This window comes from Veillonellales bacterium, from assembly GCA_039680175.1.
GTDB lineage: Bacteria > Bacillota > Negativicutes > JAAYSF01 > JAAYSF01 > JBDKTO01.
This window is the reverse complement of sequence record JBDKTO010000026.1, coordinates 1-57671: the sequence shown is the minus strand read 5'-3', so window position 1 is coordinate 57671 and position 57671 is coordinate 1. Positions and strand designations below refer to the sequence as shown.

55 protein-coding genes and 2 pseudogenes (1 of these 57 running past the window's edge) are annotated in these 57671 nt (G+C 47.2%); 7 read left to right on the top strand and 50 right to left on the bottom strand.

Annotated elements, in window-relative coordinates; translation table 11 throughout:
• From ABFC84_04630 to ABFC84_04600, 7 genes are all read right to left on the bottom strand, one after another.
• Nucleotides 1-223, bottom strand: partial view of an efflux RND transporter periplasmic adaptor subunit gene (locus ABFC84_04630; GenBank protein ID MEN6412040.1) — the beginning only. It extends 884 nt beyond the left edge of the window; 223 of the gene's 1107 nt are visible here — the first part of the coding sequence; the start codon lies at nucleotides 221-223; its stop codon lies off the left edge, out of view.
• Between the two features lie 14 nt (nucleotides 224-237).
• Nucleotides 238-1521, bottom strand: coding sequence for a TolC family protein (locus ABFC84_04625; GenBank protein MEN6412039.1), 1284 nt, complete (start codon nucleotides 1519-1521; stop codon nucleotides 238-240).
• Between the two features lie 383 nt (nucleotides 1522-1904).
• On the bottom strand, nucleotides 1905-3170 hold the full coding sequence (locus ABFC84_04620) for a HAMP domain-containing sensor histidine kinase (GenBank protein MEN6412038.1): 1266 nt from the start codon (nucleotides 3168-3170) through the stop codon (nucleotides 1905-1907).
• A gap of 2 nt (nucleotides 3171-3172) precedes the next feature.
• Entirely contained in the window at nucleotides 3173-3844 is a 672-nt protein-coding gene (locus ABFC84_04615; GenBank protein MEN6412037.1) for a response regulator transcription factor, read from the bottom strand.
• A gap of 140 nt (nucleotides 3845-3984) precedes the next feature.
• Nucleotides 3985-4287 (bottom strand): DUF6506 family protein, encoded by a 303-nt coding sequence (locus tag ABFC84_04610; GenBank protein MEN6412036.1) that lies wholly within the window; start codon nucleotides 4285-4287, stop codon nucleotides 3985-3987.
• Between the two features lie 70 nt (nucleotides 4288-4357).
• Nucleotides 4358-4987, bottom strand: coding sequence for a hemolysin III family protein (locus ABFC84_04605; protein MEN6412035.1), 630 nt, complete (start codon nucleotides 4985-4987; stop codon nucleotides 4358-4360).
• A gap of 113 nt (nucleotides 4988-5100) precedes the next feature.
• Complete coding sequence (locus ABFC84_04600) at nucleotides 5101-6894, bottom strand: bifunctional homocysteine S-methyltransferase/methylenetetrahydrofolate reductase (GenBank protein MEN6412034.1); 1794 nt, start codon at nucleotides 6892-6894, stop codon at nucleotides 5101-5103.
• A gap of 248 nt (nucleotides 6895-7142) precedes the next feature.
• On the opposite strand from ABFC84_04600, the gene metA reads away from it, so the two are divergent.
• Complete coding sequence (gene metA, locus ABFC84_04595) at nucleotides 7143-8060, top strand: homoserine O-succinyltransferase (GenBank protein ID MEN6412033.1); 918 nt, start codon at nucleotides 7143-7145, stop codon at nucleotides 8058-8060.
• Nucleotides 8061-8189: 129 nt separating this feature from the next.
• Nucleotides 8190-9251: an NAD(P)-dependent oxidoreductase gene (locus ABFC84_04590; protein ID MEN6412032.1), complete on the top strand. Its 1062-nt coding sequence runs from the start codon at nucleotides 8190-8192 to the stop codon at nucleotides 9249-9251.
• 31 nt (nucleotides 9252-9282) lie between these two features.
• On the opposite strand, the gene ABFC84_04585 is transcribed toward ABFC84_04590, so the two are convergent.
• From ABFC84_04585 to ABFC84_04505, 17 genes are all read right to left on the bottom strand, one after another.
• Nucleotides 9283-10440 carry a UxaA family hydrolase gene (locus ABFC84_04585; protein ID MEN6412031.1) on the bottom strand — a complete coding sequence of 386 codons (1158 nt, stop codon included), beginning with the start codon at nucleotides 10438-10440 and terminating at the stop codon, nucleotides 9283-9285.
• A gap of 31 nt (nucleotides 10441-10471) precedes the next feature.
• Complete coding sequence (locus tag ABFC84_04580; GenBank protein ID MEN6412030.1) at nucleotides 10472-10765, bottom strand: UxaA family hydrolase; 294 nt, start codon at nucleotides 10763-10765, stop codon at nucleotides 10472-10474.
• 244 nt (nucleotides 10766-11009) lie between these two features.
• The gene (locus tag ABFC84_04575) at nucleotides 11010-12923 is read right to left on the bottom strand and encodes a sigma 54-interacting transcriptional regulator (GenBank protein MEN6412029.1); all 1914 of its coding nucleotides are present in this window, start codon (nucleotides 12921-12923) and stop codon (nucleotides 11010-11012) included.
• 148 nt (nucleotides 12924-13071) lie between these two features.
• Entirely contained in the window at nucleotides 13072-14790 is a 1719-nt protein-coding gene (gene ureC / locus ABFC84_04570) for an urease subunit alpha (GenBank protein ID MEN6412028.1), read from the bottom strand.
• A gap of 4 nt (nucleotides 14791-14794) precedes the next feature.
• Nucleotides 14795-15163: an urease subunit beta gene (gene ureB, locus ABFC84_04565; protein MEN6412027.1), complete on the bottom strand. Its 369-nt coding sequence runs from the start codon at nucleotides 15161-15163 to the stop codon at nucleotides 14795-14797.
• 13 nt (nucleotides 15164-15176) lie between these two features.
• Entirely contained in the window at nucleotides 15177-15479 is a 303-nt protein-coding gene (ureA, locus tag ABFC84_04560) for an urease subunit gamma (protein MEN6412026.1), read from the bottom strand.
• Nucleotides 15480-15499: 20 nt separating this feature from the next.
• Complete coding sequence (gene urtE, locus ABFC84_04555; GenBank protein ID MEN6412025.1) at nucleotides 15500-16192, bottom strand: urea ABC transporter ATP-binding subunit UrtE; 693 nt, start codon at nucleotides 16190-16192, stop codon at nucleotides 15500-15502.
• A complete protein-coding gene (urtD, locus tag ABFC84_04550; GenBank protein ID MEN6412024.1) occupies nucleotides 16185-16940 on the bottom strand; it encodes an urea ABC transporter ATP-binding protein UrtD in 756 nt (251 codons plus the stop codon). Before urtD ends, urtE begins: the two co-directional genes overlap by 8 nt.
• Before the next feature lie 64 nt (nucleotides 16941-17004).
• Nucleotides 17005-18093: an urea ABC transporter permease subunit UrtC gene (gene urtC / locus ABFC84_04545; GenBank protein MEN6412023.1), complete on the bottom strand. Its 1089-nt coding sequence runs from the start codon at nucleotides 18091-18093 to the stop codon at nucleotides 17005-17007.
• Nucleotides 18094-18113: 20 nt separating this feature from the next.
• The gene (urtB, locus tag ABFC84_04540; protein ID MEN6412022.1) at nucleotides 18114-19028 is read right to left on the bottom strand and encodes an urea ABC transporter permease subunit UrtB; all 915 of its coding nucleotides are present in this window, start codon (nucleotides 19026-19028) and stop codon (nucleotides 18114-18116) included.
• Nucleotides 19029-19151: 123 nt separating this feature from the next.
• The gene (gene urtA / locus ABFC84_04535) at nucleotides 19152-20498 is read right to left on the bottom strand and encodes an urea ABC transporter substrate-binding protein (GenBank protein ID MEN6412021.1); all 1347 of its coding nucleotides are present in this window, start codon (nucleotides 20496-20498) and stop codon (nucleotides 19152-19154) included.
• 211 nt (nucleotides 20499-20709) lie between these two features.
• The gene (locus tag ABFC84_04530) at nucleotides 20710-21792 is read right to left on the bottom strand and encodes a response regulator (protein ID MEN6412020.1); all 1083 of its coding nucleotides are present in this window, start codon (nucleotides 21790-21792) and stop codon (nucleotides 20710-20712) included.
• Nucleotides 21785-24508, bottom strand: a complete 2724-nt coding sequence (locus tag ABFC84_04525) for an ATP-binding protein (GenBank protein MEN6412019.1) — start codon at nucleotides 24506-24508, stop codon at nucleotides 21785-21787. Before ABFC84_04525 ends, ABFC84_04530 begins: the two co-directional genes overlap by 8 nt.
• Nucleotides 24509-24691: 183 nt before the next feature.
• Nucleotides 24692-25951 (bottom strand): MFS transporter, encoded by a 1260-nt coding sequence (locus tag ABFC84_04520; GenBank protein ID MEN6412018.1) that lies wholly within the window; start codon nucleotides 25949-25951, stop codon nucleotides 24692-24694.
• Between the two features lie 50 nt (nucleotides 25952-26001).
• The gene (locus tag ABFC84_04515) at nucleotides 26002-27225 is read right to left on the bottom strand and encodes an amidohydrolase family protein (protein MEN6412017.1); all 1224 of its coding nucleotides are present in this window, start codon (nucleotides 27223-27225) and stop codon (nucleotides 26002-26004) included.
• A 203-nt stretch (nucleotides 27226-27428) separates the two neighbouring features.
• Nucleotides 27429-28187, bottom strand: a complete 759-nt coding sequence (locus tag ABFC84_04510; GenBank protein ID MEN6412016.1) for a LytTR family DNA-binding domain-containing protein — start codon at nucleotides 28185-28187, stop codon at nucleotides 27429-27431.
• Nucleotides 28180-31164 (bottom strand): ATP-binding protein, encoded by a 2985-nt coding sequence (locus tag ABFC84_04505; protein ID MEN6412015.1) that lies wholly within the window; start codon nucleotides 31162-31164, stop codon nucleotides 28180-28182. Before ABFC84_04505 ends, ABFC84_04510 begins: the two co-directional genes overlap by 8 nt.
• Nucleotides 31165-31343: 179 nt before the next feature.
• Here ABFC84_04505 and ABFC84_04500 point away from each other — a divergent pair, with 179 nt between their 5' ends.
• A complete protein-coding gene (locus ABFC84_04500) occupies nucleotides 31344-32444 on the top strand; it encodes a response regulator (protein ID MEN6412014.1) in 1101 nt (366 codons plus the stop codon).
• Between the two features lie 103 nt (nucleotides 32445-32547).
• Here the strand turns inward: ABFC84_04500 and ABFC84_04495 are convergent, their stop codons facing one another.
• Entirely contained in the window at nucleotides 32548-33570 is a 1023-nt protein-coding gene (locus ABFC84_04495) for a virulence RhuM family protein (protein ID MEN6412013.1), read from the bottom strand.
• Between the two features lie 185 nt (nucleotides 33571-33755).
• Nucleotides 33756-33881, bottom strand: a complete 126-nt coding sequence (locus tag ABFC84_04490) for a hypothetical protein (GenBank protein MEN6412012.1) — start codon at nucleotides 33879-33881, stop codon at nucleotides 33756-33758.
• A gap of 456 nt (nucleotides 33882-34337) precedes the next feature.
• Between ABFC84_04490 and ABFC84_04485 the strand changes: the two genes are divergently transcribed.
• The 3 genes from ABFC84_04485 to ABFC84_04475 all read left to right on the top strand — a co-directional run bounded on the left by ABFC84_04485 (nucleotide 34338) and on the right by ABFC84_04475 (nucleotide 36046).
• The gene (locus ABFC84_04485; GenBank protein MEN6412011.1) at nucleotides 34338-34610 is read left to right on the top strand and encodes a CD3324 family protein; all 273 of its coding nucleotides are present in this window, start codon (nucleotides 34338-34340) and stop codon (nucleotides 34608-34610) included.
• 177 nt (nucleotides 34611-34787) lie between these two features.
• On the top strand, nucleotides 34788-35918 hold the full coding sequence (gene rsgA / locus ABFC84_04480) for a ribosome small subunit-dependent GTPase A (protein ID MEN6412010.1): 1131 nt from the start codon (nucleotides 34788-34790) through the stop codon (nucleotides 35916-35918).
• Nucleotides 35919-35923: 5 nt separating this feature from the next.
• A complete protein-coding gene (locus ABFC84_04475) occupies nucleotides 35924-36046 on the top strand; it encodes a hypothetical protein (GenBank protein MEN6412009.1) in 123 nt (40 codons plus the stop codon).
• Nucleotides 36047-36634: 588 nt separating this feature from the next.
• Here ABFC84_04475 and ABFC84_04470 read toward each other — a convergent pair.
• From ABFC84_04470 to aroF, 9 genes are all read right to left on the bottom strand, one after another.
• Nucleotides 36635-37537 carry a LysR family transcriptional regulator gene (locus ABFC84_04470; GenBank protein ID MEN6412008.1) on the bottom strand — a complete coding sequence of 301 codons (903 nt, stop codon included), beginning with the start codon at nucleotides 37535-37537 and terminating at the stop codon, nucleotides 36635-36637.
• A 224-nt stretch (nucleotides 37538-37761) separates the two neighbouring features.
• The gene (locus ABFC84_04465; protein ID MEN6412007.1) at nucleotides 37762-38412 is read right to left on the bottom strand and encodes an amino acid ABC transporter permease; all 651 of its coding nucleotides are present in this window, start codon (nucleotides 38410-38412) and stop codon (nucleotides 37762-37764) included.
• Nucleotides 38409-39095: an amino acid ABC transporter permease gene (locus ABFC84_04460; GenBank protein MEN6412006.1), complete on the bottom strand. Its 687-nt coding sequence runs from the start codon at nucleotides 39093-39095 to the stop codon at nucleotides 38409-38411. Before ABFC84_04460 ends, ABFC84_04465 begins: the two co-directional genes overlap by 4 nt.
• Complete coding sequence (locus ABFC84_04455; protein MEN6412005.1) at nucleotides 39080-39898, bottom strand: transporter substrate-binding domain-containing protein; 819 nt, start codon at nucleotides 39896-39898, stop codon at nucleotides 39080-39082. The genes ABFC84_04460 and ABFC84_04455 overlap by 16 nt, the downstream gene beginning before the upstream one ends.
• 45 nt (nucleotides 39899-39943) lie before the next feature.
• Nucleotides 39944-40669, bottom strand: coding sequence for an amino acid ABC transporter ATP-binding protein (locus ABFC84_04450; protein MEN6412004.1), 726 nt, complete (start codon nucleotides 40667-40669; stop codon nucleotides 39944-39946).
• 255 nt (nucleotides 40670-40924) lie between these two features.
• Nucleotides 40925-42067 carry a chorismate synthase gene (gene aroC / locus ABFC84_04445; protein MEN6412003.1) on the bottom strand — a complete coding sequence of 381 codons (1143 nt, stop codon included), beginning with the start codon at nucleotides 42065-42067 and terminating at the stop codon, nucleotides 40925-40927.
• Between the two features lie 19 nt (nucleotides 42068-42086).
• The gene (gene pheA, locus ABFC84_04440) at nucleotides 42087-42920 is read right to left on the bottom strand and encodes a prephenate dehydratase (GenBank protein ID MEN6412002.1); all 834 of its coding nucleotides are present in this window, start codon (nucleotides 42918-42920) and stop codon (nucleotides 42087-42089) included.
• 21 nt (nucleotides 42921-42941) lie between these two features.
• Complete coding sequence (gene aroA, locus ABFC84_04435; GenBank protein ID MEN6412001.1) at nucleotides 42942-44219, bottom strand: 3-phosphoshikimate 1-carboxyvinyltransferase; 1278 nt, start codon at nucleotides 44217-44219, stop codon at nucleotides 42942-42944.
• 13 nt (nucleotides 44220-44232) lie between these two features.
• The gene (gene aroF, locus ABFC84_04430; protein ID MEN6412000.1) at nucleotides 44233-45234 is read right to left on the bottom strand and encodes a 3-deoxy-7-phosphoheptulonate synthase; all 1002 of its coding nucleotides are present in this window, start codon (nucleotides 45232-45234) and stop codon (nucleotides 44233-44235) included.
• On the opposite strand from aroF, the gene ABFC84_04425 reads away from it, so the two are divergent.
• Nucleotides 45221-45520: a hypothetical protein gene (locus ABFC84_04425; protein ID MEN6411999.1), complete on the top strand. Its 300-nt coding sequence runs from the start codon at nucleotides 45221-45223 to the stop codon at nucleotides 45518-45520. The genes aroF and ABFC84_04425 overlap by 14 nt on opposite strands.
• Before the next feature lie 169 nt (nucleotides 45521-45689).
• Here ABFC84_04425 and ABFC84_04420 read toward each other — a convergent pair whose 3' ends face one another.
• From ABFC84_04420 to ABFC84_04350, 15 genes and pseudogenes are all read right to left on the bottom strand, one after another.
• Complete coding sequence (locus ABFC84_04420) at nucleotides 45690-46316, bottom strand: hypothetical protein (protein ID MEN6411998.1); 627 nt, start codon at nucleotides 46314-46316, stop codon at nucleotides 45690-45692.
• 213 nt (nucleotides 46317-46529) lie between these two features.
• The gene (rhmD, locus tag ABFC84_04415; GenBank protein MEN6411997.1) at nucleotides 46530-47735 is read right to left on the bottom strand and encodes an L-rhamnonate dehydratase; all 1206 of its coding nucleotides are present in this window, start codon (nucleotides 47733-47735) and stop codon (nucleotides 46530-46532) included.
• A 32-nt stretch (nucleotides 47736-47767) separates the two neighbouring features.
• Nucleotides 47768-49093 carry an MFS transporter gene (locus tag ABFC84_04410; GenBank protein MEN6411996.1) on the bottom strand — a complete coding sequence of 442 codons (1326 nt, stop codon included), beginning with the start codon at nucleotides 49091-49093 and terminating at the stop codon, nucleotides 47768-47770.
• Nucleotides 49094-49233: 140 nt separating this feature from the next.
• The gene (locus tag ABFC84_04405; protein ID MEN6411995.1) at nucleotides 49234-50454 is read right to left on the bottom strand and encodes an acetate kinase; all 1221 of its coding nucleotides are present in this window, start codon (nucleotides 50452-50454) and stop codon (nucleotides 49234-49236) included.
• A gap of 24 nt (nucleotides 50455-50478) precedes the next feature.
• On the bottom strand, nucleotides 50479-51252 hold the full coding sequence (locus tag ABFC84_04400) for a fumarylacetoacetate hydrolase family protein (protein MEN6411994.1): 774 nt from the start codon (nucleotides 51250-51252) through the stop codon (nucleotides 50479-50481).
• Nucleotides 51253-51302: 50 nt separating this feature from the next.
• Nucleotides 51303-51581 carry a BMC domain-containing protein gene (locus ABFC84_04395; protein ID MEN6411993.1) on the bottom strand — a complete coding sequence of 93 codons (279 nt, stop codon included), beginning with the start codon at nucleotides 51579-51581 and terminating at the stop codon, nucleotides 51303-51305.
• Nucleotides 51582-51640: 59 nt separating this feature from the next.
• Nucleotides 51641-51910 (bottom strand): BMC domain-containing protein, encoded by a 270-nt coding sequence (locus ABFC84_04390; protein MEN6411992.1) that lies wholly within the window; start codon nucleotides 51908-51910, stop codon nucleotides 51641-51643.
• The gene (locus ABFC84_04385) at nucleotides 51858-52247 is read right to left on the bottom strand and encodes a BMC domain-containing protein (GenBank protein MEN6411991.1); all 390 of its coding nucleotides are present in this window, start codon (nucleotides 52245-52247) and stop codon (nucleotides 51858-51860) included. Before ABFC84_04385 ends, ABFC84_04390 begins: the two co-directional genes overlap by 53 nt.
• A gap of 48 nt (nucleotides 52248-52295) precedes the next feature.
• Nucleotides 52296-52838, bottom strand: coding sequence for a BMC domain-containing protein (locus tag ABFC84_04380; protein MEN6411990.1), 543 nt, complete (start codon nucleotides 52836-52838; stop codon nucleotides 52296-52298).
• Between the two features lie 23 nt (nucleotides 52839-52861).
• Nucleotides 52862-53044: pseudogene (locus ABFC84_04375) on the bottom strand (biotin/lipoyl-containing protein).
• 204 nt (nucleotides 53045-53248) lie between these two features.
• Nucleotides 53249-54175: pseudogene (locus ABFC84_04370) on the bottom strand (4Fe-4S dicluster domain-containing protein).
• Nucleotides 54176-54188: 13 nt separating this feature from the next.
• The gene (locus ABFC84_04365) at nucleotides 54189-55661 is read right to left on the bottom strand and encodes an aldehyde dehydrogenase (GenBank protein MEN6411989.1); all 1473 of its coding nucleotides are present in this window, start codon (nucleotides 55659-55661) and stop codon (nucleotides 54189-54191) included.
• 15 nt (nucleotides 55662-55676) lie between these two features.
• Nucleotides 55677-55931, bottom strand: coding sequence for a EutN/CcmL family microcompartment protein (locus ABFC84_04360; GenBank protein MEN6411988.1), 255 nt, complete (start codon nucleotides 55929-55931; stop codon nucleotides 55677-55679).
• Complete coding sequence (locus ABFC84_04355; GenBank protein ID MEN6411987.1) at nucleotides 55913-56638, bottom strand: phosphate propanoyltransferase; 726 nt, start codon at nucleotides 56636-56638, stop codon at nucleotides 55913-55915. The genes ABFC84_04360 and ABFC84_04355 overlap by 19 nt, the downstream gene beginning before the upstream one ends.
• Nucleotides 56639-56651: 13 nt before the next feature.
• On the bottom strand, nucleotides 56652-57593 hold the full coding sequence (locus ABFC84_04350) for a dihydrodipicolinate synthase family protein (protein ID MEN6411986.1): 942 nt from the start codon (nucleotides 57591-57593) through the stop codon (nucleotides 56652-56654).
• Between the last annotated feature and the right edge of the window lie 78 nt (nucleotides 57594-57671).

Below are 57671 nucleotides of genomic sequence, written 5' to 3'. Positions count from 1 at the left end.
AAATTTTGGAACTGATATCTACCATATTGACCGGGCTAATCGTACCGGTAGCGGAAACCACCGATGTGACTTCTCCCCGTTCAGCCGTAATCGTCGTCACCTTTGCCGGCTGCTGGGCTTTACCGGTACTCAGCACGCCGGTCATCTGCACTGCTCCGGCCACAATAAGCAGTGCAATCAGCCATAACTTATACCGTCGGATCTTTTGCCACACTGCTGTCATCAGCTTACCTCCCTTCACTCGCTAACACCACCAATAGCGGTTTCCAACTTTGCCTTATTGGTGTTATAATCATACAAAGCTTGCGTATGATTGGTTTTCGCCTGAGTTAAGTCCAGTTCAGCATCCATAACATCCAAATTTGTTCCGGCACCGGCCTGGTATTTCGCCTCGGCGATCTTCAGCGCATCGGCTGCCTGATCAACAGCTACAGAGGATGTCTGAATACGTTGCTCCGCTTCTTTCATACTGAGGTAATCCTGTCGCACTTCCAGTTCAATGCTGTCATGAGTTGATTTATCCTGCTCAGCCGCCTTATCAGCTGCCGCTTTCGCTTCCTTCACCTTGGCATTGGTTAAGCCGGAATCAAATAAATTCCAGCTGGCGCTAATGCCTACCGACCAGTTGTTATTAGCAGTTCCCGGAAAATTATTGTCCGACCATCCTTCTGCTCCAGATACGCTCACTGTCGGTAAATGGCCGCTGTCAGCAACTTTTACACCGACTTTGGCAGCATCAACGCTGTCTTTACTTTGACCAATTTCCGGCCGGTTTTTCAATGCGGCAGTAATGCTGTCATCCAGAGACATCGCATAAGGCGTATAACTCAAATCATCCTGGTAGGTATTTTGTGTATCCAACGGCATCCCGGTAATGTTATTCAAGCTGGATACTGCCACATCGTAAGCATTCTGCGCCTTAGTCAAGTTCTGCTGGGCGTTGGCCAACTGGACCTGCGTGCCGAGGACATCACTCTTGGCAACTGTACCAACGCTGTACTGCGCTTGGACGTTATTCAAATGGGCGGTCAAACTGTCCACAGCCTCTTGGTTTACCTTAACCATGTTATGGCTTTGCAGCACAGTAAAATAAGCAGTGGTCGCTGCCAACGTGGTTTGCTGCTGCGCTTTTATAACGCCAAGATCAGCTGCGTGAGCATTTAGCTTTGCCTGATCTACCTGCCCTGCAAGACGTCCGCCGGTATACAACGGCATACTGAGACGCAAAGAATTGCTAAAGCTGTTACCCGGTGTTCCTTCCGCCATGTTCATACTCCGGTTGCCGCTGCTGCTGAGAGACAGAGTCGGTCCTCCGCCTGCTTTCGCTTCATCAATTCCCAACAGAGCCTTATCCCGATCCGTCAGCGCTATTTTAATTGCCGAATTATTTTTAAGCGCCATAGCAACACTGTCATCCAAGGATACTAGCGGCGCATCGGCAAAAACCAGGGAAGAATTGACCAGGAATACCCCCATCGCTGCTAAAACGAATGCCGGCATTTTTTTACGTTTGCCTGCCATAAATGTACCTCCTTATTTTCGTACCCCAAATAAAATATGGGAACTAACCTTTTTAGGGGCTTAGCCTGATTTTAGCGCTGCATTTTTTGATTTTCTTTAGACCATGAATTGTAAATGTTACCTGCGGGCGCATAGCACCTGGAATTTGGCACTTAGCACCGGGCGGAGATGGCGAATGGCGCGAGGCCTTAGCAGTTGATCGTTAGTCATAAACGAAGATTAAGCGATGGCGGCGGAGCGTTGGCTGCTGCTCGGCTAGGGGCGGTGCCGGTTCCCGGCTGATATGCAGCTCATGGCAATGCCGGCCTGCAAAAAAAATTTGCTGCCAAACAAGTTAACAGTTTAAGGAGCGGAATGAACGTCCCCGCGCTTCTATGCTTCAATCATTTTATCGGAAGAATAATGGAGAACTTCGTACCCATGCCAATCCGGCTTTCCACTTGAATTTTTCCGTTATGCTTTTCAACAATCCACTGGGCAATCGCCAGTCCCAGTCCACTCCCCCCTGTTTCCCGGGAACGCGCTTTATCTCCCCGGAAAAACCGATCAAAAATATGGGGCATATCCGCCGCCGCGATGCCGCAGCCCGTATCCTCAATTTGAATAACCACACTATTTGCCTGCCCATAACAAAGGAGCTGCACCTTCCCCTGCCGGTTCGTATATTTCAGCGCATTATCCAGCACAATCACCAACATTTGATAAATACGTTCCTCGTCGGCCAAGATCTTCAAGGAAGGCTGCACCGTTGACAGTAATTCTATTTTTTTTATCTCCGCCAAGGGACGGAACTGCCCGACTAGGGAATGAATCAGATCGCTTAAATTTAAAGCGGCAAACCGAAGGTCAATTTGATTCGCATCGGCCCGGGTAAGAGTCAGCAAAGTAGTGACAAGTTTATTCATCCGGATTGTTTCTCTAAGTATATTGGTAATCCGGATGCTTTCCTGTTCCACACTATGTTCGGGATGTCTGAGCAGCAGTTCGGCATTGCTCTTAATCACCGCAAGCGGCGTCCGCAGCTCATGCGAAGCATCGGCCGTAAATTGCTGCTGCTTATCCCAGGCTGCCTTAATCGGAATCAGCGCCCGATTCGCCAAGTAATAGCTGGCAAAGGTGATAGCCAGGGTACCGGCAAATAAACTCGCCATCAAAACAAAAAACAGTCGGCGCAGCATGGCGACTTCCGAGTCCACAATACTCACGGCAATGATCTCGCTGATAGCAGCCGGCGCAGCGTCAGGCCTGATCAATGTGTTCTCGGCATAAACATAAGGCCGGATTACAATGCGATACACATGGTTGGCCAACTTTCTTGATTGAGGAGCACCGCTTCTCAGACCATCCAGCAAGCCCGGCACCTGCTCAACATCATCAAAGGCTAACGGGTTCAGATTAATAATGTTGTCATTACTGTCCCGCAGCAGCAGAAAGGTCCGGGGGTCAAACGAAACTGCCTGGGTAATCACCATGCGCGGCCGGCCATTAACGATCTGAAAAGCTTCTACCTTATTTTGCATCGAATCGTCAACATCATCAAACAATTGATGATTCACATACGCATAGAGCGTTGCTCCCAAAACAATAAATATCAAGAGAAAAACCGTCGAATTTAAGGCGGTAAGCTGCCATAGCGTCTTTTTAAACATGCCTACTTCGCTTTTAATTTGAATCCCACCCCGCGAACCGTTTGAATTACTGCTTCATAGCCAAAAGGAGCTAACTTCTTCCGCAGATAGTGAACATATAAATCAACAATACCAAGGGTAGTCTCTGATTCAAAGCCCCAAATCCGGTCAAAAATCTGTTCCCGGGCTAATATTTGTTCTTTATTTACAATAAAAAACTCTAATAATTCGTATTCCTTAGCCGTTAACTGCAAAGCATTCTGGTTGACAAATCCATCCTTTAGCTTGGGATTTAACGCTATTTCCCCATACTGCAGCATTCCTTCCTTGCCGGAAGCAGTACGCCGCAGCAAGGCCTTTACCCGGGCCAGAAGCTCAGGCACGGCGAAAGGCTTGATCAAATAGTCGTCAGCGCCGCTTTCCAGTCCCGCTACCCGATCCTCAATACTGTCCCTGGCCGTCAGAAATAAAATTGGCACAGTCAGCCCCTGGCGGCGCAGCTTTTTTACAATAGCAAGGCCGCTGATTTCCGGCAGCATAATATCCAGAACAAGAAGATCGAAAATATTCTGACCGGCTTTAAACAGTCCGTCATCGCCATTATCCGCCTCGTCGACCCAATATCCTTCTTCCCTGAACACTGTTACGATTGCTTCCCGCAGCAGAGCGTCGTCTTCCACAACCAGTATCCTCACAATACACAGTCTCCTTGAGTGAATAAAATCAGAACTCAACTTAAAGTATGTCCTCTCTGTATGGTGCTTTAAACATAAGTTTCATCCAAATAAAAAATCAGACCTGCCGGATGAGCCGACAGGCCTGATTTCTTATTCATTTATCTAAAAATTGCATCGCCGCTTTTATTGTCCAGTCCGGGATGCAAATCAAACCGCACGGCGCCAATAACAGCCTTTCCGGCTACTGCGGTCTTGATGGCCGCCACCCCTTCTATGCCAAAACCGCCGCATAGTTCGATGGCGCCAACCCCCTGTGCCGTTAGCTCCTGTGCCGTTTTCACCGCTGCCTTATAATCTTCTGCTCCTACCACAGTCAATTCAACTGCCGGAGTTTCAACCACCGCCCGGTGACGAGCGGTGTCCGCCTGAGGCGCTAAAAAAATAAATGCTGCTTTTAACATTGCTGCTGTTCCCCCTTGTATTAAATGTCAATTATATAGCATTCCTATCAAGCCGTTCCTTTATTCTTATTTATGCAGCCACCGGAATGGGAAGCACATAAAATAACACCGTGATAAAATGAGAAATGCTGCCGGCAAGCACAAACAAATGCCAGACCGCGTGATTGTAAGGAACCCAGCGATAAAGATAAAACAACGCTCCGACCGTATAGAAAAGACCGCCGGCGATTAACCAGCAAAGTCCCATCGTCGGTAGAGCCAAAACGAGGGGTTTTATGAAAATAACCATCAGCCAGCCCATGACAATATAACAAATCGTCGACAAAACCTTAAACCGTTTGACGAAAAAAATTTGAAACGTCACGCCGACAACAGCCAGCCCCCAAACAATGCCAAAAACAGTCCAGCCTAAAGTCCCGTGGAGCAGCACCAGGGTAAACGGTGTGTAAGTGCCGGCGATTAATAAGTAAATCGCCGAATGGTCAATAATCTTAAAAATATACTTCAGCTTTTGATTGGTGAAGCTGTGATAAAGAGTCGATGCCAGATACAGCAGTACCAGGGAGCCGCCATAAATGCCAAAGCTGACCTGATGCCAAATACTGCCGTACAAATAAGACAATACGATTAGAAAAGTTAGCCCGACCACGGCCAGCAATGTTCCGATGCCGTGAGTTACCGCATTCAATCTTTCTTCCATATCAGCCTCCGCCCCCGAAGATCCGGCTCAAGTTTTGTCCAAAAAAGTATACTTTAATTATACCACTATATCCGGCCAATATACTGAATTTTACGATCGTTAGACTAAATCTTTCATTTTAGCCGCTGCCAGATTTTCATAATCATTTCCACCCGGTTAAAAGGAGTAATAAAATAAAATCCATTTACATGCGGCTTGATTTCTTCCGCAATTTTCACCGCTAATGCAATACCCAGATCTTCCGCTTCCTGTTTAGCCATGCTTGCGTCAAACTGATTGATCAGAACTTCCGGCACCTGGATTCCCGGCATTTCATTGTTGAGAAACTGGGCATTTCTATAGCTGACAAGTGGCATAATGCCGCCTAATAGCTTCACATTCCCCTTACTTCTGGCTTTGGCAATAAACTCGATGGCGCTTTCGTTGAAAACAGGCTGCGTCAGAAAAAAGGCGGCGCCATTTTCCCGTTTCCGGCTCATTCTTTCCAGCTCGACTTCAGGCTTTGCCGCGTTTACATTCAGTGCTCCTCCCACCTGGAAAGGATCGGCGGAAAAAACATCCTGATTCATTGTCCTTATCATTTCAATCAGTTTTAAAGAATTCAGGTTGAATACGCTTTTGATATCTTTTTTATCGGAATTTAAAATCGGGTCGCCTGTTACTGCCAGGATATTGCGGATCCCCTCCATATAGGCCGCCAAAAGGCCTGACTTCAGAGCATTCAAATTTTTGTCCCGGCAGCAGAGATGGGGCAGTACATCGATTCCCACTTCCCGCTTAATTTTTGCGGCAATGGCAACCGAATCCACTCTGGCCCGGCCCATGGGAGAATCGGCTATCGTTATGATATCTACGCCATTGTCCTTACATATCCGGGCATTATGCAAAATTTTTTCCGAATTAGCGTTAAAGGGTGGGTCCAATTCTACCGCAACGACGAACTGCTCTCTGGTAAGTTTGTCAGAAAATTCATTCCTGCTTTTCTCACGCAAAGCAGCCGGTTTCACTTCAACGGTCCGGCTTGGCAAATATTCCGCCGGATTCCGCCGGATCACTTCCACCATTTTTTTGATATGGGCCGGAGTCGTCCCGCAGCACCCGCCGATAATTTTAACCCCCAGCTGGCGAATGTCATTCATCTTATTGGCAAAATAGTCCGGGTTTTGAATGTACAATATCCGTTCCTTGACAATTTCCGGATAGCCGGCATTGGGCATAACTGATACGATATCACCGGTGATATCGATCTTCTGCAATAAATTATGCAAGTGAGTGGGACCTACGCCGCAGTTAAATCCATACGCATCCAGACTGTCCAGCTTTTTCATCTCCGCCACAATGCGTTCGTTGCGGATTCCATTCCTGGTAAAGCCCTCCGGCGTGGTGGCAAACTGGGCCAATACAAATGCCGAGTTGTTTTTCTCCTTAATATATTGGGTGATTTCCTTTAAATACTCAGTGCCGCTGAAAGTTTCGAAAATAAAAACTTTCGCCCCTGCAGCCAATAAAACATCGGCAATAAATTGATACTCCGCCAGCACCCGCTCTCGGTCAAGCGCAGTTTTATCCACCATTTCCGGAATAGGACCGATACTTGCGGCAACAAATACGTCTTTGCCCTCAGCTGCTTTATCGGCTATTTGCACCCCGGCAGTCAATACCTGCCGCAGCGTCGTTCTTGTTATGTTCATGGAAAAACAATTTGCCGAAAACGTATTGGTCCTGATTAATTTTGCCCCGGCGTCAATATATTCAGCGTGAATTTGTTCAATAATTTCCGGTTCCCGCAGATTGGCAAATTCGGGCAAGCTGTCATAAATTCCGGTAATCTGATCGTAATAGGTCCCCATTGCGCCATCCGCAATCAACAGATTGTTCTTTAGATATTCTCTAATCAATTCATCCACCCCTTTCCCGCCATAAACTTGCTTCCGTTAGATCAAACAGCCCGATCAATACCAATAGCTTGAATTATCTCCGCTATATTCACAATTCGCAAAAATATATTGTATTCAAAGAAGACTTCATATAAAATGATACTATTATTGCAATGTTGAATGCAAGCATAGAAATAAAACCCTTTTTTACATAGTATATCGGCTTTCCGATTATAAGCAAGAACGACTTTAGCCTATTGTAAATGGAGGACGAAAAAATGCCAATAAAAATCCCGAATAATCTGCCTGCCGTCGATATTCTGGAAGGTGAAAATATTTTCGTTATGTACGAAAACCGAGCGTACAGCCAGGATATACGCCCTCTGAAACTATTGCTGTTAAATCTCATGCCGACGAAAATCACCACTGAAACCCAGCTGCTCCGTTTACTGGGTAATTCACCCCTGCAAGTGGAATTCGATTTTATCTATACCGCCACCTATACGCCGACCAACACATCCCACGAGCATCTCATCAAGTTCTACGAGACCTTCGACGCGGTAAAATCCCGCCGCTATGACGGCATGATCATCACCGGCGCACCGGTCGAGCAAATGCCTTTTGCAGCAGTGGCCTATTGGGATGAGCTTTGCCAAATCATGGAGTGGAGTAAAACCCACGTCTACTCCACGCTCCATATCTGCTGGGGAGCCCAGGCCGGATTATATTACCACTACGGCATACCAAAGTATGATCTTCCCCAAAAAATGTTTGGCGTTTTTCCCCATAAAGTACTTCCCAGCGAGCATGCCAGGCTGTTTCGCGGTTTTGACGACACCTTCTATGTTCCCCATTCCCGGTACACGGAAGTCAAACGGGAAGACATCGAAAAAGTTTCTCAGCTGCGCCTGCTCGCCGAATCTGACATGGCCGGCGTTTATGCCGTAGCCGATTTAATGGGAAGGCAATTTTTCATCACCGGCCATTCCGAATACGACCCGCTTACCCTGAAAACCGAATACGACCGGGACATTTCCCAGGGAGTGCCCATTCAAATTCCCTATCATTATTATCCTAATGACGATCCCAGTCAGCCCCCCATGGTTACCTGGCGAAGCGCGGCGAATCTTCTTTTTTCCAACTGGCTGAACTATTATGTCTACCAGGAAACGCCTTTTGATCTCGCTGCATTATAGTCAAGAACGCCCGGCAAAAATTGTCAGGCGTCTTTTGATATATATACCCGTGCGCCTTTAATTATACTGGAAATAAACTGATTATAGTAGTAAAATTATACTGTAAACAGGCAAAGGAGGAAATGCTAAATGGACAAGTATGATATCATTCATTTTGAATCTTTAGGGCCTGAGGCACAATACCTTGATGAAGAAACAAAAAAAGCTCAGCAGGGACATCAACTTCCGGAAATATACCGCTATCTTATTACCCCCGATAATGTACAGGATTTTTTAAAAAAGAATCCGGAAATCACTCTCCCGGACATTATAACAACAAAAACACATTCTGCTCTTCCGGCATCTTATCTGACCGGGCACAAAAAAAGCATCGTAACCCGCAGTACCGGCTACGATCACTATGAACATTTAGCGGCGAAAGCCAATATAACATCGCTGCGGGAATACTGCGTAAACGCCGTGGCGCAAACGGCAATTAAATTTCTTTACGCCGCAGCCGGAGAATTGAATCATTATACAATAAATACAGCCACCTTTGAAAGAAAAAAATCCAGGGCATTCATGGAATTGAACAAGCATAGAATTGTTACGATTTTCGGCATTGGCAAAATAGGGAAAAAAATTTACGACCTCATTGAGGCAAATGATTTGACTGCCCAGGGAGTTGATATCCGTCAGGAACAACTAGACAGCCTGTATAAAGGAAAAGTAAAATTTGTCTCGAAAGAAGAAGCCGTCAAATCAAGCGATATCATCATAAATGCGATGAATCTTACCAAAAATAGCGACAGTAAATTTTATAATCAAGGCTACTTTTCGCAAGAGTATCTGTCCCAGGCAAAACCCGGATTGATATTTATCAATGTTACACGCGGAGAAATAGCCCCGGAATCAGTATTGCTGGAGCTGTATGCCGCCGGCAGGATCAGCGGGCTGGGATTAGATGTATTTTCAAATGAAGCCGAATTTGAAAACGAACTGAATACTGCCGCTAACAGCGCAAATCCGTCATGTTCAAAAACAATAGTGGGAAAAGCATTAGACCGCAGTGCCAATATATACGTGCAGCCGCATCAGGCTTTTAACTCCGATGTGGCCGCACGAACCAAAGCCAGGGAAACGATTAATCATATTATCGCCTGGTATAAAAACAACAAGCAGGGTTTTGACGAACAGCTGCCTTACTATTAAGAACTTCTGCTCCGGCTTTTACACTTCTCAGTCAAAAAGTCGGAGCAATTTTGTATATAGAAAATTCTTTATGCCCAAGGGTTTCCGCCTTTGTTGTCTTGCCATTGACGACCTCCATCATTTCATCGAATATTTCCTGACCGACGGCTTCAATGCTTTTAGTTCCGTCGATAATGCCGGATGCGTCAATATCGATATTATCCTGCATATTGTTGTAGGTCTTGCTGTTGGCGGTAATTTTGATGACAGGCGCTAACGGATTGCCGGTCGGAGTTCCCCGGCCGGTAGTAAAGATAATAATTTGCGCTCCGCCGGCTACCATACCGGATACAGATTCAATATCCTGCCCGGGCGAATCCATAACGAACAGCCCCTTCGCCCGGGGCATATCGGCGTATTCCAACACTCCCTGCAGGGGCGCGGTGCCGGCTTTGTGTACACATCCCAGAGATTTTTCTTCGATGGTCGTAATGCCTCCCTGGATATTCCCCGGTGTAGGCTGTCCGCCTCTGATATCTTCGCCCAGTGCTTTGGCCCGTTCTTCACAGCCCTTGACAAGCCGGAGCAAACCAGTTTTGACAGTTTCATTCACAGCACGCTGCGCCAGTATCTGCTCAGCCCCAATCAGTTCGGTAGTTTCGGACAAAATGGATGTCCCGCCTTTTGCCACAAGAATGTCGGAGGCAGCGCCGCATGCCGGGTTAGAAGCTAACCCGGAGGTTGTATCCGAGCCGCCGCACTCAATCCCCAGAATTAATTCGCTTACAGCGATTTCTTCTTTCGCCTGAACGGATAGCATTTGGGAAAATTGGCGCGCAATGGAACAGCCTTTTGCCAAAGCTTTCAGCGTCCCTCCTTCTTCCTGAATGACGACACAGGCGACAGGTTTCCCTGACTTTTCAATTTCAGCAGCTACTTTGTGAGGCTCGACTCCCTCGCAGCCGAGACCAACGACAATAACGGCACCGGCATTAGGATTCAGGCCTACATTGACTACTGTTTTAAATGTCAGTTTTGCATCACCTGCTACCTGGCAGCAGCCGAAGGAATTGTTGACATACGTACTGCCATTGACTTTATTGGAAATTTCCATTGCTACCTGTGTCGAACAAACACTGGTGGGCAGCAGCAGCACATAATTTCGTATGCCCGCTTTTCCGTCCGGACGGCGATAACCTTTGAGTTTCATATAACATACCACCTTTTCTCAGAATTTGATTTCATTCTTCCCAATCTCCGCGGCCTCTTTCACTTTCCACATTATGCACATGGACATAGTCGCCACTGCGAATGTCAGCGGTTGAAAGGCCAATGGATTCACCATACTTCAGAACATGCTGCCGGCAGGGAATATCCCTGATGGCGAATTTATGGCCAAAGGGAATGTCGGCAAGAACCACCACGCTGACATCCCGGCCGGCGACAAACATGCTTACCTGAGATCCTTTTTTAATGTCGGCAGTAGCGGTGGCGACATTATCTCTGGGGTGAATAACAACGGCTTGTTTACGCATACAAAAACCTCCTTGTATTAGATTTATTTTTATATAATGCAAATTCCATGCCAAAATTTTTACCGCATCAGACTTATTGGCCAATTCATTATTTGAATTGGCCAATAAGTCTGAATAATACTGATAAATTTTAGAAAATTAACTACTTGCAAAAATATATCGGTAATAAAAAAGCACTGTTTTTGTAATCTTTATATAAAAGCAGCGCTTTATAATAAACCGTTTCTGGCGCATTTTGCATCATCTATAGGAGTCGGTTAATGGTAGAGCGGTTAATCTGCAGCCGTTTGGCCGTATTCGTTTTATTATACTTTTCTTTTTCCAGTACGGCTTTAATAATTTTTACTTTTATCTCTTCCATAGTGCCTTGCAGGAAAGAATCAGGATTGTGACCATTACTTTCCCCTCCGTCCGCCTCATCTTCCGGTTTCATTTCATCAATCAGCAGGTCAATATTGTTGACAGCAACTTCCTCGCAATTAGTGGAAATGACGATTCTCTCCATAATATTTTTCATTTCACGGATATTTCCCGGCCAGCTGTAATGATGAAACAGCCGCAGCACTTCCGGCTGAATTTTCTTTACGTGCTTGCCGTATTGATGATTATAGTACTGTAAAAAATAGTAGCAGAGAAATTCAATATCATTTTTCCTATCGCGCAGCGGAATCGTTTTTAAATTCAATACATTAATGCGGTAATATAAATCTTTACGGAATTTTTCTTCTCTGACCGCCTGGCGCAAATTAATATTTGTGGCCACAATCACCCGAATATCAATGGGAATAATTTTGTCCGATCCCAGCCGCATAACCTGTTTTTCCTGGAGTGTGCGCAGAAGTCTGGCCTGAAGCGGCAAGGCAAGTTCCCCGATTTCATCCAGAAAAATTGTCCCGTTATGGGCAAGTTCGAACAGCCCGGTTTTTCCCCCTTTGGCCGCACCGGTAAACGCCCCTTCCACATAGCCGAATAATTCGCTTTCCAGCAATTGAGGCGGCAGCGCCGCACAATTTACCGCCACAAAGGGGCCTTTTGCCCTGGGACTGGCGGCGTGAATGCTTTGAGCCAGCATTTCTTTGCCGGTACCGCTTTCACCGGCAATAAGCACAGTGGCGTCGGTTTTTGCATAATTCTGGGCAAGTGTCAGCAGTCTCAGCATCTGTTGATCTTTTGTCATAATGTCCGGAAAAGTATATTTGGTTACTAATCCTTTGGCATAAAGATTTTTTCTGATCTCCCGTTCCATTTTTTGAATCTCGGATACCTTTTTAAATGTAGACACGCTTCCGCGAACCGTACCGTCAATGAGAATAGGTACACTATTGGCAACAACGTGTTCATTCGCCGTGGATTGAATATGAGCCAATTGGGGCGCACCTGCTTTTAAGACATGGTCATGGGGAAAATTCTTAATAATCTTGGCAATCTGCTTCCCCTGCATTTCAGCGCCGGACAGGCCGAATATCGCCTCGGCACATGGATTGGCTGCTGTAACAATGCCATTTTCATCGGTTACAACCACGCCATCATGAATAAAATTTAATACTGCCCGGAATTTTTCGAATTTCTCTTTCTCGCTGTTTTGGGCGCGAATTACCTTTTGTGCCACATCAACAGCCTGCAATACCGCTTCTTTGCCGGAAGTTATCAATTGGCACTTTACCGCTAAATGATTGAATTTGCTGATGATGACCGTATCGCCGACAATGACATCTATTTTATAACGCTTGATCATCGCTTTTACTTGCTGCCGGATTATATTCCAGTCTAACTGCGGTTCGTTGGGGATAAGAATATTTTCCATCGGAATGTTCAATATACTGCTTATATCTTTGCAGCCGGCAACAACATTGCGGTAGCCGATAACACCGACTGCGGCATTGCTGTTCCGATAGGGATACAGAGCCTTTAAAATATCATAGCCTGTGACTTCGATTTCAATAACCGGAATATCCACGCAGCTGCGAATAATGGATGCGGTTCCTCCCCGGCTGATAATTGCCTGCGCGCCCTGCTGCTGTGCCGTTTGGGCAAACGGTATGCTGTCTTCCAGATTGCCCAGTTGTACGTTGATATTCCAATTCATCGCTTGGTTGATTTCTTTGCCGAGATCAGCAAGTCCGGCATAAGGCGCTATTAAGTAAATTTTCTCCAGCATTTCCCATTCTTCCTTTGCTTCCATACCTTGGCCGGTTTGGCACAGCTGGAATTCTATTCATTTTTATTATAGCATTCACCGCCGAATAAACAACAACCATGAAAAAATGCATGCTAGCTTCACATTTTTTCATGGTTGTTGTTTATTTTTAGAATAAGAAATAGCGCTGCGTCAGCGGCAAACTTTTCACCGGTTCACAGGTTATAAGCTCACCGTCCAGTTTGACCTCATAGGTGCGGGGATCCACCTCGATATGCGGCACAGCATCATTCAGAATCATATCTTTTTTGCCGATGTTTCTGCAGCCGGAAACCGGATAAAGCATTTTTTGCAAATGCAGTTTATCTATCTCCCCGTTCCGGAGTGACTCGCCCGAAACAAATGTTGCCGCCGTTTTATATTTAGTCTTGCCGAAAGCGCCAAACATATTCCGGTAAATAACCGGCTGCGGCGTCGGGATGGAAGCATTCGCCTCACCCATTCTGCTTGCGGCAATAAACCCGCCTTTAATGATCATCTCCGGTTTTACGCCGAACATGGCCGGTTTCCAAAGCACAATATCCGCCAGCTTGCCGGCTGCCAAAGAACCTACGTATTTGGACACGCCATGAGCTATAGCCGGATTAATTGTATATTTTGCAATATACCGCTTAACCCTGCGGTTGTCGTTTTGCCGGCTGTCGCCGCTTAAGGCCCCGAACTGCTTTTTCATTTTATCGGCAGTCTGCCAGGTTCTGATAATGACTTCTCCTACCCGCCCCATCGCCTGAGAATCGGAATTTATTATACTGATCACTCCCCGGTCATGCAGCACGTCTTCCGCGGCAATCGTATTGGCGCGGATGCGGGAATTGGCAAAATCAATATCTTCCGGCACATTTTTATCCATATGGTGGCAAACCATCAGCATATCCAAATGTTCAACCAGGGTATTGACCGTATACGGCAATGTCGGCGTGGTCGACGAAGGAATAATATTGGGGCAGGCTGCGAGTTTTACCGTGTCCGGAGCATGTCCGCCCCCGGCGCCTTCCGTATGATATGTGTGGATGGACCGGCCATTAATTGCTTTAATGGTATCTTCCACATAGCCGGCTTCATTAATTGTATCGGTATGAATCGCAACCTGAATATCGTAATCTTCGGCGACGCTCAGACAGGTGTCAATCGCTTGGGGAGTGGAACCCCAGTCTTCATGCAGTTTTAAGCCCATAACGCCTGCTTTCACCTGCTCAATGAGCGGTTCCCGGGAGGAAGAATTCCCTTTGCCAAGAAAACCAAAATTCATGGGAAACTCTTCAACCGCCTCCAGCATCCTGGCTATATTCCAGGGACCGGGAGTACAAGTCGTGGCATTAGAGCCATCCGCCGGTCCCGTCCCGCCGCCGATCATAGTGGTCATGCCGCTGTAAAGCGCGGTTTCTATCTGCTGCGGACTAATGTAATGAACATGCGTATCAATCCCGCCGGCTGTCGCAATCAATCCCTCCCCGGCAATTACCTCGGTCGATGCGCCAATGACCATATGCTCACCGACACCGGACGTAATGGCTGGATTGCCGGCTTTGCCGATACCGACAATTTTACCGTCTTTAATGCCGATATCCGCCTTAACAATACCCTGATAATCTATGATCAAAACATTGGTAATTAATAAATCCAAAGCCCCGTTCTTACTGACAGCGCTGCACGATTGCGCCATCCCGTCCCGAATGGACTTGCCGCCGCCGAACTTGCACTCTTCACCGTATACCGTGTAATCTTTTTCCACTTCAACAATAAGATCCGTATCGGCAAGTCTGACTCGATCGCCAATCGTAGGGCCAAACATATTTGCATATTCGCTGCCCGGTATTCTTAAACTCATTTTTTCACGCCCCCTTAAAGCCTGATTCTTGCAATTTTTTCAGTGCTTTGCTCTTCAGCTCATCATCGGTTGTCTTGCCGTTCGTCATCCCATGTAAGCCGTAAACTTCCTTATTGCCGCTCAGCTCAACTAATTCAACCTCTTTACATTCACCGGGCTGAAATCTTACGCCTGTCCCGGCGGGGATATTCAGCCGCATGCCGAACGCTTTCTCCCGGGTAAAATCCAACGACTGGTTCGCTTCAAACAGATGAAAATGGGAACCAACCTGAATGGGCCTGTCGCCCGTATTCTTAACAGCAATTTTTATCGTTTTTTCCCCGGCATTGCACAAAATTTCTTTACTCTTGACAAAAATCTCTCCCGGTATCATAAACGCTCTCCTCCTATCGTATCGGTTGATGTACTGTAACTAATTTGGTTCCGTCAGGGAAGGTCGCTTCGACTTGAACCTCGTCAATCATCGTATCGACGCCTTCCAGCACATCATTTTTAGTTACTATTTCAGTGCCGAACTTCATCAGTTCCTCTACTGTCAGACCGTCTCTCGCCCCCTCCATCAGTTCGGCGCTGATAAGCGCCACCGCTTCCGGATAATTCAGCTTCAGCCCCCTGCTTTTTCGCTTCTTTGCCAATTCTCCGGCAAAATGCAGCATCAGTTTTTCCCTTTCCTTTGGCATTAAATGCATCTTGAACACTCCTTTACCTGTCAAATCGCTATTTTCTTTTGAATCTCGTCCTGATCCAGTTCTTTTGTTTCCCCTGCCAGAACGATGCGTCCCTTATCCATCACATAATAATAATCGGCGACATCCATCACAAATTCCAGATACTGCTCCACGATTAAAATGGTAATATTGCCTTCCCGTTTCAGCCGTTTAATGACATTGCCGATATCCTGGATGACCGAAGGCTGGATCCCTTCCGTCGGTTCGTCAAGAATCAACAGCTTAGGATTGGAGACCAGTGCCCGGGCAATCGCCAGTTGCTGCTGCTGCCCGCCGCTCAAATCACCGCCTTTCCGCTGCAGCATCGTCTTAAGAACGGGAAACAAATCATACACCTTCTGGCCGATACTGCCATGACCGCCGGCTACTTCCAGCCCCAGCATAAGATTTTCTTCCACCGTCAGCTGGGGAAAAATATCCCGTCCCTGGGGCACATAGCCGATCCCTTGCCGGGCTCGCCGAAACGCAGGCTGATGAATCATCTCCCGGCCGTTGAACCGGATGCTGCCGGCCGGCGTTTTCACCAGCCCCATGACGCTTTTTAGAAATGTCGTTTTGCCTACCCCGTTGCGGCCCAGCAGACATACCACCTGACCGTCAGGCACCGTTACGCTGATCTGATTTAAAATAATGCTTTCGCCGTAATAAGCGTTAAGATTGTTTACATCAAGCATCCCGTTCCCCACCCCGTCCCAGATAAACATCAATCACTTTCTGGTTGTTCTGCACCTCGGCCATACTGCCTTCATCCAGTACGGAACCCTCATGGAGGACGGTTACTCTGCTGGCATAATCCCTGACAAATTCCATGTCATGCTCGACCACAATCATCGTACAGTCCCTGGCAATCTTTTTCAGCAGTTCGCCGGTCTTTTCCGTCTCTTGTCTTCCCATGCCGGCAACCGGTTCGTCCAGCAGCATCAATTGGGGCTTCTGCGCCAGCAGCATCCCGATTTCCAGCCATTGCTTTTCCCCATGGGCCAAAGCGGCTGAATTTTGCTCTTTCTTCTCATACAGCCCGATGGTATCCAGTACATTGTCAATCAATTCTTCCTGCTCTTTATTGGCTTTGTGAAAAATGGAAGAAACCAAGGAACGGTTTTTGACTGCCGCCAGTTCCATGTTGTCATGAACTGTCAACCCGGTAAATACAGAGGGAACCTGGAATTTTCTGCCGATGCCGATATTGACGATTTCATCTTCGGAATACTGAGTCACATCCACACCGCCGGTGAAAATAATATTGCCGGCCTTCGGCTTTACCCGGCCGCAGATGGCATCCAGCAGCGTCGTTTTCCCCGCGCCGTTCGGTCCGATGAAAAAATGGATTTCCCCCTTCTCCACCTTTGTATTCACATGGTCAACCGCTTTGAATCCGTCAAAGTTTACCGTAAGGTCCTGAATCTGCAAAATGTTTTCCATAAAAATGATACCTCCTTTTTAAAATAACGAGATACCGGAACTGACAGACATGGTATTGATTTTCTTAGGCTGCTTCATTGCTGTTCCCCGTACTGCCGCGCTTGCATTGTCTTGAATTTCCAGTGATTTTTCCGGCAATTGTTTTGACCAGGCCGACAATGCCCGTCGGCATATACAATACAACGGCGACAAAGGCAAAGCCGATAAAGAAGGACCAAACGTCGGGAAAGCTTTCGCTGATGCCGCTTTTCAGGGCATTGACCAGAATAGCGCCGATTACAGCGCCGATTAATGTTCCCTTGCCGCCGATGGCCACCCAGATCACCATTTCAATAGAAGGCACGATACCCATTTCCGCCGGCGAGATAATCCCCACCTGGGGTACATAAATAGCACCGGCAATTCCGGCCAGAGCGGCAGATAAACAGAAAACAAATACTTTGTAGCTCGTCGGATTGTAGCCGGAAAATCGTACCCGGTTTTCACCGTCCCGAATCGCCACCAAAATTTTCCCGATCCTTCTTTCCACTAACACGGTACATAAAATATACGCCAAAATCAGCAGTCCGACCGATGCATAATAAAGTCCCAGCTGGGTTGAATCCAGCGACAAGGGAAACCCGAAGATGGTTCTGAAATCCGTCAATCCGTTGGTGCCGCCGGTATACGCCTGCTGACCGACAAACAGTACCACGAAGATAATCGATAATGCCTGAGATAAAATAGAAAAATAAACACCGCGAATCCGGTTTTTAAAAGTAAGATAGCCGATAATTCCTGCCACAATAGTAGGGATCAGAATCGCCATGGTAAGAGAAAATGCACCGCTGGAAAACGGTTTCCAAAACCAGGGCAGCGTCTCCAGTCCGCTCCAGGACATAAAGTCGGGAATCTTCCCGTGGGCGGCTTCCAGCTTCAGATACATGGCCATGCCGTAGGCTCCCAGGCCAAAAAACACGCCGTGTCCCATACTTAAAATACCGGTATAGCCCCAGATTAAATCCAAACCAAGGGCCAGAATAGCAAAGGCCACAAACTTGCCCAGCAGATTGACGCGAAACTCCGACAAAAATAAGGGGGCCAGCAGCAGTAAAATAGCGATAACGCCAAAAACCAGTTTTTCCTTAGATTGAATCCGGTCAAGAATTTTCAAGACATACACCTCCTCTGCCGCTACACCTGATCATCCAGTGACCGGCTGTTGATCGTAAACAAACCTTTCGGTTTCCATTGCAAGAATAAAATCACCAGCGTAAACACCAGGACTTTTCCCAGTGACGTATTAGTAAAGAATTCAAAAGTCGTATTGGAAGTCCCAATGACCAGACCGCCGGCCACGATTCCCCACAGCGTTCCGACGCCGCCGAGAACAACCACCATGAAAGTATCCACAATATACGCCGTCCCCAGCGCCGGACCGATAGACCCGATCAAAGTTAAAGCGCAGCCGGCGACGCCGGCCATTCCCGAGCCGATTGCGAAGGTATAGGCATCGATCTTCCGGGTATTGATCCCCAGGCTGGCCGCCATATTCCGGTTCTGCATTACCGCCCGGATACGCCGGCCGGTTGCTGTTTTATACAGCAGCCAAAAAACAGCAGCCATGCAAACCACAACCAAAGCGATAATAAACAGCCGCTTGTAGGGAAACTGCAGTCCCTGGCTGACAATCCAGCCGCCGTTCAGCCAGGCCGGACTTCTCACATCCACATTGGGAGCGCCGAAAATGCTTCTCGCCAGCTGCTGCAGCACCAGACTGACTCCCCAGGTCGCCAACATACTATCCAACGGTCTTCCATAAAGATGCCGTATTACTGTCATTTCCAGAATAAGTCCCATCACTCCGGCAATCAGGAATGCAGCCGGAATCGCCAAAAAGAAATAAAGATCGAAAATACTTTTATCCACATGGGTAAGAAATAAATTTTGCAGCAAATAAGTAACATACGCGCCAATCATAATAAACTCGCCATGAGCCATATTAATCACTTTCATCAGCCCGAAGGTAATGCCAAGTCCCAAGGCCGCCAGAATAAATATGGAACTCACGCTGATCCCGTTAAAAATCTGAATGATATAGGTATCCATCCGCCCACCACCTTTTCGATAAATTCCCCTATCCGTCAACACTGTACATAACATCCCGGTTTAAACGGTACAGGCAAATTGGGCACTTACCTGCACCGTCTTAACCAAGCTGTAGCGTGATGGTTATGAATTGCTGAGTGATTTAGCCCATTCGTAGGCTTTCAGGAAGGGATCCGGTTTAATGGTTTTAACGGTACTCCAGACTTCCTTAATCAGCCCGTCTTCCGTAACTTCGCCGATCCGTACCGGCTTCCATAAATGCTGGTTCTCGCCCTCAATTTTTACGAGTCCCTCAGGCGCTTTGAATTCTAATCCCTTAGCCGCTTCCTTCACTTTGTCAACATCGGTGGAACCGGCTTTGTTAACTGCTGCCGCCCACAGATAAACGGCATCGTAAGCAGCTTCGATCGGATCATCGGTTACCCGGTCCGCACCGTATTTTCCCTTGTATTTCTTAACAAATTCCTTGTTTTCCGGTGTGTCGGTTGTTTGATAGTAGTTCCAGGATACCAGATGTCCTTTCATGTTGTCCGCGCCAATGCCGCGAACCTCTTCTTCCGCAATGCTCACCGAAAGCGTAGTAAGATCTTTAGAGGTAATTCCGGCATCTTTCAGCTGTTTGAAGAATGCCACATTGCTGTCGCCGTTCAAGGTATTGAATACCACATCCGGCTTGGAGGCTTTGATTTTATTAATGATCGTGGTGTAGTCGGTATGCCCCATCGGAGTATATTCTTCGGCAATCAGTTCGCCGCCCATAGCCTGCAGCTGAGCCTTGATAATCTTATTGGCGGTTCGCGGGAATACATAATCAGAGCCAATTAAGAAAAACTTTTTGCCTTTATTCTGCAGCAGCCATTCTACCGCCGGAACAATCTGCTGATTGGGCGCAGCGCCTGTATAAAAAATGTTGGGCGATGCTTCCATGCCTTCATATTGCACAGGATACCATAGCAGTCCCTTATTATCTTCCACTACCGGCAGAACAGCTTTCCGGCTGGCGGAAGTCCAGCAGCCAAAAATAGTAGCCACTTTGTCTTTCTGCAATAATTTTTTGGCTTTTTCGGCAAAGGTGGCCGGATTGGACGCGCCATCCTCAATCACCGGTTCCAGTTTCTTGCCCAGCACACCGCCGGAGGCATTGATTTCTTCGATTGCCATCAATTCCGCATCTCTTACCGACACCTCGCTGATTGCCATCGTGCCGCTGAGGGAATGGAGAACGCCGACTTTAATCGTATCTCCTCCGGCTGCCGGATTCTGAGCCGCCTGCTTGGAGGACGAGCAGCCCGTCAACATTGTTGACAACAGAAAGGTTGCCAGGATGACGCCTGCAATACTGCCTTTAATTTTTTTAAAAATGCCATTTCCCATAAGATTGCCACCTTTCACCACAATTTTGTCTGGATAAGATTTGGCCAAAATCATATCCCGCTGATAGCTGTCGGCAGCGCGCTGCGTACCAAACAAAAAGCGCTGCGGCAATGTTCATCGTTTCCGCTAATGCGGTCCGAAGGACATCACTCACAGCGCCTATGCTGGTTTAACTTATCAACTATATTTGACTTGACTCTATTGTAAACCGCTTAGCGAGAAAAATGAACATCACAAATCTGCAATTTTACCCTAAAAAAGTGGAAAACGGCTTTATCAGCCGTCTCATTTTAAAACAAAGCAATGACTATAACCCTTGCTTGCGAAACTCCAGCGGCGTGCAGCCGCTGTATTGCTTAAACAAGCGGCCAAAATAATCGGGACTGCTGTAGCCCAGCTTATCGCTGATTTCATAATTTTTATACTCACCGCTGCGCAGCAGCGCCTTGGCATGCTCCATTTTGACTTTCGTCACATAATCATTGAAATTGGAACCTGTTTTCTGCTTGAAAAGCTTGCCGATATAGCTTTTGCTTACATGAACTTCCGTGGCGACATCTTCCAGCGTAACATCTTCCTCCACATGGTTCAGCACATATTGACAGGTTCTTCTGACAATACCGTCCTTCTGATGTAATTCATATTTTCGCACGACGTCCAGCAGAGTGCCGATATACTGCAAAAACACTGCCCGCACTTCCTCTGTCGTTTTCAGATGCTGAAATTCTTTGGGCGAAACCATATTTTCCAGCTGGGAAATCCGGGGAAAATTTTCCGCCATTCCCTCCCGGATGTGAACCGTCAGCTTTTCAAACAGCATCGTTGTTTTCAGCAGATCCCGGCCTGAATTCCCCGTTATTGCGGCGACGGCATCTTCCGCTGCGGCCAGCACCGCTTCATCGCCCTGAAATAACAGCCGCACCAGTTCTTTTTCCCGTTCAGCCGGATAATACAAGGCTATACTTTCCTCCACCAGCTTCTTTTCTTCATCAAGCTTCAGCCGGAGAAACTTTGCTTCATCCAAATGCTGTTTCGCTCTTGCCAGCACTTCCCCCAACGCCCTGTCATCCACCGGTTTTGTCATGTAGTCAAACACACCGAGGCGTATGCCCTGCTGGGCATATTCAAAATCATTGTACGTGCTGAGAAAAATCAGACAGACATTGATCTGCCTGATTTTCAATTCCTGGAAAAATTCGATGCCATTCATTCCCGGCATCCGGATATCGGTAATCACCAGTTCAAAAGAACCGGCAGACAGTTGTTTGAGCGCCTCCCTGCCGTCACAGGCTTCACCGGCAAGGCAGAACCCATACCGTTCCCAATCAGTGAACCGCCGCAGCATATAGCGGATGGTTTTATCGTCGTCCACCAGCAATACGTTATACATAGAATGCACCTCCCTTCGCCGGCTTCCCGCGCCCGGCAGAGCCTTGCAATATACGCCGCAGTTCCCGGGCTGCTTCATCAAAACTGTAGACAGAAATTTTTCCCCGCAGCCGTTCATACTCTTCCGTCGCCATAACTTTCGCGAAATAAGGCTTACCGGCGGCAAAAAAGTGCTTTGCCTCGGCATCCCCCTCATCCAGCAATGCCAGCAGCCGCCGTAAAAGTTCTTGCGTATTTTCCGCCGGGATGGCCGTATCCTGTACCGGTGGTTCATCCCCGACAGCCGCACTGAAAGCGGCCGCAGCATGACAGGTTGCCTGCAGGACGGCGAAAAAACGTCCCTGAACCTGCGGCAAAATTCCCCGGGCAGGATTTTTCAGGATTTCCCCTAATTCCAACGACGCCTCCCGCAGAGAATTCGCCCCGATATTGGCGGCAATCCCCTTTATCGTATGAAGTACCTGCTGGGCTTCGGCAAGCTGGCCTGCGGCGATCAGTTGTTTCAGTTTACTGCCGTCTTCCCGGTGACGGGAAATAAACTGCTGAAGGATCTCCCGATACACCGCCTGCTTGCCGCCGATCCGGTCCAATCCCTTGGCAAAATCAAAATCTGTATTTTGCTGCGTTGCCTCGTCGCAGCATTCCGCCGCTGCAGCCGCAGCCTCAACGGCAACAAATTGCTTTAAAACCGCCAGCAGTTTCGCCGGATTCAGCGGTTTAGTAAGATACCCGCTCATGCCGGCTGCTTTCGTCTTTTCGGCCACCCCTTCCACTGCGTCGGCCGACAAAGCAATAATCGGCGGAATCTGTTCCCGTTTCAGCGCCTGAATACGGCGGGCCGCTTCATAGCCGTCCATCTCCGGCATGCGGATATCCATTAAAATCGCGTCATACTGCCGCTGCTGCGCCATTTGTACCGCTTCAAACCCACTGGCTGCCGTATCGGCAGTAAAACCAAGATACGTGAGGATCTCTTGCGTCATCTGCCGGTTGATCGAATTGTCTTCTACCAACAGCACCCTTTTGGGGGCAAAAACTGCCTGCAGCCGAGCCGGCCCGCTGTCCGGCCCCTCAACCGGAATCCCATCGGCAATGCTTAATTTTGCCGAAAAACTAAAAGTCGATCCCTTGCCAACGGTGCTTTCAACCTGAAATTTTCCTTCCATCAGTTCAACAATCTTTTGGCAGATCGCCAGTCCCAGTCCGGTTCCGCCGTACTTGCGGGAAGTGGAAACATCACCTTGTGTGAACACCTCAAACAATTTTTCGCTCTGTCCTTCCGGTATGCCGATGCCTGTATCCGCCACGTGAAACCCAAGAATCAGCCGATCCGCCTGTTTTTCCAGCAGCTCTACCGTAATCTGCACCCCGCCGGCATGGGTGAATTTCATTCCATTGGAAAGCAGGTTCAGCATCACCTGCTTAAGCCTTGTCATATCGCCCTTCACGCAGCGGGGCACAGCCGGCTGAATCGCAAAACCGAGCTGCAGATTTTTTCGTGATGCTTCCACCTGCATGATACTGCAAAGCTCTTCGAGCATAGCGTACAAATCAAAATTGACTGCTTCCAAAACCATTTTCCGGGCTTCTATTTTAGAGAAATCAAGAATTTCATTAATAATCCCCAGCAGATTCGCCGCCGCCATACCCAGGTTGCGCACATACCCGGCTTGCTTCCCGTCCAGGGCTGTATTTTCCAGCAAATAATGATAGCCGATAATGGTGTTTAATGGGGTCCGAATCTCGTGGCTCATATGAGCCAGAAATTCGCTTTTGGCATGATTGGCCATTTCCGCCTCGTCTTTTGCCGTCCGCATCGTGGCTTCCGCCTGTCGCCGTTTTACCAGTTCCTCCTGAAACGAGGCGTACAAATCATTAAAAGTCGTCGCCAGCAGATGCAGCTCCTGAGACCCTTCCGGGATCAGACTGAAAGCTTCCTGCCGGAAAGAAAATACCTTTAGCCGCTCCGTATAATGGTTGATTGGCGATGTGATCTGCGTAAACAGTACCCGGATCAGCACAGCAACGGCGCAAATAATAATCACTGCCAGCACCGTCTGCAAAATCGCCGCTTTTGTCGTTCCCTCCCGGGCAACCTCCAGCTCCGCTTCCAGCCTGGCGTTCATAATGGTCTGAAACTGGGCAATCGGCCCCATAATGCTCCGCTTATCCGCATCATACTTGGCGTCGAACATAACATTGCGCGCTTTCGCCAGTTTTTCAGCGGCGCTAAGCTGCCGATCTTCTTCGCTCAGCTGAAACGATGCGACTTCCGACGGCATTTCCTCTTCCGGGACATTCTCTGCCGTCAATATCAGCCGCATGGAATGGCGTTCCGTATTGACCAGGGCATCGGAATTTTTCTTGGCTTCCGCCAGCAGCGCCATTTCCTCCTCCGGTGAATTCAGCTCGCTTAATCTTGACATCACCTTATCCCGGGTTTGGGTTTCATTGATTTCTTCCCAGTATTTATACATATGAACTTCATCTCTGGTCACCGCATATTTTCTCGCCTCATCGGTGAGGTAATCGGACGCATTGGCCAAATTGATCCCCAGCTGCTTAAATTCCGTTCTTCTCTGCTCGGCGATCTGCTCGTCTTTAATACTGGAATTCATATAAACAATACTGCTGCCAAGAAGTATGGCGATGAGAAAAAAGATACCCAGCATCAAGGCGCTGATTGTCGACTGCTTGACGATGATTTCGGAATGCATCAAACCACCCCCTCCCGGGTCTTCTGCTGTCAGGTTCCTACAATGAAGTAAAAAAAAAGACATAGAGACAATTTGATTGCTCAAACTGGCCCCTATGCCTCGATAAATCATTCTATTAAACTTTATTGTAAATCAAACCGGGAGAAATTACAATCTATTCTTCGCAAGAAAACGCGATAGCGATTAAGCCGCTTCGTTGCTGCGGCCGGCGGCTAACGACCGGCACTTTGTATCGCTGTATAGCAGGGCAGCAAGCGAAACAGCAATCATGGCGATGCATAGCAGCCATGCCATCTGATAGGAACCGGTTCTGTCATATACGACTGCAATTGCGGGAACAGACAGAGCGGCGCCTAAATAAACCGATAAATTGACATAGCCATAGATTTCGCCATAGTGCTTCGAGCCAAACATTGCGGCGGTAATGACCGGCGGACAAACCGTTCCGGTACAAATACCCAAGCCGTAGAGAAATGCCATAGCATACATAAGCGGCTTGGATTCCGGGAACAGCATGCAGGCGATCGAAACCGCAAAAATGATCGAGATAAAGCCGGTACCGATTCTGGTGCCGAATTTATCATAAACCCAGCCGAGAAATATCTTGCCTAACGTAACAACGATCAGGAAGAAAGAGAGTATCTTGGCGGCAAAAGCGGCGCCGTGGACATCGGCCAGAAAAGCGGCCAGCTGGCTCAGCGATCCGAAACCGACAAAGCAAAGGAGGAACATGCCGAATAAATAGATCCAGAAAAAACCGTGCTGCTTTACTTCTGCAAGAGTCATATTCAGTTCCACTTTGGGCACTGCAGTCTTCTGCGCAGCGGCCGCAGCTTCATCTGCTCCGTATGCCTTAAGGCCCATTTTTTCGGGAGATTTCTTCATGAGCAGAATCATCGGCAGACTAACGACCAGCATAGCTACGGCAAATATAATATAGGACATTCTCCAGCCGCTGGTTTGGATGATATTCGCCATGATCGGGCTGATAATAGCGCCGCCGAAGCCGCTGCCTGCCAAGGCGATGCTGATAGCCAAACCTCTTTTCTTAACAAACCAGTTGGTAATGACAATAGAAATCGGCAGAGCAATCGCACCGCAGGAAAATGCGCCCATAAAGATAGCGCTGATATAAAAATGAGTGATATTCTGTCCCAGAGAAAAGCTGGCATAAGAAGCAGCCAGGCCAACAACACAAACGGCATGAATCAGCTGGGTATTCTTTTTCGCCAGCCATTTGCCTAAATACGGCGACAAAAACACGGTAACGCCGGATATAATGGTGCTGCATAAACCAAAAGCGCTTCGGCTGAATCCCATGTCCCCGGTTACCGGTTTCACGTACAGCCCCCAGCAGGTTGTGATCAGCGGGTGCAGCATGGCCATAATTAAAACACTGGCAGCCACGACCCACCAGCCGTAAAATATTTTCCCTTTACTCATTCAATTGTCCTCCGTTCCTTCTTTTCATTTCATATGCCAGAGCCACCGCCTTACTGTTTGTAGACGACTCCGTCTTTCATAACAAAGGTAACATTTTTAAGAGTAGATGCATCTTCCAGCGGATTCTTGTCCACCGCAACAATATCGGCTAGTTTTCCGGGCGCAATCGAACCGATTTTATCATCCCAGCGAAGGAGCTCCGCTGCATAACGGGTAGCGCTAAGCAGCGTGTCTGTGGGAGAAATGCCGGCTTTAATCATTAATTCAAATTCGCCGGCCTGTTTCCCATGATCAGTAAGGGGTGTGCCGCAGTCAGTACCGAATACTACCCGGACTCCCGCATCATAGGCCTTTTTAATATTGGCAAGATGGGACGGCGCCAGGGCAGCTGATTTTCTCACCGCAAAAGCGGGCATACCTGCTTTTGTACCTTCTTCTGCTACAACTTTCAGCACAATGAACGTAGGAACAATCTGGATACCTTTTTCAACCATGATTTTGATCGTTTCCTCATCAACCAGGGTACAGTGCTCAATACACGTTACACCGGCCACCGCTGCCGCATGAATTCCCGCCGTACCATGGGCATGGGCGGAAATAATCTTGCCGTGCATCTTGGCAACTCCGACTGCCGCTTCAATTTCCTCCACACTCATATTCTGTTCCCCCGGTTCGTTGCCGGGACTCAAAACACCGCCGGTAACCAGCACCTTGATCTGATCCGCGCCGTATTTCAGCATGTAACGGGCGGCAGTTCGGACCTCTTCCGGCCCGTTGGCAATGTTAATCGGCTTGAAGGAATTAAAACCGGAGGTTTCCACCGGATAGCGGCCGTCAAGATGCCCGGCAGTAACCGTAATGTACATGCCGCTGGAATAGATGCGAGGTCCGGGGAAAATGCCGGCACTAATGGCGTCCCGCAGGATACTGCAGCCCTGAATCGTGCGGTATCCTTCATCCCGTACAGTAGTAAACCCGCTTAATAAATTCTTTTGGGCGTTTTTCAAACCATTCAGCGATACCAGTTCCGGCGGGTCATTAATTTCAGCCAGGGATGGCGTGCTGTTAAAAGCAAGATGCACATGAGTATCGATCAATCCGGGAAGAACAAATTTGTCGGAAAGATCAATTACCTCATCTTCCGCCCCAGGCACGAACCCTTTCCCGCTTTTCACTTCAGCTATTTTGTTGTCGTTAATCATTACGACTGCATCTTCCTGAACGCTGCCGTCCGTCGCACAAAACAGCTTTCCGCATTTGATTACCTTTGACATAATAACTCCTTCTTTCTGTGAATGATTGGGTTTACTCACAGCATAGAGCAACTATTCATTTTTTTCTATCAATTTGCATTTTTATGTCGTTTTTTGAATTTAACTGTCATATGCAAGAAAGACCGCTTACGCGGTCTTTCGGTAATTGGTAATTGGTAATTGGCTGACGAATATCGCACCCGAAAAAAAAATCTTGGGCCTGTTTACAGGCCCAAGATTTGAGTAAGCTCTTTCGCTTTATTTCGGCTGACCGGAATTTCCGTAGAATAATCAGCAATTTTAAGCAAATACGTATTATTAAACATTGGCAGGATTTTTTCAATCCGGTTAAAGTTAACTAAATAACTCTTGTGGCAGCGGAAAAAATTAAATTCCGCTAACCGTTCCTCCCAATAATTCATGGATTGCTTTGTGTGATACGCTTTTGTTCCCGTGTGAATAATCGCACCGTGCCCCCGGGGAGTGAACATGATCACATCCGCCGGATTCAGCAGAATAATTTTGCCGGCATCTTCCACCGCAATGATGTTGTTAAAACCGCCGGCCATTTTTCTGATTTTTGAAAACTTAGCGGCCAATGTCGTTTTCGCCTTGCCGCCGCGCAAATTGGTCAGCACTTTTTGAATCGTTCGGTCAATCCGCTTCAGCGAAACGGGTTTTAAAATATAATCAATGGCATTGTAATCAAATGCTTTCAGCGCATACTCGTCATAGGCCGTGACAAATACGATATAGGTTTCCGGCAGGAGCCGCATGATCTCCTCAGCCATAACAAGGCCGCTGATCTCCGGCATCTTAATGTCCAGGAAAATCAAATCCGGCTGATACAAGTGAACTTTCTCCAAAGCAGTCACCGGATCGGTAAAGGCGGCCCGAACATCGATCTCCGGATAGTGCTCCAGCAGATATTCCAGCTGCTCTACCGCTATTTCTTCATCGTCAATTACAATCGTATTAATCATCAGCTTCACCTCGATCGTCGGGAATTCTTACGGTAATTGTTGTTCCCCTGCCGATTTCGCTTTGAATATCCAGTCCGCGGCCGTAATGCTTCTGCAGCCTTTTCTGAATGTTGCGGAGGCCGATTCCCACCTCCTGGGCATCCCTGTCATTCAGCAAGCGTGACAGCTGTCCCGGCGCCATGCCGACCCCGTCGTCCGCCACGACGATAACCGTTTCTTTTTCTGCCTTTTGAATCGTAATCCGTACAGTCCCGCCTTCCCGTTTGGGATAAACGCCGTGCTTGACGGCATTTTCCACCAGCGGTTGGAGAATAAGGGGCGGCATGAGTGGGTTGGCGTCGGTTTCTATGGAAAAAGCGACTTGCAGCCGTTTGCCAAACCGGACCTGTTCAATAGCCAAATAGGATTGAATCAAATCCAGTTCTTGTTCCAGGGGGATCAGCGCCATATTGTTGAACCGGAACTTATTCTGCAGATAATTACTTAGCTCTCCCAGCATCTCCGCCGCTTTTCCCGGATCCTTCCGGCAGAAGGCAATAACCGTATTCAACGTATTGTAGAGAAAGTGGGGCTGAATCTGGGCCTGCAGGGCGGAAATCTCCGCCTGATAAATCCGGCGCTCCGTTTCAGAAACTTCCTGCAATCGCAGTTGCGCCTGCACCCTGGCCAGTAATTCCTTTTTATGAAAGGGCTTTGCAATATAATCATTGGCCTTTGCCAGAAAAGCGACTTCAATGTCCTCCGGACGGTTGCGGACCGTTATCATAATAACCGGCAGAGCATGCTCCGAATATTTTCCCCTGATTCGCCGACAGACCTCCAGTCCGTTGAGACCCGGCATCATCATGTCGAGCAGGACCAGGTTATAGTCATGAGCGGCAATTTCCGTCAAAGCGGCTTCCCCGTCTTTTGCACAAACCACCCGGTAATCCATCCCATAGAAGCAGTTTTTTACGACGGCAAGATTGATTTCTTCATCGTCCACCACTAATATTCTTTTCCCCCCGGGCTGCGATTTCTCGGCGTCTTCCTCCGTCTTGCCCGTCGCTGCCGCTATCGCCGCTTCGGTTTGCTCGCCGCCGGAAATCATGGCAATAGGGGGACTGATCGGCTCTGTTCCATCGTCTTCGCCATGCCATTGGGGCAGGACAAAACTGAAGCAGGAGCCTTCCCCCGGCTGCGAAGCAACGGAAAGCACACTGTCATGCAGTTCCAGCAGACTCTTGGAAATCGAAAGTCCTAAACCTAAACCGCCATAAAGCTTTCCGTCGGCAGAGTCCTCCTGGACAAAAGGCGTAAAAATCGACTCCAGCCGCGACTGCGGAATCCCAATCCCCGTATCGCAAACGGAAATGCGTATGCTGTCCCCTGCTAAATCTGCCGCCACGGATACAAGCCCCGCATCGGTAAACTTAATGGCATTGCGGACAAGATTGTGCAGAACCTGCATTAATCGTTCACTGTCGGCATAAACAGGCGGCAAATCGGGAGAGACACAATTTTTTAATTCAATCTTTTTATTTTTTACTAAAAATCGCTCCAGGGTGATAACCATTTGGACAAGATCCCTAAGCTGAACCGGCCCCTGCTTTAATCGCAGCTGGTTATTTTTTAAAACCGAAAAATCCACAATCTCATCCACCAGATTGGCCAGCCTTATGCCGCTTTTTACAATCATATCCAGATTATCCGCCAATTCCGCCGGTGATTGCTCCTGCAGCGTATCTCTGGTGCATTCCGCCAGCCCAATAACCCCGTGCAGCGGTGTTTTCAATTCATGGGAAACCTTTGCCAGAAACTCGTCCTTCAGCCGGTCCAGGCTTAAAAGATGCTGCTGGGCTTCCGCTAATTCTATGTTTTGCCGCCCCAGCCGTTCTTTAGTCCTATTTAATTCCACATTGCGCTTTTTTAATTCTTCCCGGGCCGCATGGCTGCGCCGGAGATTCACAATTAAAGACGCAATATAGACGGACATCAGCGTAAATATAATAATAATAGCGATAATTGCCAGCATATGAACCAGTAATTTATTGGCCGGCACGAATAATTCATTTTCGTCGATAACGCTGACTAATGTCCAGCCGGCAACCGGGATAGGATTATAAAAAGCAATCTTCTTCGCGCCGCCTTCCACATAGCGAAATATTCCCGGTTCCGCCCTTGCCGCCAGCTCGCCCAGCTTTCGCATATTTTCATCGGCGACAGAAGACGCTTTTTCCTTCATCGCCCATTCCGGGTTGGGATGCGTTACGAAAGTACCATCCCGGGCTAATAAAATCTCATATCCCTTTTTGCCGAAATTCGCCTGCTGGGCAATTTGCTGTATCGTCTCAATCGTCAGGCTGGCGGCGGCACCGGCTAACGTCTTCCCCTGACTGTCCTTGCGCCAGGCCACCATCAACACCATATTCCTGCCGTAAGCCTGGGAATAGGCCGGCTTGAATATGGCATCATAAACTTCCCCTGTTTTTGCATACCTTTCTCCGGCCTCCTCTGCACCGGCTTTGGCCCAAAGATCGGTTTTACAAATCCCTTCCTGTATATTATAATAACGGGCCGTAAGCTTGCCTAAATCCCCCGGATTGCCCCACTCATCCGGCTTTAAGTAATTAACAATATGCAAAGCCGCATACTGATGGGGATAGGCGTCAGAAACATATTTCCAGCGGGCTAAATTCAGTTCGTCGATTAAACGAATCGATTCATCGTTTCGCTTCAAATCAAGTTGAGGATTTAATTTTAAAACACGATCAATCACCGGGCTGTTTACCGTCTCACGCACTTCTCCCAATTGCCCTGACAGACAGGTATTGATATGGTTCGCCGATTCTCTGGTACGAGCCGCCATCGTATCAATGAGTTCGGTTTCAATCACCTGGTTAAACTGCCAATAGGTAACAACCGTCAGCAATAATAAGCTAACCATGATAATGGCTAACATTACAATAGCAAGCTTTGACTTGAGCGGAATTTTCATCTTATTTCTCCTGTAAACTGTAAATATAACCTTACATAATAATTCCCTTTATCGCAACGATTTCCCTTTACTGTTTCAGAAACATTTGCCCGGTCATATAAAATGTGGACTCTTGTTTTTAACGGCAGTCTCCTTTACAATTTATGTAGCAATAAAGAAAATAATGGAGATGGTACCCTTTGGAATATACTCAAGCGCCTCAGTCACCGGAAATACTCCTGGTGGATGATACGCCGGAAGATATAGAATCGGCCGTATCGGTACTCCGGGATAACAATTTTAAAATCAGGATTGCCACAAAAGGCGGCACCGCATTAAAGTTAATTCACCAGCACCGGCCCGACTTGATTCTGCTGGATGTCTATATGCCGGAAATGAACGGCTTCGAAGTCTGCAGCCGACTGAAAAGCGATCCCGATTGCAGCAGTATCCCCGTTATCTTTTTAACCTCCAGCAATGATGAGGACAGCATCAAAAAAGGTTTTGATCTGGGTGCTCAGGATTATGTGGTCAAGCCCTTCAACATCTCGGAACTGCTGGCCCGGGTCCACACCCATATCAAATTGAAAAAACAAACCGAATCCCTGCTGCAGGCCAACCGGGAACTGGACAGCTTCTGCTATTCCGTTTCCCATGATTTAAAAGCCCCCTTGCTGTCAATCGGCAAGCTCAGCGAATATCTGGCTGCCGACTATGGAATGAAGCTGGACAGCGACGGTCATGAACTGATCGCCAACATCCGGGAAAAGTCGAAAGAAGTCATCAACATTATCGATCATTTGCTGGAATTTTCCCGCATGAGCGAAATGGAAATGAACATCGCAATGATCCCTTTAGAATCCTTATTCCGGGAAGTATATAGCGAACTCCTGAAGCTGGAAGCGCCAAGGCAAATAGAATGTACGATCAATCCGCTGCCGGCTGTCCGGGGAGATCCTGTCATGCTCAAACTGCTGATCGCCAATATTCTTTCCAATGCCTTGAAATATACCCGCCGTACCGAGAAGCCAAAAATAGAAATCGCGGCCGCCGAAAACAATGCCGAATATATCATTTCCGTGAAGGACAACGGCGCCGGCTTTGACATGCGCTATTCTTCCCGCTTGTTTAAAGTCTTTCAGCGGCTCCACTCCGGCAATGAATTCGAAGGATCCGGCGTCGGCCTGGCCATCAGCCGGAAAATAGTGAAACGGCACCGCGGCAAAGCTTGGATCACCGGCGCCGTCAATAAAGGAGCGACTTTTTATTTCAGTCTGCCGAAGAAATATAACAATATTTAAAAATTCACTTTTAAGCTGTAAGGCAGGGAAGCAAAAAGAGCGTCCCCTTGATCCCGATAAGAATTTGGGGAGGATTGACAAAAACAAAGTCTTACCAAAATTATCAGTCTTTCTCACCCATTCCACTTTCAGCAATCAGCCTGTCAAAATCGCTCTGATAGTGCTTGTCCTGCAAAACACGGTATTTCTCAAACTCGCTTTCTGCAAAGGCTTTTGCTATTTCTGACGTAACCTTACCTTTATCCTGCAATATCTCTGCATCATTGAATTTCAGGAAAGCCTCCAGCTTACTTGCCCAATCAGCCATAGTCATGGGAATGTGCCGCCTTGCCTGCCGTGTAGCATAATCAAGGTACATGGTTACTATCTCGTTCAGTTCCTGCATCTCGTCTTGGGAAAGATAATTCTTTGCGATAGAAACATCTGCTTTCACAATTTTTCCGGCAGGTGCATTCTTCCATGTAGTCAATCCCATATTGTCCTTACTGTGGTCAGCACGTCCCACAATCACTTCCGCTGCCGTATTACCATGAACGGCATAGTGCATTTTGTTTTGCACTGTAGCAAAGAAATCATGGGTGATCTGGCTGTCAAGGGAATAGTCCACCGCCGTTGCATAGATATCAGTAATCTTTTGATAGAAGCGTCTTTCACTGGCTCTGATCTCCTGAATTTCAGAAATCAAGTGGTCGAAGTATTCCTCATCGAAGATCTGTCCGTTTATCAAGCGGTTCTTGTCCAACACATAGCCCTGTTTTGCGAAAGCATCCAATACCTTTGTTGCCCACTGCCGGAACTGTGTGGCACGCTGTGAATTCACCCGATAGCCCACCGCTATAATTGCAGCCAACGAATAATACTTATACTGATAGGTTTTGCCGTTGTCCGCAACTTGTGCAAAATTTGCACAAGTTGATTTTTTGTCAAGCTCACCGCTCTCAAGGACATTTTTTAAATGCTTTGTAATGACGCTACGATCTACATCAAATAATTGTGCAATCGCTTTTTGGACCAGCCACACATCGCCGTTCTGGACACGAACTTCTATGGAATCCTCACCGGAGTCCTTTGTAAAAACCAGAAAATCAACCGTACTGTTGCGAATTTGCAGCTTTTTATTGTCCACCTGCGGTTTCACCTCCTACCCATATATTACTTCATCAATGACTGGCTTTACCTTTTTATTGCTTAATTGTAATTGTATATGGAAAAACACTTTTATCCGTCTATTGTCAGTTCTTTTCAGATGCCCGCTGTGATGAATGGCAATGGAATCTAAAATGGTTCCATCGTCAACAACTTGTAAAAAGGCTACATGAATTTTTTCCCTAATATCGAGTGCTCCTGACTGCTGTCGCCAGCACGGTAGCAAATTCCCCCCACATCATGCAGCAGCGCCGCCAGCCCGACACTTCTGACCGTCTCATTCCTGTTCATAGCATCCCTACTTTCACCTCAACAAAAAAATGACAAGGAACTACGCTTTTATCTATATTTTCTACATTTACAAATGTTTTCCTATGACAAGCAAGAAACTATCCCCGAAAATTTTAAAAAATAGCTGACAACAAAACCAGTAATATTTTTACCGAAAACAAAAGTCGAGTAGAAGCATATCTCACGGTGCGCTTCTACTCGACCTCGTTCCTGAGGGAATTCTGTTTTAAAAAACCTTCTCCCTGTCTCCATTTCTTCTGCGTTGACGAATAAAATAGCAGATTATTGACAGCCACGCCTAAAATGAATATCATATTGGTATAATATAAGGAAAGGAAGAATGACTTATCAGTATGCTGGAGTCTGTGGTTCGTGCGTAGCAAAGGCTGTCGCAGCGAACTATAAAACTTGTGATGGCCTTTGCTCAATCCTAAGTGAAATTCAGGAGGGAGCGGCATGGGCTACAAGACGGCCAAGGACGTATTGCCGGAAGAATTGCTGCAGGCCATTCAGGAATACGTCGACGGCGAATATCTATATGTTCCGCGCCGGGAAGGTTGCCAGCGCACTTGGGGCGAAGGCACGGCAAGCCGGCAAATTACCCTGTGCCGCAATGCGGCGATCCGTCGGCAATACCAAAACGGCGCATCCGTACGCCAACTAGCGGAAGTATACTACTTGTCACCGAAGACAGTGTACAAGATTGTGGCAAAGCAAGGCACAGAATAGGCACAGAGCCGGAAGGAAGATGTTCCTCCCGGCTCTTTTTCTTTTCCGAGACAAGATGGAGACAGCCAGTGACAAAGAGATATGCTATACTGCGAGTTAGGGGGGAGATGAGCAGATGGATAGCCGGAATTTGAGGCAGGTGTTCCCGAAGCGCTGCGTCCGTTTTGGCAGAATGCCATGATGGACGTGGAAAAAGGGATGTATTTTGACACGATCGGTCTAACTCGCAAGGGTGTGAACGAGATGGATTTGAAATATTTAGGGTTAAGCGAGGTCCCGCCTGAGGCCGCCGAAAACTGTGCTGTGGTCGGCCGAGTAGCGGCGCAATATCGGGATAGGTATAAGGTCCTGACAGAGACGGGAGCGGTGATGGCTGTTGTCGCCGGACGGTTGCGTCATACGGCGTTACGGCCGGCAGACTTTCCGGCAGTAGGTGATTTCGTACTGCTGGACCATGGAGCCGACGATCCGGCATTGATCGGGAAAGTGTTGCCGCGGCATAGCGCTTTGATCCGACGGGCAGCCGGAACGGCAGGGCAAGAACAGATGATAGCCGCCAATCTGGACACAGTATTTATTTGTATGGCCCTAAACAGCGATTACAATCCCCGGCGGCTGGAACGCTATCTAAGCCTGGTTTGGGACAGTGGTGCACTGCCGGTGGTAGTGCTCACCAAGTCCGACCTGTGCGATGACTTGCCGGCCAGGCTGGTTGAAATTTCGCACAGCACCTGTGGCGCGGCGGTGTTGCCAGTGTCCAGTCTGGAGAAAGACAGTGCCGCAGCATTAAAAGAATATCTGGAGCCGGGCAGGACTGTGGCTTTTATCGGTTCGTCCGGCGTTGGCAAGTCTACGCTGATCAATCGGCTGCTGGAAAGTGATGAACTGGTCAGCGGGGATCTTCGCAGGGACGGTAAAGGCCGGCACACAACAACCCGCCGCGAGATGTTCATACTGCCGGGAGGCGGTATCGTCATTGATACACCGGGAATGCGAGAACTGGCTCTTGAAGGAGCGGACATGGCGTCTGCTTTCGCCGACATCACTGAACTGTCTGCCGATTGCCGTTTCAGTAATTGTTCCCATGAACAGGAGCCGGATTGTGCGGTATTGCAGGCGGTGGCAGATGGGCGGCTGTCGGCAGCAAGGTTGAATTCGTGGCGCAAGCTGCGGCAGGAATCCCGCTATGCCGGCATGAATTCGCGCCAGATCGAGGAGGAAAAGCTGTCCGTGATGTTCGCCGACGTCGGCGGCAGGAAAAATGCACGTCGGCTGATGAAGAATGCAAACAAGAAACGGAAGTTTTAATGACGATGACAATGAAAGTACTGATCCGTCAAGAACGACCGGAAGATTATGACAATGTTTATGAATTGGTGCGGACGGCCTTCGCCTGCGCCGAACATACAAATCATGACGAGCAGGATCGGATTTAAAACTACCGGCAGATGTGTTCATGGCATGCGAACTGACGGAAGGCGGACTCGATGGGGTACAGGGTCGAGTAGAGTTTGCGCCGGAGTTCAACTTGGAATAGGCGGAATTGTAACTAAAACAAGGGGGCGGAAATGTTGTTTTAAAAAACAGTATTCCTGCCCCATGTTTTTATTAGTTTTCCCCTTGTAGTTTCTCGCAACGAACTGAACAAGTTCCGCCGCCGACTCACGCCGGAGTGGAAAGGCACGGTCATGGTACATATAATAGACAAGCAATGACCAATAACCTGCCCCCTTGTCAGCTCGCCGATACAGCCGTTTAAACGTGTTTCCTCTGTCTTAGCTTATAGCGAAACCAGCGTCCGCAATCCGTCCATATGGCGACAGCTACAAGGCCGCCGATGAATAGCTTTTCCCAGTTCAGTCCACGGTAAAACTGATCAATAATTAAAAATATAAGGCTGATCAGGCATACAAAACTACAAGCGCGCATCACTTTTTCCCCCTTAATCTTCTTACTTAAATTATAATTCCCCTTAAGGGGCAAGAGAAATTACGTTTAGTTATCAAAACGATAAAAAACTTTTATTATTGGGCGTCGAGATATTCTGTGAGGCCATTGGGAATATTAGCGTGTTCCGTAAAAATAAAAAGGAGTGATCTCATGGCTGGTGTTAGCACTTTACTTTTACGAAAAGCAAGCGACATAACGAACGTGAGCTGCGGCGCACTAGTAAGTTCGATCAGTGCTCCATTCGCTAAAAACGGCTCTACCAGGACGAAGGGCAGGATACTTGCACCCACTCCATCCAGCACTGCCTGTTTAATGGCCTCAGCGTCGCTGTATTCGATAAAGGAATGAACCTCTTTTTCCTGTACTGCTTCTTCGACCTTAGTTCGATACACACACCCCGGGCGGAAATTAATAAAAGGGTACTGGCTTATATCCCGTGAATTATTATTTGCGGCAGCCAAATCACGGCTGGCTACCCCTATCAATTTTTCCTTGTACAATTCAAATTGGATTATTTGACTGCTGTTAATTTTATTGTGCGCAATCGCTATATCAAAAGTATTATCCATAAGTCCTTCTATGGTTACGGAAAGATTAGTACAAATATCTACAAGTACTGAACCGACAATTCCACGATTTTGAAAGTCCAACAATACCGGTGAAAGAATATAGCTGGCTGCGGTAGTCGATGCTCCCACTCTTATGGGAGTATTCAAATCAGAGAAGCTTTGCATGACGGTATTAACGTCGCCGTAAACGACCAGCAGTTTTTCTGCCTGTACAACCAACTCACGCCCGGCTTCAGTAATATAAAGCTTCCTGCCAATACGCTCAAATAAGAGAACCCCATAATGCTCTTCCAAGGTTCGAATCTGAGCAGTGACTGCTGGCTGCGTAAAATTCAACTGCTCGGCAGCTTGCGTGATGTTGTTCAATTTTGCTACTAACAAAAATGTTTGAAATAGTTGAATATCCATCTACTAATTATCCTCCAAGCGGCGCCGTTATTAAGACAATGCTTCCTGTCAGCTGATTAAGCTCCGTATATCATGTTTCGTCTTTATCGGTGCAATACCTCCCCATTGACGCATTTCACATATACTGATACCGGAACAGAAATTGCAAAAATGCAAACAGGAAGAAAGAACTGCCGTCACAATGCCGGCAGTTCTTTCTTCCTGTTTGCTGCTTTCTATTGCCGTTAATAGCTCCGGCAAGCCATCTTTCGCTGCTGATTGCGAGCCACAACGGAAAGGGCGTAATTCAATACAAAATACGTCAGTGCAATCATGCCAAAGATAGTAAATACTTGTTCCGTCGTTCCATACCGTCCCATAATGATCATGCCTTTGCCGGTCAGTTCTTCAATACCTACCGCCCAGACAAAGGACGTGTCCTTGATGACCGTGGTAAACTGGGAAACCAGCGGCGGAATCATGTTCCGCAGTGCCTGGGGCAAAATGATATGGACGACAGTCTGGTAGTACGTAAGTCCCTGGGACTTGGCTGCTTCCCATTGTCCTTTATGGATGGAGTTCAGGCCGCCCCGGACAATTTCGGCAATAATGGCGGACGTGAACACCGTCATGGCGGTAATGCCGGCAAAAACCGGCGGCAGAGTGGTCATAAACCGAGCTGCCAAAATAAACAGCAGCAGCGGGGTATTGCGGACCACTTCAATGTAAAACGTGGCAATCCTGCCAAGGAGAAAGTGGCCGGAAAACCGGGCCAGCCCCAGGATAGTGCCGAAGATCGTACTGAGAATAATAGAACCGACGGCAATATACAATGTAATTAATAATCCCTGTCCCAAAAAGCCGATTATTTCCAGCTGAAATACGTCTTGAATCATAAGGCTACCTCCAGCTTACGTTCCATACGCCGGGCATAACTGGCCAGAGGAAAACAAATTGAAAGATACAGCAAGCCGGTAACAATGTACGCCGGGCCATAATAAAGATTGTTGCTGGACCAGGAATCGGCGTGATACATCAAATCGCCGCCGGCAACCATAGCCAGCACCGACGTGTTCTTAATCAGACTCACCGCCTGATTCGTCAGCGGCGGATAAGCAAGACGCTTCGCCTGCGGCAGGATAATATGCCGCATGGCTCCCCAGTAAGAAAATCCCTGGGACAAAGCCGCTTCCATCTGTCCTCTGGGTGTAGCCTGAATTCCCGCCCGGACAATTTCGGCAATATAAGCGCCGTGATAGATTCCTACCCCTAAAACCCCCACTGAGAAAACCGGCAGCATAACCCCTAAGTGAGGCAGACCATGATAGTAAAAGAAGATTTGAATAACCAGCGGAGTATTTTGAATAAATTCCACATACACCCGGTTGATAGCCCGAAGCAGCCTATTTTGCGCCGTGCCCAGCACGCCGAACAGAATGCCCAGCGCCAGTGCCAGTGCCAACCCGAGCAGGGAAAGCAGAATCGTTCCGACAAAGCCCTCAGCGAATACCGACCAGTCCCGGAACAAAGCCTCCCACTTAAACCAAGCAAACGGTCCGTTCACTATTTGAGACCCCACTTTTGAATCAGTTTATCCAATTCGCCGGATTTCTTCATATCATTAATAGTATCATTGACTACTTTAGCCAGATTGGTATTCGCTTTTTTCGATGCTACGCCGTATTCCTGGGGAGTGTAGCGGTCAGCCAGAATAACGGTGGAATCATCCAGGTAGCCAAATAAAATAGCGCCGTCAACCGAGAAGCAGTCAATCCGCCCGGAATCCAGGGCTGTTTTAATTTCCGGATACGTGCCGAATTCCAGGAAACTGACTTTCACGCCGTCTTTCGCCGCTGCATCCTGAATGGCTTTTTTGCTGGTTGCGCTTTGAGCCACACCGATCTTTTTGCCGTTCATATCTTTCAGACTCTGAATACCCGAGTTTTTCTTAACCATCAAAGCAACACCGTCGGTAAAATACGGGTCGGAAAAATTATAGCTTTGCTTCCGTTCATCGGTAATCGTAAAGGTAGCGATAACCAGATCGACTTCACCATTATCCAGAAGCGGCCCGCGGGTCTTGGCGGTTACTGCCTGCACATCAATTTTATTTTCGTCTCCCAGAATTTTCTTAGCGATTGCTTTCGCCAAATCAATTTCCATACCGTCTACTTTTCCGGTGGCAGGATCTTTAAAGCCGAACTTCGGAACATCGACTTTCACGCCGACTTTTAAAACTCCTCTGTCTTTTATCGCTTTAATATCAGCGGCCTGCCCGCTGTCTTTACCGGCATTGGAATTCGAACCGCTTGAACCGCAGCCTATAACCAGCAAACTCATAATCATTACAAAAACAGCCGCCAAAATAGATACCTTTTTCATAATCTGACATCTCCTTATTTATTATTTTCATAACGGCAAGGCCGTCTAATGAACGATCCGGCTTAAGAACAATTTTGTCCGCTCGTGCTCGGGATTGGTAAAAAAGTGCTCCGGCGTCCCTTGTTCCAAAATCTCCCCTTCATCCACAAACACGACTCTGTCGGCGACACGGCGGGCAAACCCCATTTCGTGAGTAACAACGACCATGGTGATTCCCTCATTGGCCAAACCGACCATTACGTCCAGCACTTCCTGAATCATTTCCGGGTCCAGTGCCGAAGTCGGCTCGTCAAATAACATAATTTGCGGATGCATATTGAGCGCTCTGGCAATTGCCACCCGCTGCTGCTGTCCACCGGACAGCTGAGATGGATAGGCCTTGGCTTTTTCCTTCAGCCCCACCCGCTCTAAAAATGCCAGCCCGGAATCAATGGCTTCCGCTTTGGAAACTCCTTTCACCAGTATGGGAGCCAGCGTTAAGTTTTCCAATACCGTCTTGTGTGGATATAGATTGAACTGCTGAAATACCATTGCCACCGATTCCCTGATTTTGGTCACCGGAGCGTTGGGCGCCGTAATGTCCACGCCGTCGATCGTCACCGTTCCCTTGGTCGGCTTTTCCAACAGATTGATGCAGCGAATCAGCGTACTTTTCCCCGACCCGCTGGGTCCAAGGACCACCACCTTTTCACCGCTGTCGACGGAAAAATCAATTCCCTTTAAAACATGATGTGAACCAAAATATTTATGGATTCCCGCCAATTTAATCATTCCGTTCCTCCTTTTGAATCAACTGGAAAATGAAAAAAGCCAAATAATTATCTGTTAACAGATAATTATTTGGCTCCATTGCCAAAATAATTCAATTAATACTATGTTTATTTATTTTACAACTTTATCAGAATTTTGTCACACAGCCAATTTAAACATACCCATCAATTATCATTTATATAGTAAATATTCCTTCAATAATCGCCGAATATCGTTTACTTTCATCAGCAAAAATCATTCTTCCCGTGTACAGCTTTATTGCCTTTCCCACTGCTCCCATCGTTCTGTTATCTCCTCCAGACTGTCGCCGCCGAATTTTCTTAAAAATTCTTCGCCAATCACCGTAAGGGCCGCGGCCTCGCCGACAACAGCCGCCGCCGGCACCGCGCAGATATCGCTGCGTTCGACGGCAGCGGTGCAAGACGCTTTTGTTTTAATATCGACTGTCCGCAAGGGCTTGTATAATGTCGGGATAGGCTTCATGGCACAGCGGATTACAATATCCTGGCCGTTGGACATGCCCCCTTCAATGCCGCCGGCATTGTTGGTCCGGCGGTAATACCCTTGCTCCGGGCTATAAAATATTTCGTCATGAACCGCTGAGCCTTGCCGGGAAGCGCAGGCAAAGCCGCCGCCGAATTCAACGCCTTTAATCGCCTGGATGCTTTGCAAAGCATAGGCCAAGCGACCATCCAGCTTGCGATCCCATTGCACATAGCTGCCCAGCCCTACCGGTACACCGGTAATCACAATTTCAAATACACCGCCTAATGACTCACCCTCCCGTTTGGCCTGATCAATCCGTTCGATAATTCTTTGTTCCGCCTGTGGATCAACCACCCGAACCGGTGATTCTTCGGCCCGTGCCAAATCGGCAAAAGAGTAGTTAGAAACACCGGCAGCTATACCGCCGATGCTGACCACATGACAGGCAGCCGCAATATTAAAGTTCTGCAACAGCTGCCTGACAATACTGCCGATGGCTACCCGGACGGCCGTTTCCCGGGCGCTGCTTCGCTCCAGCACATTGCGAATATCGTCAAAACCATACTTGATGCTTCCCGGCAAGTCAGCGTGCCCCGGCCGGGGAGCAGTCACTTGTTTGTCGTCGCTTTCAATTTTTACCGGATTCATATAGGGAATCCAGTTCTCATAATCTTTATTGGCAATGCTGAAACTAATCGGACTGCCCAGAGACTTGCCGCCTCGCACCCCGGATAGAAATTGGATTTTATCGGTTTCAATTGCCATGCGGCCGCCGCGGCCGTAACCCTGCTGGCGGCGGGCCAAATCCCGGTTGATTGCCGCAATGTCCATTCCCACCCGGGCGGGAAAACCTTCGATCATCCCGATCAAGCCTGAACCATGGGACTCGCCGCCTGTCAAATAACGCATCATGCTATATCCTCCTGTCCCGCTATTCTCTTGTATCCATTGGATAAGAGCCTAGTATTTTCAGCCATTCCACCTGTTCTTCAATTTCTTCCAACAGGCTGGCATTTGCGTCAGCTTGAATATGTCCTAGAAAATCAATATAAAAAACATACTTTCCCAGCGTGTTTTTCGCCGGCCTGGATTCAATGCGAGTCAAATTTATATTGCGGTCGGCGAAGAATTTTAATATTTTATATAAATTTCCCGGGCAATCACCGGGAAAAGCAAAAGCAAGCGAGGTTTTATCCCAGCCTGTGGGAGCAAATCGGTTCCCGCCGATGATTAAAAAACGTGTCTGATTAAATGCATTGTCCTGAATGTTTTCTTCGGCAACTAAAAGGTTATAGAGCTCTGCCGCCGTCTTCCCTGCCACAGCGCCGTAAGCGGCGCCATTTTTTTTCGCCAATTGGCAAGCTTGCGACGTACTGGAACAAGGAATTTGCTTAATATGAGGATAACGTTCGGAAAAAAAGTTATGGCATTGTTCCAGCGCCTGCTCGTGAGAGTAGACATATTGAATTTCATTGATATTCGGGCTGCTGCTTAGCAGACAATGTTCGATGTCAAGAATCATTTCACCGCAAATTGCGGTCTTGCATAGGTTAAGCAGCATATCCATCGCATTAGCCACTGCTCCGTAGGTGGAATTTTCCACCGGCAGTATCCCGCTGTCCAGCCTGCCCTGCTCCACGCCATTAATAATAGCGGCAAAGCCGGAGAAAGGTATACATTTTGCTTTCTCCCCAGATTTTGCCGCATAGCGGCAGGCCGCTTCATAACTATATGAGCCAGACGGTCCAAGATAACCAAGTTTCATATATTCACCCCTCGTGATATCCTATTGAGTAATCTGCTGTAATAATTTGCCAAAACCAGGAAAAGAGATGTCAATACAGTCACTGTCGGCAATTCTTGTTTCCCCCTGGGCAAACAGGCCGCAAACAGCCATCGCCATGGCAATGCGATGATCATGATAACTGTTGATCGCAGCGCCCTTAATCTGATTCGGTCCTTCAATCAGCAGCCCATCCGGCAATTCACGAATGGCGACGCCCATTTTCCCCAATTCCACCGCCATGGCCGCCAGCCGGTTTGATTCTTTGACTTTCAATTCTTCCGCTCCGGTAATCCGGGTAACGCCGTGAGCAAGGGCGGCCGCTACCGCCAGTACCGGAATTTCGTCAATCAGCCGGGGGATCATTTCCCGGGTTACCTCCGTACCGTGAAGCTCGCCGCCTGTTACAATCAAATCGCCCGCTTCTTCTCCGCCGCTGCTTTGAACATTGGCCAGGCGAATATCGGCGCCCATTTGCCGCAATACGTCAATAATGCCGGTCCGGGTAGGATTGAGTCCCACATTTTGAATTACCAGCTGCGCCCCCGGCTGGGCAGCGGCGGCAGCCAGGAAAAACGCCGCCGAAGAAATATCCCCCGGTACTTTGATCCGCTGCCCTTCCAGCCTGCCCTTACCGACAGTAACTGCCGCGCCGCTGCGCTCAACCGGAATACCAAAGCAGGCCAGCATCCGTTCGGTATGGTCCCGTGATACCATTGGCTCTTCCACCGTGGTTTTGCCGGCGGCATAGAGGCCGGCCAATAATACCGCCGATTTGATTTGGGCACTGGCTACCGGCGTTTGCCAGGTAATTCCCTGCAAACCGCCGCCCCGGATCACTAAGGGAGCATATTGACCGGTAACCCGGCCGTCAATCCGCGCTCCCATCTTTTGCAACGGCGCGGTGACCCTGGCCATAGGCCGCTGCCGCAAGGATGAATCACCGGTGATAATACTCATAAAATTCTGTCCGGCCAAAATACCGGACATCAGCCGCATGGTAGTGCCGGAATTTCCCGCATCCAGTACATTCGTAGGTTCCTGCAAGCCATAAAGCCCCTTGCCCTGTATTTCTACCCGCTGTCCGGTCTGTTGAATGTCAATACCCAAAGCCTGAAAGCAATTCATGGTACTGAGACAATCCTGTCCGTTCAAAAAACCTTCGATTACGCTTCTGCCCGAACTGATGGCAGCCAGCATAATCGCCCGGTGGGAAATTGATTTGTCGCCGGGCACCGTGATTCTGCCGGAAATTTTGCCGATTTTGTTAATTACAAGCATACGCTTTTCTCCTTTACACAGCAGCCATAACTTTCTGTACGGAAGACATGAGCCGCCCGAATTTTTCCGGCTTTAACGATTGGGCTCCGTCACATAAAGCCTGTTCGGGTTGATGGTGAACTTCAATCATCAGCCCGTCAGCGCCGGCGGCCATCGCGGCTTTAGCCAGTGTCTCCACCATCGACCACTTGCCGCAGGCATGACTGGGATCGACAATGATCGGCAGATGGCTTAGTTCCTGAACTGCCGGAATAATGCTTATATCAAGGGTATTTCTGGTATAGGTATCAAAAGTTCTGATCCCCCGTTCACACAAAATCACCTGAGAATTGCCGCCGGAAAGAATATATTCGGCAGCCATTAGAAATTCTTCCAGCGTGGCGCTTAATCCTCTTTTTAACAGAACCGGCTTTGCGCTTTTGCCGGCCCGCTTTAAAAGTGGAAAATTCTGCATGTTTCGCGCACCGATTTGTACCAAATCCGCATATTCCTCTACCAGATCAAAAGTTTCCAGATCCATCACTTCCGTTACAAAAGGCAGCCCGGTAGCTTCTCTGGCTTTCGCCAATAACTTCAGTCCGTCTTCCCCCATTCCCTGAAAACTATAAGGTGACGAACGAGGCTTGTAAGCGCCGCCCCGCAGCATGGCAGCGCCATAGCCCTTGACCAGGGAAGCCGTATGGATCATTTGCTCTTCACTTTCTACCGAACAGGGTCCGGCGATCACTGCTTTGTGTCCGCCGCCGATTTTGCAGCTGCCGATTTCAACAACCGTATCAGCCGGATGAAAAATTCGGCTGACCAATTTATAAGGCTTCTGAACCCGTATAATTTTTTCAACCTGGGGATTAGCGGCGACAGCGCCTAAATCCAGTTTGCTGGTATCCCCCACTAAGGCAAAAACAGATTGCTGCGTCCCTTCAATGCGGGAAACTTCCACCTCCATCTGCATCAATCTGGCATGAACCTTTTCCACTTCTTCCCGGGGAGCTCCCGTTCTCATGACAACCAACATACTCTCTCCTCCTCAATTGTCCCGCGAAAAAAAGAGAAGAGGTTCTTTTAGTAAGAACCTCTTCTCTCTGGCGGATATGCATTTTACTATATCATACTTAGCAACAGCATTCTATATCTTCGGGGTCATGGCAGAGATTCTTCAAAAAGTTTGCCGCATATTCGATTTTTCCCAACGCAAAATAGCCAGCGCTAAAATAATAGCCTTGGCTAAAAAAGCTAAAGAAAAAACCGCTATGCAACTGACAAGCCGTTTGCCCGCTCTCCATGATAACATTCCCCTCTGAACATGATCTATATATCACAATAGAATACTACAATAATAAAATTATAGTATTCTTGTGTAACGTTGTCAAGATAAATCTGTCGCTATACAGGAATATTGTCTCATTCTACTGCCCCACTCTGTCCCGTACTTATACTTTATTAATTATACCCTCTTCAGATATATATTCACTATATGGCTGAATTACCGAACTTCCTGCTCAAAGTAACACGAGCATATTTTACAGAGGCGATTAGACAAAGGGTATAGCTAAATAATTCAGTGGCTTCTTCCACTGCATTTTTTACTATGCGGACATAAAAATCTCCGAGGAGATGGCGCCATAATAGTCCCATGCCAAGCAGACGGGAAAAAACGAAGAGGTTCACTAACCCGCAAACCATAATGAAGTAAAATTTTCCCCGGCAAAAATCAGCTAAACCACGCACCGTACTTTCCTTGTTTTTGATGGCTAAGATAATGCAAACTACGGTAATGGCCATTGCAATATAACACCATGATACCGAAATACTGTCAAAGAAAAAATCAAACTCACGAATTAACATACAGGTAAAAAATCCAGCGATTAAAATCATACCGTACCGAATTTTGGGACATCGAATCGCAAGATAAGTATAAATACCAATAATAACGGCCAAAAAAAATTCCCCTAAACATTCTGTCAAAGAAATTTCCGTAATGGGATTCTTCAATATTAAAATATCAATAAAAGGAGCTTGTAATACTATCGCAGTAATGGCCATAAAACTGAAATACTCTACTGCTTTTTCCTTTAAAAGCGAAAATTGATCCTTCATTGTCGAGAGCCCCCTATAAATGAATATTTTTACCGTTGGTTATAATAATATTTTACCACTTCACCCAATTAATTTGCAATAAATGAATCACCTAGGTGTAATACGGCGGCTGCTGTGCAATATAAACAAAGATTTAATAACCGTATAGTATATCCACTAAAAAAACCAGCTCTGCTACTCAGTTATTGAGCAGCAGAGCATATAATGAATTATTTAATGAGTATAGGCCCGCTTCATCTTGCACTCACGATTCAACTCAACACCAAATCCGGGACGATCTAAAACCGTCTTATGAATTCTGCCATTTAAAGGAACAGGTTCATTAATCAGAATCGGGTCGAATTGAGGACGAAGAGCTGAGCAATCCGGACTTGTCATCAAAAATTCGCTAAATGGTGTATTCGTAAACGTAATAACAACATGATGCGAATAAACGGAAGAACCATGCGGCACGACCAATTGCCCCCGTGATTTGGCAATGGCTGCAATTTCAGTCAAAGTAGTTACGCCACCACACCAGCTTACATCAGGCTGTAAAATATCTAACCCGAGATCCGAAAGCATTCTGAACGATTCAAGATTACCATGATGCTCACCTGTGGTTACCAGCATTCCTTGCGGTGCATTGCGTTTTAACTCTTTGTAGCTTTCATATTGCTGGGGAGGAAAGCATTCTTCAATCCATTTTAAATTGTATGGCGCACAGGCATGTGCCAATTTAGTCGCATAATTTACATCTTGACTCATCCAGCAGTCCAGCATCAGCCAGAAATCAGGGCCGCACTTTTTACGAAATTCCGCAACCATAGCAGCATCTTTCTGTATCCCTTGATCGCCATCGTGCGGACCGTAATGAGTCGGCATTTTCCCGCCAATAAACCCCATGTCCTTCGCTAAATCCGGCCTAGCACCGGTAGCGTAAAACTGAATTTCATCCCGAACGGCCCCGCCTAATAATTTGTAAACAGGTATATCGAGTACTTTACCATATAAATCCCATAATGCATTATCTACACACGAAATCGCATTCATCACAATACCGCCGCCACCGGAATAGTACCAAGTTGCATTGAGCATCTGGTCATGAATTAATTTAATATCGGACACACATTTTCCCTCAACAAAACGACTAAGGTGCTTTTCAACAATGAAGCATCCCATCTCTCCACCCGTGGAAATTGCAAAACCGGTTATGCCATTGTCAGCTTCGACTTCAACGATTAAGGTACCCAATACATTAATTCCAAAGGATTGGCGGGATTGTTCATACTCTTTATACTTGCTCATTGGTGTGGCAATATGATTATCAATCCAATGATTCCCTTTTTGATCATGATAATCACCGCCGCCACTGCCTTTTTCCGCAGTCGCTCCTCCCATAAAATAGGCGCGAATTTCTTTGATCTTTGGTAATTTCATTACAAAGTTCCTCCTTTTACTACCCATTTATATTAGACCTTATTATTATGAACCGCTTCGATCCTTGCTCCTTCCGATTTGCCCATTCCCATTGAAAGTGCAGCAAATAAAAGTACCGCTCCCAGGAAAGATACTGAAGCAAGGGCAAATAAACCGGCGGAAGGACTGATGGTTTGTTCCGCCCAAGCTCTTAAATTCGGCGCAATAAAGCCGCCTACGTTTCCAACTGCGTTAATAAGGGCAATCGCACTTGCTGCGGCTACGCCACTTAAGAACTTCGTAGGGATTGTCCAGAAAACTGGTTGGACGGTAATGAAGGCTGATATTGCAACGCTTAATCCAATAAGGCCGATTACCGGGGAACTTGTAGCTGAGCCGTATAGCCCCAAACCGCCGCAGACCATTAATATAGCAGCCAAAACGCCACGTTTACCGGACCGGTCGGAGTATTTAGGAATAATTATCGTCGCGACCAATGCGCATAACCAGGGAATTGCACTTACAACACCAACCATAGTACCTACTTTTACCCCTAATAAACCGGATACCTGTGTGGGTAAATAGAAAGTAAATCCATAAACACTAATCTGGATTGTGCAATAAATAAGGGCAAGATAAATCACTTTAGCATTACCGAGAATTTTCCATGCACCGACATGACCTGTTGGTTTATTGGTATTTTCTTCATCTATTGCCGCGTTAAGAGCTGATTTTTCCTCATTATTAAGCCATTTTGCATCGCTTGGCTTATCATCAAGATAAAATAAAGTCCAAACGCCTACAATACTGGCCAGTACGCCTTCTACAACAAACAGCCATTGCCAGCCGTGAAAACCCAGTAAACCGTTTAGATCTAAAAGTATACCGGAGAGCGGTGCCCCGAAAATAAACGAGAGCGGCGCGCCCATGTAGAATAGGCCTGTAACAGCCCCACGTTTTTCAGCAGTAAACCATTGAGTCAGGTAATAGATGATGCCCGGGAAGAACCCGGCTTCGCAAACACCAAGCAGGAATCGTCCGGTTAAGAACAAAGGCTCTGTTGTTAACCATGCAAAGCTGGCAGCAACAATTCCCCAGGTAATCATTATTCTGGACAACCATATTCTTGCCCCAAAACGATACATAGCAATGTTGCTTGGAACTTCAAGAACTGCGTAGCCTATGAAAAAGATACCCGCCCCCATTGCATAAGCGGCATTACTTACCCCCGTATCAAGCTGAAAAGCTTGTTTTGCAAATCCGATATTGGCACGATCTAAAAAAGAAAGTACATACATGAGCAAAATAAACGGGACAATCCTTTTTTGCGCCTTATCCATCGCAATTGCGGCTAACCCTCTGTTAATCATCGATGCCATATGTAGCACACTCCTCACCTATAATTTTATCGATAGCCTATTATCCGATAGCAACCTGTACATCAATTAATTCAATTTAAAATGTTCAAATAATTAAGCATATACTGCAACGAATTCAATCAACGATGATATATCCCCTTTTATGAACTAACAAACCTTTCTTTTAAAGTTTTCATTATCCCAGCGGTCTCTCTGGCAATAATTATTTCTTCATTCGTGTTGACTACCACTACCGGAACTTTACTAGCCGCGCTGGTGATGACACCTTCGCCAGCCAATTGGTTATTATTTTGATCATCAAAGTTAATCCCCAAAAAGTCTAAATCATGACAAATTTTGGCACGAACCATCGCGTTCTTTTCACCAACCCCGCCGGCAATAACCAGCAAATCCATACCGCCCATAGCTGCGGCATACGCCCCAATGTACTTTTTGGTACTATACACAAAGGCATCAATTGCGATCTGCGCCTGTTCATTGCCTGCATCAGCCGCTGCTTCTACGTCTCTGAAATCGGCAGTTGTGTCTGACAGCCCTAGCCAGCCGCTTTGTTTATATAAAATATCATCCATTTGATCGGGGCTTAGATTAAACTTTCGCATGATGTGAGTAATAATCGCCGGATCAATATTACCCGACCTGGTTGACTGAATCAGGCCCTCGCAAGGCGTAAACCCTGTCGAAACGTCAACCGACTCGCCCCACTTCATGGCATTGGCAGTACAACCGCTGCCTAGCTGCAGTGATACAATGCGCTGTTTTGCAATAGGTACATTAACTATTTCACTGGCCCTTTCAATCATATATGTAAAGGAAATTCCATGAAATCCGTAGCGACGGATACCGTAATCGTTGTAATAACGATAAGGCAGTCCGTAAAGATAGACGTGAGGTTTTAAGTTCCGATGCAGGGCATTATCGAAAACCCCTACCTGAGGAATACCCGGCATAGCTTTCTCACACAGCTCAATTCCCATTATATTGGGCGGATTATGCAATGGCGCCAGCTCGATACATTCCTTTAGTGCATTAATAACCTCTTGCGTAATTAATACCGAACCACTGAATTTTTCTCCCGCATGTACAACGCGATGCCCGATTGCCGCTATGTCGCTATAGCTGCTTATAATTCCGCATACAGGATCAGTTAATGCGGTAAGAACCATTTTTAACCCTGTCTCATGATCAGCGATAAAGATGTCTTTCTTTACAATATAATTATCGTTGCTTTTAAAATTAAAACCGCTTTTGGGGGATCCTATTTGCTCTACTGAGCCTTTTGCTAAAACAAGCTTTTCATCCATATCAATTAATTGATACTTGATGGACGATCCGCCACAATTGATTACTAAAATATTCACATGATCCCTCCCCGTCTGCTGACATTATGAGCTAATAACCGTATTTTTCATTGAACCGATATCCGAAATCGAGATAACGATCTGATCCCCAGCATGCAATGTTCCTTTCCCCGGAATAGTACCTGTCAGTAACACGTCTCCCGACTCAAGTGTCATGATATTTGAGGCATGAGCGATCAGTTCGGGAATTTTGACAATCATGTCCCGCGTAGATCCGCTCTGCAAGCGCTTATTGTTTAAATAAGTTTCCATGTACAGCCGGTCAGGATTAATATCACTAACAATATAAGGTCCTAATGGGGTAAATGTATCAAATCCCTTAGGAAGCAGCCACGGCTTTCCGGATTCCAGCAAATCAACGGCAGTAACATCATTGGAACAAGTATACCCCAGTATATAATCCATGGCTTCCGACGGAACAATTTTGTACCCGCGCTTTTTTATAACTACCGCTAGCTCGATTTCATAATCCACCTGCCGCGAAATGCCCGGAAGGATGATGTTCGTATCAGGTCCGGTCACTCCGGATGCCGGTTTTAAGAAGAATAAAGGAGTGGACGGTATCTCAACAGCTAGGGCGTTGGCCATACTATAATAGTTAACGCCTACACCGATTATCTTAGTCGGGGTGCACGGGCTTTGCAGTTCTACTTCCTCCAATGGATGATAGTTGCCGGTTACACTCCATCGTGTATAAAAGCTGCCGTCAATTTCAGCCACAACCTTTTGCTGTCCAAATTGAGTCAGTATACCGCTATGAGTTATATCACCGTGCTTATAGCAAACAAAGATCGGCATAGAAAATTCCTCCTCAGTTACAAGATACCCCCACTACCTTTTGCAGCATTTTATTTGCTTTTGGGCAGGATTTTTTCAAGATCGGTATGCGGACGAGGAATTACATGGACGGAAATCAATTCACCCAAACGTTGTGCCGCTTGACCACCGGATTCAGCCGCTGCTTTAACTGCACCGACATCGCCGCGTACCATAACCGTTACAAAGCCTCCACCGATTTTTTCATAGCCAATCAGTTCTACATTGGCGGCTTTCAGCATCGTATCGCCTGCCTCAATTGCTGCGATAAGACCTTTTGTCTCTACCATTCCTAAAGCTTCATTACCCATTTTTGCATCTCCCTTTCATTTTTAAAATAATTTATTTTAATGTTGCTTAAGACCAAAATCTATTTAGGAAGAATCTTCTCAAGATCGGTATGCGGACGAGGAATTACATGGACGGAAATCAATTCACCCAAGCGTTGTGCTGCTTGACCGCCGACTTCTGCCGCTGCTTTAACCGCACCGACGTCGCCGCGTACCATAACCGTTACAAAGCCTCCGCCGATTTTTTCATAGCCGATCAGCTCTACGTTAGCCGCTTTCAGCATAGCGTCACCTGCTTCAATTGCTGCTATTAGGCCTTTTGTTTCTACCATTCCTAGCGCATTCGACATTCGTAGCATCTCCTTTCGTTGTTAACGATTTTTTTGGTTCTTCCTGTTCTTTTTTTGATTCTTCAGTTTCAGTTTTAACCGGAATAATCGGTAAAGCCGTTCTCGCAATCACATGTCCGACAGCATTTTTACCAACTGCTCTTGCTATGAGCAATCCCGAATCAACTGCAGCCTGCACACTGGCAACGTCGCCGGTTATTTTCAGCAACATCAGCCCGCCGCCCTTGACACGTTCTAAGCCGACTATAGTAACATCGGCTGCTTTAAGCGCCGCATCTGCAGCAGCATAAGCCGCACTTAAAGCTTCTACTTGAATCAGGCCTAAAGCACCACTCATCCATTCTCCTCCTTCCGCCTTATAGATTCAGAAACAGCTTCGAGGCACTTATATCAATGATAGTAACTGTTTATCAGGAGACGAAACTACAACGGCATCAACCAAAACGCCTTCTGCGGCAATGTCTTTACTCACTGCATCAACTGCCATTTGGACTGCGCCGATCGATCCCGTGATATATACAATGCCTTTTCCGCCCAAACCTTGAGCAGTTCTAACATCCATTACGTCTACTTGTGCGGTTTTTACTGCCATATCCGCTGCCTTGATTGCCGCGGGAACGGTGAAGGTTTCAATTACACCAATCGCACCATATTCCTTAACAGCTGCAGTCCCCATCATTCCCCGCAGAACATTTTGATCGATATTGCCCAGTATGATAGAATCGGTGATATCGTTGCGGGCAAGCGCACAGCCAGCCTCAACCGATGACTTTACCGAACTTATTTCACCGCTGACGATAATTAGAAACTTACCGGGGCACATTGTTTTGGCATGAAGCGTTATTGCAGCGGATTTTAAACAAGTATCTGCGACAAGATACGCCTTGGCTATATTTTTCATTTCAATTACACCTACTGCATGCTGCATCTTCAAATGCCTCCTGTCTTGCCAATGGTAATTTCACGGTCAACTGCTGTAATAACCCCGTCAATGCTGGCATGAATATTGGCGCCTAATACGTTGGCTGGAACTTCCGCAACGACCTGTCCGGTCTTAACGGCATCGCCTGCTTTAACAATCGGTTCAGCCGGGGATCCGATATGCTGCAGAAGCGGTAACTTAACTTCATTTATGCTAAATGTTTCAGTATACCAGGGTGCCGGTACATCATAATCATGTAACCCCAAACGGTTGATCAATCTCTTTATGGGAATAAGGCGATAGCTTCTTGCCGGATGAGGCTGACAGTCCTGGCCCACCCAGCTGATCTTGAGGCCAGCTTTACGTATTTGTTCCTTTAACATCCGATTGACTTGCCTTGGCGATAATTCAAAAGGACAAGCATATAAATCGCAGGCGCCGCATTCGCAGCATAACATTGCTTCTTTTACAGCGGATAGATCCGGTTTGTCATACGCTACCATTCGCATAGCCATATGAGGCCGAATCGGATGTCCCAGCAGATGCCGCGGACATAATTCACTACACCGCTGGCATTGACTGCAAACGCTTAGCGCGCGTTTCAGATTTACGCTGAAGGATCGCCGTTGGCCAATGATAACGGGATGATCTTCCGGTAAAACCAGAATACCCTTCGTCGTTTTGGTTACGACCTCGCCAGGTTGCGTCTGTTTTCCCATGCAGGGTCCGCCATTTATCAACACAAAATTATCAATGGTTGGGCCGCCGGCAATTTTAAGAAGCTCGCTGATGACCATTCCTAGCGGCACTTTCACAGTGCAGGGTTTATGAACTGCACCGGCTACAGTAACAAATTTGTGAGTAACCGGCTTGTTTTGAAGTGCCCTATAAATATTCAACAGCGTTTCAACATTGATAACCACCGCCCCAACACTTAGAGGGATTTGTCCTGGCTGAACATGCTTTCCGGTTACGGTATATACTAAAACCTGTTCATCACCAGCCGGATAAATATCGTCCAAGAGGCATATTTTAAGGTTAGAGTTTTGGAGTGCGTTTATTGCGGATTCCAACTGGGCGATAGCCTGACTATACTTTTTTTTTAGCCCGAATATACCGGTTTTAGCTCCTGTGAATTCAACAATCGCTGCTAATGCAGCTGTAAGCTCTTGTGCATATTTGACCATTAGCATTTGGTCGACACGCAGCAATGGTTCACATTCCGCACCGTTTACTATAATGGTCTCCGGACTGCCTTTGAGTTTCATCCAGGTGGGAAATCCAGCCCCGCCGGCGCCAACAATACCTGCTGACTTGATAGTCTCTAGAAGCGTACCAGACATAACAGCCACCTCTTCATACCGTATAAAGTGAACCTACAATTACAGTTCTTTCTTCCCGGGTATATGTTTTCGGAGTACAAATACCTTCACCGGTGGGACTTGAAATAGTATGGGAATAGTGACCTTCGGCCCCAACCGCCAAACCGGCTCCGCTCGGTCCGTTAACCACCATAATATCGACCTTGAGAGCCTTGGCATAGCGAGTAATGCGCGTAACATCCTGACTGTGGATTACAGCTGTGTGGTGAAAACCTTGCTCAACCTTTACCGCTAAAGCTAACGCTTCGTCAAAATCTTTTACTCGTACAAAAGGTATTACCGGCATCAATTGTTCTTTCATTACCAATGGATGCTCCCCATTAAATTCGGCAACTGCTATTCTGATGTCATTACTCGCCGCAATTCCGGCAGCATTTAAAATTAATGCCGCGTCCTTGCCAATCATATCAGGCGCAAATTTTTCTCCATTAGGTAAAATGCGATCAACTAATCTAGCCTTGTCATTCTCATCTCTTACGAGATAAGCGCCGTTTTGCTCTAAATGGAACAACAGTTCATCCGCAATCTTATCCACCGCAATAATTACTTTCTCAGCGATGCACAAAACAGTGTTATCAAAGGAGGCACCATCGACAATACATTTCGCCGCGTAGCTTAAGTCTACCGTCTCATCGACTACAGCCGGAGGGTTGCCGGGACCGGCTCCGATGGCCTTTTTACCGCTGCTCAAGGCTTTCTTAACTACATCAGGGCCACCGGTAGCTACGATCAAATCAATGTCCGGATGACTAAGAACCGTATTGAAATTGTCCATGCTTACTTTATCACCAACAACAATCAGGTTTTCCGGTCCGCCCATTGCTGCGATTGCACGGTTATACAGCTTAGTCATCTCAATGGCTGTGCGAATTCCCTTGGGGTGAGGCAGCAGTACAATGGAATTGCCGGCAGCAATCATTGAAATAGCATGGTTGATTATACAAGAACCGGGATGAGTCGCCGGTTCAATCGATGCAATAACGCCAAACGGCGCTCTTTCAATTAATACCAGACCGCCATCACCCGTTTTTGCTTCAACCTTGATATCTTCAATGCCCGGAGTCAAACGGGCTGCATTTAATTTCTTCTGAATCTTATCAGGTACACGGCCATACCCTGTTTCTTCATTTGCAATACGAGCAATTGTTTCAACATTATCAATACTTGCCTTGCGAATCGCATCAATAATGTTACCGCGTTCCGCAAGACTCAGAGTCATAAGCTGCTGTTGTGCATTTTTTGCCGCTTTTATTGCAGCAGTTATATCCGCGAATACACCTTCGCTTCCTTGTCGGGAAACAGTGCCTTGAGCGGCAACAGCACCAAATTTTCCCGTTCTTGCATAAACATCCTCATTAATATCGGGTTGAGGTGCTGCCGCTCCTTGCGGCATAGTCATCAATACTTTGGCAACTATATTGGCAATTCTCTCTTCATCGATATTCATCGTAAACACCCCGCTTTATCTCTTTTCACTTGGAATATCGCGAATACCGACGATTAAGGCATCAACCGGGCGGTTTTGCATATTACCGTCTACTCTCGCCGCGCTTCCCAGTGCGACAACAACCTCGTCATCGATACCGGCTCCAAGATAATCTACAACTACGATCTCATCTTTGCTATTTTCCGGACGAACCGTTAGGAGCTTTGCGCCAACCAGTGAATCCATCTTCCTTGTCGCAACAACAATTCCCGTTACCCTTGCCAGCAGCATTTTGACACCTCCACCTTCAAAATTTCGACAAATGCGTTATTGTCGAAAGCTACCGCATTCGCGTCATCTACATCAATGTGCATATATAGATTGGTATTACTTGAAACGCGGATTTGCACTTTACCAAAGATGGTAGGTTTAGCACTTAAAACTCTTACATCTACTTCCTCATTGTTACTAACGCCAAGGCGCTGGGCATCAATCGGATTCATATGGATGTGCCGATTTGCTACAATTGCGCCTTCCTCCAGTTGTAACGAACCGGCTGGCCCCACAATGGTTATTCCCGGTGAACCAGCAGTATCCCCCGACCTTCTTACCACGGGTTTAACACCGAGATAGCGAGCATCGGTTCGAGATATTTCCACTTGGGTAACAGGTCGTAAATCGCCTAATATTCTAACGCCTTCAATCGCTCTAAGCCTTGGACCTACCAGCGTAACAGTTTCCTTTGCGGCATATTCACCCGGCTGCGGCAAGTCTTTGAGTTTTGTTAATTTGTGCCCCTTGCCAAACAGAATTTCAAGCTGCTCCTGGCAAACGTGCAGATGCCTGGCCGATACTCCTACCGGAATAGCCGGTGCAGGGCCAGCAGCAGCCAGCTGCTGGTTGGCTGCTTCCTTTACTTGAACTTCTCCCTTTACCGGACTTGCTTTTAGTTCAGCTAGTACTTGTTCGGTAATCTTTTTTATCAATAATTCATTCATCTGATTTCACCTTCTATCTAACAAATGTCGACGGTTGCTTCGCTGCCACCAGTCTCGATCCGAGTAGTTTTCCCATCTGCTCCTGAAGCTTTTTTCGTACTGATAAATAATGGTACTTATCAACTTCGTCAATTGGCAGGCGTGGCGCTCCCATATTAAATCCCCTAACTTCCAGCGACAGCTTATAGCCTAACGGGAATTGAATGGAAGCCATTGTTCGAAGTACAGGCCAGAGCGACTGTTGAAGCTGCAGTGCTTTTTCTCTATTACCTGTTTTGTATTCACGATAAATTCGAGTAGAAATTTCAGGAACAGCGCCGCTGGCTGCGCTGATGCATCCGGCAGCCCCAATATCCAGCGCTGAATATTGCATATCATCATAGCCTGTAAACACTGCAAAATCTTCGCGTCCGTGTTGACGTGCAAGATCGATCATATGGATTAAGTAATTCATGTTGCCGCCGGAATCCTTAATACCGACAATGTTGCGAATAGTAAGCAGCTTCTCGAAGGTTTCCAAATTTATCGGCGTAGTAAAGGCAGGAATGTTATACATAAGTACACTGATATTTACCGATCCGGCAAGTTTTTCAAAATGTTTGTAAACCACCTCCTGCGGATATGTTACATAATGCGGGGCTAGCCCTACTACTGCTGCGCAGCCCAATTTCTCGGCATATTTTGCCAGTTTTATTGCAGTATCGGTCGCACTCGAACAAGTTCCCGCAAAAACCGGAACACGGCCAGCTGCCTGCTCAACAACAATATCCATCATTTTGTACTTATCTTGCAGAGATAGATGGAAAAATTCTCCTACGGAACTAATTGGAAACAATCCACTAATACCATTTTCAATCATAAAATCAATCCATTGGCGCAGTACTGGTTCATTGATGCAGCCATCCTTGGTGAAAGGCGTCGCCATTGCTGCATTAACTCCACTTGGTATGAACAATTATGTCACTTCCCCCATCTAGTATATTTTTCTGAGAGTCAACTTGAGATTCTTTAGAATCCTCTAAATCCGCCATCC

Excerpts from the sequence above, each read along its gene's own strand:
- ABFC84_04625 (MEN6412039.1), bottom strand. The coding sequence starts at position 1,521 with ATGGCAGGCAAACGTAAAAAAATGCCGGCATTCGTTTTAGCAGCGATG.
- ABFC84_04620 (MEN6412038.1), bottom strand. The coding sequence starts at position 3,170 with ATGTTTAAAAAGACGCTATGGCAGCTTACCGCCTTAAATTCGACGGTT.
- ABFC84_04610 (MEN6412036.1), bottom strand. The coding sequence starts at position 4,287 with ATGTTAAAAGCAGCATTTATTTTTTTAGCGCCTCAGGCGGACACCGCT.
- ABFC84_04605 (MEN6412035.1), bottom strand. The coding sequence starts at position 4,987 with ATGGAAGAAAGATTGAATGCGGTAACTCACGGCATCGGAACATTGCTG.
- metA (MEN6412033.1), top strand. The coding sequence starts at position 7,143 with ATGCCAATAAAAATCCCGAATAATCTGCCTGCCGTCGATATTCTGGAA.
- ABFC84_04590 (MEN6412032.1), top strand. The coding sequence starts at position 8,190 with ATGGACAAGTATGATATCATTCATTTTGAATCTTTAGGGCCTGAGGCA.
- ABFC84_04585 (MEN6412031.1), bottom strand. The coding sequence starts at position 10,440 with ATGAAACTCAAAGGTTATCGCCGTCCGGACGGAAAAGCGGGCATACGA.
- ABFC84_04580 (MEN6412030.1), bottom strand. The coding sequence starts at position 10,765 with ATGCGTAAACAAGCCGTTGTTATTCACCCCAGAGATAATGTCGCCACC.
- ABFC84_04575 (MEN6412029.1), bottom strand. The coding sequence starts at position 12,923 with ATGCTGGAGAAAATTTACTTAATAGCGCCTTATGCCGGACTTGCTGAT.
- ureC (MEN6412028.1), bottom strand. The coding sequence starts at position 14,790 with ATGAGTTTAAGAATACCGGGCAGCGAATATGCAAATATGTTTGGCCCT.
- ureB (MEN6412027.1), bottom strand. The coding sequence starts at position 15,163 with ATGATACCGGGAGAGATTTTTGTCAAGAGTAAAGAAATTTTGTGCAAT.
- ureA (MEN6412026.1), bottom strand. The coding sequence starts at position 15,479 with ATGCATTTAATGCCAAAGGAAAGGGAAAAACTGATGCTGCATTTTGCC.
- urtE (MEN6412025.1), bottom strand. The coding sequence starts at position 16,192 with ATGCTTGATGTAAACAATCTTAACGCTTATTACGGCGAAAGCATTATT.
- urtD (MEN6412024.1), bottom strand. The coding sequence starts at position 16,940 with ATGGAAAACATTTTGCAGATTCAGGACCTTACGGTAAACTTTGACGGA.
- urtB (MEN6412022.1), bottom strand. The coding sequence starts at position 19,028 with ATGGATACCTATATCATTCAGATTTTTAACGGGATCAGCGTGAGTTCC.
- ABFC84_04530 (MEN6412020.1), bottom strand. The coding sequence starts at position 21,792 with ATGTATAACGTATTGCTGGTGGACGACGATAAAACCATCCGCTATATG.
- ABFC84_04525 (MEN6412019.1), bottom strand. The coding sequence starts at position 24,508 with ATGCATTCCGAAATCATCGTCAAGCAGTCGACAATCAGCGCCTTGATG.
- ABFC84_04520 (MEN6412018.1), bottom strand. The coding sequence starts at position 25,951 with ATGAGTAAAGGGAAAATATTTTACGGCTGGTGGGTCGTGGCTGCCAGT.
- ABFC84_04515 (MEN6412017.1), bottom strand. The coding sequence starts at position 27,225 with ATGTCAAAGGTAATCAAATGCGGAAAGCTGTTTTGTGCGACGGACGGC.
- ABFC84_04510 (MEN6412016.1), bottom strand. The coding sequence starts at position 28,187 with ATGATTAATACGATTGTAATTGACGATGAAGAAATAGCGGTAGAGCAG.
- ABFC84_04505 (MEN6412015.1), bottom strand. The coding sequence starts at position 31,164 with ATGAAAATTCCGCTCAAGTCAAAGCTTGCTATTGTAATGTTAGCCATT.
- ABFC84_04490 (MEN6412012.1), bottom strand. The coding sequence starts at position 33,881 with ATGAACAGGAATGAGACGGTCAGAAGTGTCGGGCTGGCGGCGCTGCTG.
- ABFC84_04485 (MEN6412011.1), top strand. The coding sequence starts at position 34,338 with ATGGGCTACAAGACGGCCAAGGACGTATTGCCGGAAGAATTGCTGCAG.
- rsgA (MEN6412010.1), top strand. The coding sequence starts at position 34,788 with ATGATGGACGTGGAAAAAGGGATGTATTTTGACACGATCGGTCTAACT.
- ABFC84_04475 (MEN6412009.1), top strand. The coding sequence starts at position 35,924 with ATGACAATGAAAGTACTGATCCGTCAAGAACGACCGGAAGATTATGAC.
- ABFC84_04470 (MEN6412008.1), bottom strand. The coding sequence starts at position 37,537 with ATGGATATTCAACTATTTCAAACATTTTTGTTAGTAGCAAAATTGAAC.
- ABFC84_04465 (MEN6412007.1), bottom strand. The coding sequence starts at position 38,412 with ATGATTCAAGACGTATTTCAGCTGGAAATAATCGGCTTTTTGGGACAG.
- ABFC84_04455 (MEN6412005.1), bottom strand. The coding sequence starts at position 39,898 with ATGAAAAAGGTATCTATTTTGGCGGCTGTTTTTGTAATGATTATGAGT.
- ABFC84_04450 (MEN6412004.1), bottom strand. The coding sequence starts at position 40,669 with ATGATTAAATTGGCGGGAATCCATAAATATTTTGGTTCACATCATGTT.
- aroC (MEN6412003.1), bottom strand. The coding sequence starts at position 42,067 with ATGATGCGTTATTTGACAGGCGGCGAGTCCCATGGTTCAGGCTTGATC.
- pheA (MEN6412002.1), bottom strand. The coding sequence starts at position 42,920 with ATGAAACTTGGTTATCTTGGACCGTCTGGCTCATATAGTTATGAAGCG.
- aroA (MEN6412001.1), bottom strand. The coding sequence starts at position 44,219 with ATGCTTGTAATTAACAAAATCGGCAAAATTTCCGGCAGAATCACGGTG.
- ABFC84_04425 (MEN6411999.1), top strand. The coding sequence starts at position 45,221 with ATGACAACCAACATACTCTCTCCTCCTCAATTGTCCCGCGAAAAAAAG.
- aroF (MEN6412000.1), bottom strand. The coding sequence starts at position 45,234 with ATGTTGGTTGTCATGAGAACGGGAGCTCCCCGGGAAGAAGTGGAAAAG.
- ABFC84_04420 (MEN6411998.1), bottom strand. The coding sequence starts at position 46,316 with ATGAAGGATCAATTTTCGCTTTTAAAGGAAAAAGCAGTAGAGTATTTC.
- rhmD (MEN6411997.1), bottom strand. The coding sequence starts at position 47,735 with ATGAAATTACCAAAGATCAAAGAAATTCGCGCCTATTTTATGGGAGGA.
- ABFC84_04410 (MEN6411996.1), bottom strand. The coding sequence starts at position 49,093 with ATGGCATCGATGATTAACAGAGGGTTAGCCGCAATTGCGATGGATAAG.
- ABFC84_04400 (MEN6411994.1), bottom strand. The coding sequence starts at position 51,252 with ATGCCGATCTTTGTTTGCTATAAGCACGGTGATATAACTCATAGCGGT.
- ABFC84_04395 (MEN6411993.1), bottom strand. The coding sequence starts at position 51,581 with ATGGGTAATGAAGCTTTAGGAATGGTAGAGACAAAAGGTCTTATCGCA.
- ABFC84_04390 (MEN6411992.1), bottom strand. The coding sequence starts at position 51,910 with ATGTCGAATGCGCTAGGAATGGTAGAAACAAAAGGCCTAATAGCAGCA.
- ABFC84_04385 (MEN6411991.1), bottom strand. The coding sequence starts at position 52,247 with ATGAGTGGTGCTTTAGGCCTGATTCAAGTAGAAGCTTTAAGTGCGGCT.
- ABFC84_04380 (MEN6411990.1), bottom strand. The coding sequence starts at position 52,838 with ATGCAGCATGCAGTAGGTGTAATTGAAATGAAAAATATAGCCAAGGCG.
- ABFC84_04365 (MEN6411989.1), bottom strand. The coding sequence starts at position 55,661 with ATGAATATCGATGAAGAGAGAATTGCCAATATAGTTGCCAAAGTATTG.
- ABFC84_04360 (MEN6411988.1), bottom strand. The coding sequence starts at position 55,931 with ATGCTGCTGGCAAGGGTAACGGGAATTGTTGTTGCGACAAGGAAGATG.
- ABFC84_04355 (MEN6411987.1), bottom strand. The coding sequence starts at position 56,638 with ATGAATGAATTATTGATAAAAAAGATTACCGAACAAGTACTAGCTGAA.